This window comes from Streptomyces sp. NPDC001515, from assembly GCF_053597115.1.
This window is the reverse complement of sequence record NZ_JBSFHN010000033.1, coordinates 1-50717: the sequence shown is the minus strand read 5'-3', so window position 1 is coordinate 50717 and position 50717 is coordinate 1. Positions and strand designations below refer to the sequence as shown.

At 70.9% G+C, this 50717-nt stretch carries 41 protein-coding genes and 1 tRNA gene; 23 read left to right on the top strand and 19 right to left on the bottom strand.

Features of this window, described 5'->3' with window-relative positions; all coding sequences use genetic code 11:
• A partial coding sequence (locus tag ACWCXC_RS29170) for a peptidoglycan-binding domain-containing protein (RefSeq protein ID WP_450891004.1) occupies positions 1 to 646 on the top strand: 646 nt, incomplete at its 5' end.
• 308 nt (positions 647 to 954) lie between these two features.
• On the opposite strand, the gene ACWCXC_RS29165 is transcribed toward ACWCXC_RS29170, so the two are convergent.
• From ACWCXC_RS29165 to ACWCXC_RS29150, 4 genes are all read right to left on the bottom strand, one after another.
• Positions 955 to 1845 (bottom strand): enoyl-CoA hydratase-related protein, encoded by an 891-nt coding sequence (locus ACWCXC_RS29165; RefSeq protein ID WP_450891003.1) that lies wholly within the window; start codon positions 1843 to 1845, stop codon positions 955 to 957.
• Positions 1846 to 1871: 26 nt separating this feature from the next.
• Complete coding sequence (locus ACWCXC_RS29160; RefSeq protein WP_450891002.1) at positions 1872 to 3056, bottom strand: CaiB/BaiF CoA transferase family protein; 1185 nt, start codon at positions 3054 to 3056, stop codon at positions 1872 to 1874.
• Positions 3053 to 3220, bottom strand: coding sequence for a hypothetical protein (locus tag ACWCXC_RS29155; RefSeq protein WP_450891001.1), 168 nt, complete (start codon positions 3218 to 3220; stop codon positions 3053 to 3055). The genes ACWCXC_RS29160 and ACWCXC_RS29155 overlap by 4 nt, the downstream gene beginning before the upstream one ends.
• A gap of 336 nt (positions 3221 to 3556) precedes the next feature.
• Complete coding sequence (locus ACWCXC_RS29150) at positions 3557 to 3817, bottom strand: hypothetical protein (protein WP_450891000.1); 261 nt, start codon at positions 3815 to 3817, stop codon at positions 3557 to 3559.
• A gap of 79 nt (positions 3818 to 3896) precedes the next feature.
• Here ACWCXC_RS29150 and ACWCXC_RS29145 point away from each other — a divergent pair, with 79 nt between their 5' ends.
• Positions 3897 to 5204, top strand: a complete 1308-nt coding sequence (locus ACWCXC_RS29145) for a cellulase family glycosylhydrolase (protein ID WP_450890999.1) — start codon at positions 3897 to 3899, stop codon at positions 5202 to 5204.
• Between the two features lie 144 nt (positions 5205 to 5348).
• Here the strand turns inward: ACWCXC_RS29145 and ACWCXC_RS29140 are convergent, their stop codons facing one another.
• Complete coding sequence (locus ACWCXC_RS29140; protein ID WP_450890998.1) at positions 5349 to 6275, bottom strand: LLM class F420-dependent oxidoreductase; 927 nt, start codon at positions 6273 to 6275, stop codon at positions 5349 to 5351.
• Positions 6276 to 6423: 148 nt separating this feature from the next.
• Here ACWCXC_RS29140 and ACWCXC_RS29135 point away from each other — a divergent pair, with 148 nt between their 5' ends.
• On the top strand, positions 6424 to 7869 hold the full coding sequence (locus tag ACWCXC_RS29135; protein WP_450685082.1) for a glyceraldehyde-3-phosphate dehydrogenase: 1446 nt from the start codon (positions 6424 to 6426) through the stop codon (positions 7867 to 7869).
• Between the two features lie 119 nt (positions 7870 to 7988).
• Here the strand turns inward: ACWCXC_RS29135 and fusA are convergent, their stop codons facing one another.
• The 3 genes from fusA to ACWCXC_RS29120 all read right to left on the bottom strand — a co-directional run bounded on the left by fusA (position 7989) and on the right by ACWCXC_RS29120 (position 12082).
• Positions 7989 to 10085, bottom strand: coding sequence for an elongation factor G (gene fusA, locus ACWCXC_RS29130; RefSeq protein ID WP_450890997.1), 2097 nt, complete (start codon positions 10083 to 10085; stop codon positions 7989 to 7991).
• A gap of 670 nt (positions 10086 to 10755) precedes the next feature.
• Positions 10756 to 11061, bottom strand: a complete 306-nt coding sequence (locus ACWCXC_RS29125; protein ID WP_450890996.1) for a hypothetical protein — start codon at positions 11059 to 11061, stop codon at positions 10756 to 10758.
• A gap of 109 nt (positions 11062 to 11170) precedes the next feature.
• Positions 11171 to 12082: a DUF2510 domain-containing protein gene (locus ACWCXC_RS29120; protein ID WP_450890995.1), complete on the bottom strand. Its 912-nt coding sequence runs from the start codon at positions 12080 to 12082 to the stop codon at positions 11171 to 11173.
• A 272-nt stretch (positions 12083 to 12354) separates the two neighbouring features.
• On the opposite strand from ACWCXC_RS29120, the gene ACWCXC_RS29115 reads away from it, so the two are divergent.
• The 4 genes from ACWCXC_RS29115 (at position 12355) to ACWCXC_RS29100 (ending at position 15801) form a co-directional block, all read left to right on the top strand.
• Positions 12355 to 13596 carry a cytochrome P450 family protein gene (locus tag ACWCXC_RS29115; protein WP_450890994.1) on the top strand — a complete coding sequence of 414 codons (1242 nt, stop codon included), beginning with the start codon at positions 12355 to 12357 and terminating at the stop codon, positions 13594 to 13596.
• Between the two features lie 138 nt (positions 13597 to 13734).
• Positions 13735 to 14475, top strand: a complete 741-nt coding sequence (locus tag ACWCXC_RS29110) for a class I SAM-dependent methyltransferase (protein ID WP_450890993.1) — start codon at positions 13735 to 13737, stop codon at positions 14473 to 14475.
• Positions 14476 to 14537: 62 nt separating this feature from the next.
• Positions 14538 to 14939, top strand: a complete 402-nt coding sequence (locus ACWCXC_RS29105; RefSeq protein ID WP_450686252.1) for a nuclear transport factor 2 family protein — start codon at positions 14538 to 14540, stop codon at positions 14937 to 14939.
• 100 nt (positions 14940 to 15039) lie between these two features.
• Positions 15040 to 15801 (top strand): FadR/GntR family transcriptional regulator, encoded by a 762-nt coding sequence (locus ACWCXC_RS29100; RefSeq protein WP_450686251.1) that lies wholly within the window; start codon positions 15040 to 15042, stop codon positions 15799 to 15801.
• Positions 15802 to 15817: 16 nt separating this feature from the next.
• Here the strand turns inward: ACWCXC_RS29100 and ACWCXC_RS29095 are convergent, their stop codons facing one another.
• Complete coding sequence (locus ACWCXC_RS29095) at positions 15818 to 17494, bottom strand: L-lactate permease (protein ID WP_450890992.1); 1677 nt, start codon at positions 17492 to 17494, stop codon at positions 15818 to 15820.
• 354 nt (positions 17495 to 17848) lie between these two features.
• Between ACWCXC_RS29095 and ACWCXC_RS29090 the strand changes: the two genes are divergently transcribed.
• The 3 genes from ACWCXC_RS29090 to ACWCXC_RS29080 are packed head-to-tail and all read left to right on the top strand — an operon-like array spanning position 17849 to position 20789.
• On the top strand, positions 17849 to 18616 hold the full coding sequence (locus tag ACWCXC_RS29090) for a (Fe-S)-binding protein (RefSeq protein WP_450685992.1): 768 nt from the start codon (positions 17849 to 17851) through the stop codon (positions 18614 to 18616).
• Positions 18613 to 20160, top strand: coding sequence for a lactate utilization protein B (locus ACWCXC_RS29085; protein WP_450685993.1), 1548 nt, complete (start codon positions 18613 to 18615; stop codon positions 20158 to 20160). Before ACWCXC_RS29090 ends, ACWCXC_RS29085 begins: the two co-directional genes overlap by 4 nt.
• Entirely contained in the window at positions 20157 to 20789 is a 633-nt protein-coding gene (locus tag ACWCXC_RS29080) for a LutC/YkgG family protein (RefSeq protein ID WP_450685994.1), read from the top strand. Before ACWCXC_RS29085 ends, ACWCXC_RS29080 begins: the two co-directional genes overlap by 4 nt.
• A 44-nt stretch (positions 20790 to 20833) precedes the next feature.
• Here ACWCXC_RS29080 and ACWCXC_RS29075 read toward each other — a convergent pair whose 3' ends face one another.
• The 3 genes from ACWCXC_RS29075 to ACWCXC_RS29065 all read right to left on the bottom strand — a co-directional run bounded on the left by ACWCXC_RS29075 (position 20834) and on the right by ACWCXC_RS29065 (position 25013).
• The gene (locus tag ACWCXC_RS29075) at positions 20834 to 22735 is read right to left on the bottom strand and encodes a DUF2264 domain-containing protein (RefSeq protein ID WP_450890991.1); all 1902 of its coding nucleotides are present in this window, start codon (positions 22733 to 22735) and stop codon (positions 20834 to 20836) included.
• Positions 22732 to 23772, bottom strand: a complete 1041-nt coding sequence (locus tag ACWCXC_RS29070; protein WP_450890990.1) for a hydroxyacid dehydrogenase — start codon at positions 23770 to 23772, stop codon at positions 22732 to 22734. The genes ACWCXC_RS29075 and ACWCXC_RS29070 overlap by 4 nt, the downstream gene beginning before the upstream one ends.
• A 95-nt stretch (positions 23773 to 23867) precedes the next feature.
• Positions 23868 to 25013 (bottom strand): substrate-binding domain-containing protein, encoded by a 1146-nt coding sequence (locus ACWCXC_RS29065; protein ID WP_450890989.1) that lies wholly within the window; start codon positions 25011 to 25013, stop codon positions 23868 to 23870.
• Between the two features lie 140 nt (positions 25014 to 25153).
• Here ACWCXC_RS29065 and ACWCXC_RS29060 point away from each other — a divergent pair, with 140 nt between their 5' ends.
• On the top strand, positions 25154 to 25921 hold the full coding sequence (locus ACWCXC_RS29060; protein ID WP_450686446.1) for a sulfite exporter TauE/SafE family protein: 768 nt from the start codon (positions 25154 to 25156) through the stop codon (positions 25919 to 25921).
• Between the two features lie 55 nt (positions 25922 to 25976).
• On the opposite strand, the gene ACWCXC_RS29055 is transcribed toward ACWCXC_RS29060, so the two are convergent.
• Together ACWCXC_RS29055 and ACWCXC_RS29050 are read right to left on the bottom strand one after the other, a co-directional pair.
• A complete protein-coding gene (locus ACWCXC_RS29055) occupies positions 25977 to 27506 on the bottom strand; it encodes an amino acid permease (protein WP_450890988.1) in 1530 nt (509 codons plus the stop codon).
• A gap of 145 nt (positions 27507 to 27651) precedes the next feature.
• Positions 27652 to 28659, bottom strand: coding sequence for a hypothetical protein (locus ACWCXC_RS29050; protein WP_450686236.1), 1008 nt, complete (start codon positions 28657 to 28659; stop codon positions 27652 to 27654).
• A 319-nt stretch (positions 28660 to 28978) separates the two neighbouring features.
• Here ACWCXC_RS29050 and ACWCXC_RS29045 point away from each other — a divergent pair, with 319 nt between their 5' ends.
• The 3 genes from ACWCXC_RS29045 (at position 28979) to ACWCXC_RS29035 (ending at position 33312) form a co-directional block, all read left to right on the top strand.
• Positions 28979 to 30412: an FGGY family carbohydrate kinase gene (locus ACWCXC_RS29045; protein WP_450890987.1), complete on the top strand. Its 1434-nt coding sequence runs from the start codon at positions 28979 to 28981 to the stop codon at positions 30410 to 30412.
• 46 nt (positions 30413 to 30458) lie between these two features.
• On the top strand, positions 30459 to 31880 hold the full coding sequence (locus ACWCXC_RS29040; protein ID WP_450890986.1) for an FAD-dependent oxidoreductase: 1422 nt from the start codon (positions 30459 to 30461) through the stop codon (positions 31878 to 31880).
• Between the two features lie 163 nt (positions 31881 to 32043).
• The gene (locus ACWCXC_RS29035; RefSeq protein ID WP_450890985.1) at positions 32044 to 33312 is read left to right on the top strand and encodes an FAD-dependent oxidoreductase; all 1269 of its coding nucleotides are present in this window, start codon (positions 32044 to 32046) and stop codon (positions 33310 to 33312) included.
• Here ACWCXC_RS29035 and ACWCXC_RS29030 read toward each other — a convergent pair.
• Together ACWCXC_RS29030 and ACWCXC_RS29025 are read right to left on the bottom strand one after the other, a co-directional pair.
• Complete coding sequence (locus ACWCXC_RS29030) at positions 33302 to 33802, bottom strand: hypothetical protein (RefSeq protein ID WP_450686452.1); 501 nt, start codon at positions 33800 to 33802, stop codon at positions 33302 to 33304. The two genes, ACWCXC_RS29035 and ACWCXC_RS29030, sit on opposite strands and share 11 nt — an antisense overlap.
• An 82-nt stretch (positions 33803 to 33884) precedes the next feature.
• A complete protein-coding gene (locus ACWCXC_RS29025; protein ID WP_450890984.1) occupies positions 33885 to 34418 on the bottom strand; it encodes a DUF309 domain-containing protein in 534 nt (177 codons plus the stop codon).
• A 107-nt stretch (positions 34419 to 34525) separates the two neighbouring features.
• Between ACWCXC_RS29025 and ACWCXC_RS29020 the strand changes: the two genes are divergently transcribed.
• Positions 34526 to 37159: an ATP-binding protein gene (locus ACWCXC_RS29020; RefSeq protein WP_450890983.1), complete on the top strand. Its 2634-nt coding sequence runs from the start codon at positions 34526 to 34528 to the stop codon at positions 37157 to 37159.
• Between the two features lie 49 nt (positions 37160 to 37208).
• A tRNA-Pro gene (locus ACWCXC_RS29015) sits at positions 37209 to 37282 on the top strand.
• 110 nt (positions 37283 to 37392) lie between these two features.
• Here ACWCXC_RS29015 and ACWCXC_RS29010 read toward each other — a convergent pair.
• Together ACWCXC_RS29010 and ACWCXC_RS29005 are read right to left on the bottom strand one after the other, a co-directional pair.
• On the bottom strand, positions 37393 to 38610 hold the full coding sequence (locus tag ACWCXC_RS29010; protein ID WP_450890982.1) for a tyrosine-type recombinase/integrase: 1218 nt from the start codon (positions 38608 to 38610) through the stop codon (positions 37393 to 37395).
• Positions 38610 to 38909, bottom strand: a complete 300-nt coding sequence (locus ACWCXC_RS29005; RefSeq protein WP_450890981.1) for a helix-turn-helix domain-containing protein — start codon at positions 38907 to 38909, stop codon at positions 38610 to 38612. Before ACWCXC_RS29005 ends, ACWCXC_RS29010 begins: the two co-directional genes overlap by 1 nt.
• A 775-nt stretch (positions 38910 to 39684) precedes the next feature.
• Between ACWCXC_RS29005 and ACWCXC_RS29000 the strand changes: the two genes are divergently transcribed.
• From ACWCXC_RS29000 to ACWCXC_RS28970, 7 genes are all read left to right on the top strand, one after another.
• Entirely contained in the window at positions 39685 to 40275 is a 591-nt protein-coding gene (locus ACWCXC_RS29000; protein ID WP_450890980.1) for a hypothetical protein, read from the top strand.
• A 123-nt stretch (positions 40276 to 40398) separates the two neighbouring features.
• Complete coding sequence (locus tag ACWCXC_RS28995) at positions 40399 to 40686, top strand: hypothetical protein (RefSeq protein WP_450890979.1); 288 nt, start codon at positions 40399 to 40401, stop codon at positions 40684 to 40686.
• A 928-nt stretch (positions 40687 to 41614) separates the two neighbouring features.
• Positions 41615 to 42832 carry a hypothetical protein gene (locus ACWCXC_RS28990; RefSeq protein WP_450890978.1) on the top strand — a complete coding sequence of 406 codons (1218 nt, stop codon included), beginning with the start codon at positions 41615 to 41617 and terminating at the stop codon, positions 42830 to 42832.
• Positions 42829 to 44790, top strand: a complete 1962-nt coding sequence (locus ACWCXC_RS28985) for a VMAP-C domain-containing protein (RefSeq protein WP_450890977.1) — start codon at positions 42829 to 42831, stop codon at positions 44788 to 44790. The genes ACWCXC_RS28990 and ACWCXC_RS28985 overlap by 4 nt, the downstream gene beginning before the upstream one ends.
• Positions 44787 to 45821 carry an AAA family ATPase gene (locus ACWCXC_RS28980; RefSeq protein ID WP_450890976.1) on the top strand — a complete coding sequence of 345 codons (1035 nt, stop codon included), beginning with the start codon at positions 44787 to 44789 and terminating at the stop codon, positions 45819 to 45821. Before ACWCXC_RS28985 ends, ACWCXC_RS28980 begins: the two co-directional genes overlap by 4 nt.
• Before the next feature lie 10 nt (positions 45822 to 45831).
• Entirely contained in the window at positions 45832 to 48558 is a 2727-nt protein-coding gene (locus tag ACWCXC_RS28975) for an SAV_2336 N-terminal domain-related protein (protein ID WP_450890975.1), read from the top strand.
• Positions 48559 to 49069: 511 nt separating this feature from the next.
• Positions 49070 to 49963: a DUF5655 domain-containing protein gene (locus tag ACWCXC_RS28970; protein WP_450890974.1), complete on the top strand. Its 894-nt coding sequence runs from the start codon at positions 49070 to 49072 to the stop codon at positions 49961 to 49963.
• 144 nt (positions 49964 to 50107) lie between these two features.
• Here ACWCXC_RS28970 and ACWCXC_RS28965 read toward each other — a convergent pair.
• Positions 50108 to 50717, bottom strand: a 610-nt coding sequence (locus tag ACWCXC_RS28965; protein ID WP_450890973.1) for a hypothetical protein, incomplete at its 5' end; no start/stop codon positions are given.

The window sequence follows — 50717 nt, the reverse complement described above, 5'->3', positions numbered from 1 at the left end:
GCTGGATGTGGACGGTGAGTGGGGTCCGCTGACGGACGCGGGTGTGCGCTGGCTCCAGGGGCGCGTGGGGGTGGCGGCCGACGGGCTGTGGGGGCCCGCCACCGAGGCCGCGTACGCCTCGGGCTCCGGCGGCTTGGGCGGGGGAGGCATGACCTCGGTGCGGTCGATCGCCGCCCAGCAGTCGGCGGTGAACGGGATGGGGTACAGCCCGGCGCTGGATGTGGACGGTGAGTGGGGTCCGCTGACGGACGCGGGTGTGCGCTGGCTCCAGGGGCGCGTGGGGGTGGCGGCCGACGGGCTGTGGGGGCCGGCCACCGAGGCCGCGTACGACGGCGGTCTCGACAACGGCGCCGGGCTGGTCGTCGACGGGGACTTCGGCCCCGCGACGATCCGGGCCACCCAGCGCGTCATCGGGGTGACCGCCGACGGCGAATGGGGCCCGGACTCCGTCCGGGGTCTCCAGCGCCACCTCAACACCTGGAGCGGTGCCGGACTGGTGGTCGACGGCGACGCGGGGCCCGCGACGTACCAGGCCCTCCAGACGCACCTCAACCGGATGATCGGCGCCGGCCTCGCCGTGGACGGTCTCTGGGGCCCCGGAACCATCAGGGCGCTGCAGACCGCCCTCAACCGGGGCCAGTTCTAGGGCCTGTCCGACAGTCCCTGGCCCGGGAGGCCGTCGTCGTACGGTCCCCCTCCAGCACCCCGTCGGCCGGCGCGAACAGACGCGTCGGCCGACGGGGCCCACGTGCGTTCCGCCGGACCCGGCGGAGCCCCCGTCCGCCGCCCGGCCCGTGGTGTGGCCGTGGGGCACACCGCTCGTCGACACCTGCCCGGCCGACCGCGACTGAGCATGTGTCGAACGATCGTTCAGGGGGCGTGTGCCTCTTGCTCCGACCTGTCCCGGGCCACCGCCGGCGGGAGCCCGCCCCTGGTGCGGGCCGTTGGCCTTGCTCAGCGGTCCGTCCACGGCAGATAACCGGGAAGGTCCTGGGGCACCCGGCCGGGGAACCGCGGATCCCGCTTCTCGAAGAACGACAGCACTCCCTCCTCGGCGTCGGCGCCGCGCACGGTGTCGTACACCAGCCGGGAGTCGAGCCGGTGAACCTCCTCGGGCGAGTCCGCCCACGCCATGCGGTGGACGAGCTGCCGGATGACGGCCACGGAGACCGGCGCGGTGCGCGCCGCCAGCTCACGGGCCAGGGCGTACGCGGAGTCCAGCACCTCGTCGGCCGGGTGCAGGCTCGTCACGAGCCCCGCGCGCAGCGCCTCGTCGGCCGGGACGATCCGCCCCGACACCAGCCAGTCCATCGTCGCGGTCATGCCGACCAGGCGCGGCAGGAACCACGCGGACCCGCCCTCGGGCACGATGCCGCGCCGGCTGAACGGGAAGCCGAACCGCGCGTCGTCGGCCGCCAGCCGGAAGTCGGCCGGCAGCAGCATCGTCGAGCCGACGCCCACCGCCGCGCCGCGCACGGCCGCGATCACCGGTTTGTCGAGCGCGTACAGGACCCGGGTGACGACACCGGCCGGCTCCTGGTAGGTCCCGGCGGCGTACTGCTCGGCGGCCTCGGGGTCGCCGGCCGCCGAGAAGCCGCGGTTCCCGCCGTCGCCCCCGGCGAGATCGGCGCCGACGCAGAAGTCCCGGCCCGCGCCGGTGAGGACGACGACCCGCACCTCCGGATCGGCGTCGGCGCGGCGCAGCGCGTCGGCGATCTCCAGCGCCATCGGTTCGGTGAAGCCGTTGCGGGCCTCGGGTCGGTCGAGGGTGACGGTCGCGACGCGGTCCGCGACCCCATAGACGATCTGCTCGTACGCGGCGGTGTGCGGCGCGGTGTCGGTCATCGGCGTGCTCCCTGTGCGGTGGCGGATCAGACCGCGCCGTCGGCGCGAAGGACGGAGACCGCGGCCTCGTCGTAACCGAGGCCGCGCAGAACGGAGTCGGTGTGCTCACCCACGGCGGGCACGGGCCCCATGCGCGGGACGAGCCCGTGGGGCGTGGCCGGCGGCAGGAGCGCCTTCACCGGCCCGCCCGGCGTGTCGACGTCCCGCCAGCGTTCCCGGCCCGCGAGCACCGGATGGTCGAGGAACTCACCGACCGTGCGCAGGCGCGCGTTGGCCACCCTCGCCTCGTCCAGCAGTTCCACCGCCTCCTCGCCCCCGAGTTCGGCGAAGCGCGCGGCGACGATCGCGTTGAGCTCGGCGCGGTGGGCGACCCGGGCGGAGTTGCGGTGGAAGCGCCGGTCGCCGGCGAGCCCCGCCGCGTCCAGGAACACCGCGCAGAAAGAGGCCCATTCACGCTCGTTCTGGATGGCGAGCAGGACCGTGCGCCCGTCCGCCGTCTCGTACGGGCCGTAGGGGGCGATCGTCGCGTGCTGGGCGCCCACCCGCTCCGGCTGCGTGCCCGCGTACGCCGTGTAGTACATCGGTGAGCCCATCCACTCGGCCAGAGCCTCGAAGAGCGACACCTCCACGTGCCTGGCCTCACCCGTGGCTCGGCGCTCGTACAGGGCGGCGAGGATGCCCGAGTACGCGTACATGCCGGCGGCGATGTCGGCGACGGAGATGCCCACCTTGGCGGGCTCCCCGGGTGGGCCGGTGAGCGAGACGACCCCGGTCTTGCACTGGACCAACAGGTCGTACGCCTTGCGCCCGGCCCACGGGCCGTCGTTGCCGTAGCCGGAGATGTCGCAGACGACGAGGCCGGGATGACTGACCGCCAGGGTGTCGGCGCCGAGCCCCAGTCTGCGGGTAGCGCCGGGGGCGAGGTTCTGCACGAAGACGTCGGCACCGTCCAGCAGCCGGCCCAGCACCTCGCGCCCGCCCGGCGTCTTGATGTCCAGGGTGAGGGACTCCTTCGAGCGGTTCAGCCACACGAAGTAGCTCGACTGCCCGTGGACGGACTCGTCGTAGCCGCGGGCGAAGTCCCCGGCCCCCCGGCGTTCCACCTTGATGACGCGGGCGCCGAGGTCCGCGAGCTGTCGGGTGGCGAAGGGTGCGGCGACGGCCTGTTCGAGGCTGACGACGGTGATGCCGTGGAGCGGAAGCCTTGTCATGGCGGGTCGAGGGGCTGAGGGCGGGGAGCGCGGTGCCCGGCATGCCCGATGCGCGGCATGTCCGGTGCGCGTTCCCGGTCCGGGCGGGCGAGGACGGCGGGGACGTCGAGGGCCGGGGCCGACGCCCTGGCCCAGTGGGCCGGTGCGGCGGCGGAGTGCGGCATGCGGGCTCCTGGGGGAGGGGCCTTCGGGGTCTCGGGCGCGCGGTGCGGAATCGGCCCGGCCGGGACCCGGAGGCGGGCCGGGAGGTCGTACCGCACGGTACCTGACTGAACGATCGCTAAGCCAGCCTCGGGGCAACCCCGACTGCCCCCGCCCGCGACGCGGCGGGGGCGCCGGCGGTCGCGCGGACGTCGAACCCGAATTCTGCCTGTACCGGTTTATTGACGGGCAACGTAGGGCGGGGTAGCTCGGCTGTCAAACAATCGAGAACGGGATGCTACTGCTGGTAGAAACCATAAAGTGAACGACCTTCATGCCTGGCCAGCAGGTTTAGCGGTTTAGTTCTTGACGCCTTCCGTTGGCGCGCCAACGAATGGCGAACCGGCTATTGACACCGGCGTAACACCCGGTGCCTCATGGTGGGCGACGGGCTTGGAGCGGTTCACCGGGCCGAAGTCGCCGCCGTCCCACGACGGTTGTCCGGTGTTCACCCCCACACCCATGACGTCTGCGAAGCCTGCCCCCGGCGCCACCCCGCCGGTCCGGTCACGGTGCTCGTCCGGCATGCCCCACCCCTGCGCGGGGCGGTGCTTGGACATCGTTGTCATGGTGGCGTCCCCACCCCGTGGAGCCGTCCGGCCCGAGCCCGTCCCACCCCCTGCGCACCCGAGGAGAGAGATGCGAAAGCCGAGAAACTCCCTGATCACCACGGCCGGACTGGCCTGCGCCGCCGTCCTGGGTCTGCTGGCATCGGTCACCGGCCCCGCCGTCGGCGAGGCCGCGGCCGCCCCGACCGGAATCCGGGTCAGCGACGGTCGTGTGGTCGAGGCGAACGGCAACGACTTCGTCATGCGCGGCGTGAATCACGCCTACACCTGGTACCCGGAGCGCACGACCGCCCTCGCCGACATCGCGGCCAAGGGCGCCAACACCGTCCGAACCGTCCTGAGCAGCGGCGACCGGTGGACCCGTACGAGCGCCACCGAGGTCAGCGGCATCATCGGCCAGTGCAAGGCGAACAAGGTCATCTGCGTGCTGGAGGTCCACGACACCACCGGCTACGGCGAGGACGGCGCCGCCACCACCCTGGACAAGGCCGCCGACTACTGGATCGGCCTGAAGAGCGTCCTCCAGGGACAGGAGGACTACGTCGTCGTCAACATCGGCAACGAGCCCTTCGGCAACACGAACTACACGGCGTGGACGGACGCCACGAAGAGCGCCATCGGCAGACTCCGCGCCGCCGGCCTCACCCACGCCCTCATGGTGGACGCGCCCAACTGGGGCCAGGACTGGTCCGGCACCATGCGCTCCAACGCCGCCTCGGTCTTCGCCTCCGACCCCGACCGCAACACCATCTTCTCGATCCACATGTACGGGGTGTACGACACCGCGACGGAGGTCCAGGACTATCTGAACAGCTTCGTCGCGGCGAAACTCCCCCTCGTCATCGGTGAGTTCGGTGACATGCACAGTGACGGGAACCCGGACGAGGACGCCATCATGGCGACCGCCCGGTCCCTCGGCATCGGCTACCTCGGCTGGTCCTGGAGCGGCAACGGCAGCGGTGTCGAATACCTCGACATGGTCAACGGATTCGACGCGGACTCCCTGACCGGCTGGGGCCGGCGCTTCTTCGACGGCGCCGACGGCATCGCCGCCACGTCCGAGCGCGCGACCGTGTACGGCGACGGGGGCCAGAACCCCGGCGGTGGTGGCCAGGAGGGCGGCACGGCGCCCAACGGCTATCCGTACTGTGTGAACGGGAGCGCGTCGGATCCGGACGGTGACGGCTGGGGCTGGGAGCAGAGCCGCTCGTGCGTCGTCCGGGGCAGCGGCGCGGACGGCGGCGGATCGGGGAGCGGTACGGCGCCCAACGGCTATCCGTACTGTGTGAACGGCAGTGCGTCGGATCCGGACGGTGACGGCTGGGGCTGGGAGCAGAGCCGGTCCTGCGTCGTCCGGGGCAGCGGCGCCGACCACTGAGTCCCGCCCGCGGGCACGCACGGCCGGCCGGTCCGGGATTTCCCGGGCCGGCCGGCCCTCCCGTGGCAGGACGGAACGTCCGCGCGGAATCAGCCGGTCGTGGAACTCCGGGGCCGCGGCCCGTCCCCGGCCCGCCGCCCCGGCCTACCCCGCCGCCAGCTCCCCGAGCAGCCGCCAGGTCCGGCGGCGGTTCGCCTCCCCGGCCAGGTCCGTGCCGGAGAACACCACCTCCGTCGCCCCGGCGTCCCGGTAGCGCCGGACCTCCTCGGCCACCGCCTTCTCGTCGCCGATCACGGCCACCTCCCCGGCCCGGCGGGCGCCCGAGAGCTCGATGACCCGTGCGTACGAGGGGAACTGCTCGTAGAACGCGAGCTGTTCGGTCGCCAGGGCGCGGGCGCCCTCGGGATCGTCGGTGACCACGCCGTGGACCAGGGCCACGATGCGCGGCGCCGGCCGGCCGGCCGCCTCGGCGGCCGCGGTCACGGCCGGGACGATGTGCTCGGCCAGGGCCCGGGGCCCCGCCAGATAGGGCAGGATCCCGTCCGCCAGTTCGCCGCTCGCCCGCAGCGCCTGCGGGCCCATCGCGGCGACGAGCAGCGGAACCCCGCCCTCGGCGCCCGGCACGCGGGCGGGGAGCGGGGTGGAGGCGGTGATCAGCTCGCCGTGGAAGTCGACCGTGCCGTCCTCGGTGAGCGCGCGCAGCGCGGTGAGGAACTCCCGCAGCCGCGCGATCGGACGCTCGTACGGGATGCCGAACCCCGTCTCCGTCAGCGGCTTCGTGCCGAGCGCCAGCCCGAGGTGGTAGCGCCCGTGCGTGGCGGCCTGGGCCGTCTGCGCCTGGCTGGAGACGATCAGCGGATGGCGCCCGAAGACCGGGATCGCCGAGGTGCCCACCTGGAGGCCGGGCACCTCCCTGCCGACGATCGCCGCCAGCTGCGGGGAATCGGCGCCGAAGGTCTGCCCGAACCAGGCGGAGCGCAGCCCCGCTGCGGCGGCCTCCCGGGCGAGGTCCACGGTGGCGTCGATCTGGTTCTCGGATGCGGTCGCGCTGAGCGCTACTCCTAAGGTCATGCAGGGGGAACCGGGCGTCGCCGCCCCCGCATTCCGGATCGCGTATGACGGGTTCATGTCGGTCATATGAACCGTTCGAACACCCCCGGCAAGATCGAAAGACCGACGGGTTACCATATGAGCGCCGCCTAGCTCGAAAGATAAACCTGTGACTGTCAATGACGACTCGTTCACCAACTGGAAGAACCGCGAGGAGATCGCGGAGTCGATGATCCCGATCATCGGGAAGCTGCACCGGGAGAGGGACGTCACCGTCCTCCTCCACAGCCGCTCCCTGGTGAACAAGTCGGTGGTGAGCATCCTCAAGACCCACCGCTTCGCCCGGCAGATCGACGGCGAGGAGCTCTCGGTCACCGAGACGCTGCCCTTCCTCCAGGCCCTCACCACGCTCGACCTGGGCCCCTCGCAGATCGACATCGGCATGCTCGCCGCCCTGTACAAGGCGGACGACCGGGGTCTTTCCGAGGCCGAGTTCGCCGCCGACGCCGTCGCCGGCGCCACGGGCGAGAACAAGATCGAGCGCCGCGAGCCCCGCGACGTCGTGCTGTACGGCTTCGGCCGCATCGGCCGGCTCCTCGCCCGGCTCCTCATCGAGAAGGCCGGCTCCGGCAACGGACTGCGGCTGCGCGCCATCGTCGTCCGCAAGGGCAAGGGCCAGGACATCGTCAAGCGCGCCTCGCTGCTGCGCCGCGACTCGATCCACGGACAGTTCCAGGGCACCATCACCGTCGACGAGGCGAACAACCGGATCGTCGCCAACGGCAACGAGATCCAGGTCATCTACTCCGACGACCCCACGTCGGTGGACTACACGGCCTACGGCATCGACGACGCCATCCTGATCGACAACACCGGCAAGTGGCGCGACCGCGAGGGACTCTCCAACCACCTGCGCCCCGGTATCGCCAAGGTCGTCCTCACCGCCCCGGGCAAGGGCGACGTCCTCAACGTCGTGCACGGCGTCAACCACGACATGATCAAGCCGGACGAGCAGATCATCTCCTGTGCCTCCTGCACCACCAACGCGATCGTGCCGCCGCTGAAGGCCATGGCCGACGAGTACGGCGTGCTGCGCGGCCACGTCGAGACGATCCACTCGTTCACCAACGACCAGAACCTGCTGGACAACTACCACGGCTCCGACCGCCGCGGCCGCTCCGCGCCGCTCAACATGGTGATCACGGAGACGGGCGCCGCCTCGGCCGTCGCCAAGGCCCTCCCGGACCTGGAGGCGACCATCACGGGCAGCTCCATCCGGGTGCCCGTGCCGGACGTGTCGATCGCCATCCTCAGCCTGAAGCTCGGCCGCGAGGCCACCCGCGACGAGGTCCTGGAATACCTCCGCGACGTGTCGCTGACCTCGCCGCTCAAGCGGCAGATCGACTTCACGACCGCCCCCGACGCGGTCTCCAGCGACTTCATCGGCTCCCGGCACGCCTCCATCGTGGACGCGGGCCCCACCCAGGTCGACGGCGACAACGCCATCCTCTACCTCTGGTACGACAACGAGTTCGGCTACTCGTGCCAGGTCATCCGGGTCGTGCAGTACGTCTCCGGCGTGGAGTACCCGACCTTCCCCGTACCGGCGAACTGACCGCCGGACCCCAGGCCCCGGTGGCCCGCTCGCACGAACGGGCAGGCCACCGGTCTTACCTCGCAGGTCCCGCGGGGGCCGGACCCACCCGTCACGGGAGGTCCGGCCCCTGCCGGTGCTCAGCCGCCGGAGCGCGCGGCGGACACCGACGCCGGAGCCGGCGCGTACCCGGCCGCCCGGGTGGTGAACGTGCCCCGGCCCTGTGTGCGGCTGCGCAGCGCCGTCGCGTAACCGAACAGCTCGGCCAGCGGCACGGTCGCCGTGACGACCGCCGCACCGGCCCGCGCGGCGGAACCGGACACCCGGCCGCGCCGCGCGGCCAGATCGCCGAGCACCCCGCCCACCGACTCGTCGGGCACGGTCACGGTGACCTCGGCCACCGGTTCCAGCAGCACCATCGCACTGGCCCGCAGCGCCTCCCGCAGCGCCAACCGCCCCGCCGTGCGGAACGCCATCTCCGACGAGTCCTTCGCGTGCGTCGCACCGTCGGTCAGCGTCACCCGCAGCCCGGTCACCTGATGGCCGCCCAGCGGGCCCTCCGCCAGCGCGTCCCGGCAGCCGGCCTCGACCGCCCGCACGTACTCCTGCGGCACCCGGCCCCCGGTCACGGACGAGCGGAACGCGAACCTCGTCCCGTCCGCACCCCCGTCCTCCGGCGTCTCCCACGGTTCGACGTCGATGACGACATGGGCGAACTGCCCGGCCCCACCGTCCTGTTTGACGTGCCGGTACACCAGACCCGACACGCCCCGACCCACCGTCTCCCGGTAGGAGACCTGCGGCCGGCCGACCCGCAGCTCCAGCCCCTGGTCCCGGCGGATCTTCTCCGCAGCGACCTCCAGATGGAGTTCGCCCATGCCGGAGAGCACGGTCTGACCCGCCTCCGGATCCGTGCGCACGAGCAGCGAGGGGTCCTCCTCGGCCAGCCGGACCAGCGCGGCCATCAGCCGTTCCGTGTCCGTGCTCCGCCGGGCCTCGACCGCCACCGAGACCACCGGATCGGCCACCACGGGCGGTTCGAGGACCAGCGGGGCGTCCGGCGCGCACAGCGTGGCACCGGCCCGCGCGGCCTTCGGACCGATCACGGCGACGATGTCCCCCGCCACCGCCGTGTCCACATCGACGTGGCGGTCCGCCCGGACCCGCAGGATCCGGCCGACGCGCTCCGTACGCCGGGTGCCGGCGTCCAGCACCGATTCCCCCTTCCCGACCGTGCCCGAGTACACCCGCAGATACGTCAGCCGGCCCGTCGGGCCCGCGCTCACCTTGAACACCAGCGCCGCGAACGGCGCCGCCGGATCGGCCGCCCGCTCCTGCTCCTCGTCACCGGCCGTGCCCCGCACCGGCGGCACGTCCAGCGGCGAGGGGAGGTACGCGACGACGGCCTCCAGCAGCGGTTCGACCCCCCGGTTGCGGTACGCCGAACCGCACAGCACCACGACGCCCTCACCGGTCCGGGTCAGCTCCCGCAGGGCGGCGGCCAGCGTCGCGTCCGCGAGCGCCGAACGCGCGCAGAACTCCTCCAGCGCCCCCGGATGCAGTTCGGCGACCGTCTCCTCCAGCAGCCGCCTGCGCCGTCCGGCCTCCTCCCGCAGCTCCTCGGGAACCTCCCCCTCCTCGTACGTGTCCCCGCCGTCGGCCCAGACGAGCGCCCGCATGCGGACCAGGTCCACCACCCCGGTGAATCCGTCCTCCCGGCCGATCGGCAGCTGGACCACGAGCGGAACCGTCCGCAGCCGGTCCCGGATCGAGGCCACCGCCGCGTCGAGGTCGGCGCCCGCCCGGTCCAGTTTGTTGACGAACGCGATGCGCGGCACCCCGTACCGGTCGGCCTGGTGCCAGACGGACTCGCTCTGCGGCTCCACGCCCGCGACGGCGTCGAAGACGGCGACCGCCCCGTCGAGCACCCGCAGGGAACGCTCCACCTCGTCGGCGAAGTCGACGTGCCCCGGTGTGTCGATGAGGTTGATACGGTGCCCCGCCCAGGAACACGTCACGGCCGCCGCGAAGATGGTGATCCCGCGATCGCGCTCCTGGGAGTCGAAGTCCGTGATCGTGGTCCCGTCGTGGACCTCGCCGCGCTTGTGGGTCGTCCCGGTGGCGTAGAGGATCCGCTCGGTGACGGTGGTCTTGCCGGCGTCGACATGGGCGAGGATGCCCAGGTTGCGCACGCGGTCGAGCGGGCTGGCGGGCTTGCGGTGGGGTTCGGTACGCACGGTCCGTGCCTTTCGGGGTGATCCGGAGGAAGACGGCGCGAATGCCCGGACGAAACGACCCCGGCCGGGGCCCCGGAACCCCCGCGACCGCCGCGCGGCACGGCGAATCGGGCCGGTGCCGCAACGGACGGCACGTCAGAAAGGAAGCGGGGGTCAGGCGTTCGTCACGGGTGTCCGGGGCCGGCCGCGCAGCCGGCGCCGGGCGGACCTGGACACCAGGATCACCTCGTACCGCGACGGGGGCACGACGGCGGCGGTGCGGTAGCGCATGGCCGGTCTCCCCTCGATGGTCACGGTATGCACGGCGGCGACGGGCCGCGGTGCGGGTGCGCAGCGAGTCTAGGGAGCCGGGCGCGGCGGGGGGAACCGGTTTTCCGGCGCCGTGGCGGGCCCGTGGCCGAACAGGGACGACCCCGTTGCGCGGGGCGCGCAACCATCACACCGGCGTCCGGCCCACGGCGCACGCCGAACCGGTCCGCGTCCGCCGCCTCGCCTCCCGGGGCGGCTCGACGAGGCGCCGACCGTGCCGAGGCCCTGGGGGAACCGACCGGCGCGCCGAGGAGCCGGTCGCCCACGCCGTCCGCGTCGCCGCATTCGCCGAGGCCCGGGAGAACCGGGTCGTCACGCGGACCCGGCGCCGGGCACGGACGGGCCGTGGCCCGGCGTTCGACTAGCGGACGCGCCGACCCGGGCGGCGCCGCCCCGTTCCCGGGCGCCGCGACAGCCCGCGTGGCGCCGACGGCCGCCACCGGCGGGCGCTGCGCAGCGCGTTGCGCCCGCAGTCGCGCCATTCGGCCGGCGAGACACCCGTGCCCTGGGGGTTGCGGGTGATCAGCGCGTTGACCGGGGTGTGCGGGTCGAGCGTGAGGGTGCGGGCCATCAGGACGCCGATCACCAGCGGGGCGAGGCTGACGGCCAGTGCGGTGCCGGTGCCGGTGATCGTCCGGATGCGCGGGCGGGGTGCTTCGGGAGCCATGGCCCCATTCCAGCGCCGCCGGGACGCGGCGGGATGGGGCGGCGTACTCAGACCGGACGGCCCGGGTACTCACCCGGGCCGCTCCGCGTACCGTCGTGGCCGGTGTGCGCTACGCGTTGGTGCCGGGGCCCGAGCCCATGCCCGAGGCCGCCTTGATGCCCTTGGTGATCCTGTCCAGATCGGACAGGGCGGGCGCCTTCGGATTGATGTCGAAGCCGGAGCGGACGACGATCAGCATGTCGGGGGAGTGCGGCGAGGGGAACGCCAGGGACTCCACGTACCCGTCGTCGCCGGTCTTCGTCACCACCTGCCAGCGCACCCGGTAGCCCTGCTGCCCGGCCACGGTGACGGCCTCGGACTTCAACTGCCGGTGCGAGGTGATGCCGCCGTAGATCTTCTCGCCGTACGACTCCTCGGCGTTGGCCGCGATGTCCTTCTCGGCCGTCTCCTTGGCGGTCCTGGTGGTCAGCTTCAGTGCCGCCGCGGGAACGGAGAACACGCCGCCGCGCACACAGCTCTCGCCGCTGTCGCCGGGGCACTTGTACGTACCGGTGGTGACCCCGGCGCCCATGCCCGACTCGCCCTTCCAGCCGTCGAGGACCGGGATGCTGATGCCGCTCGCCATGTCCGTGGCGTAGCCGTCCTCGGTCTTCGGGCGCTGCTGGTCGGGGGCCTGGTTCCCGCCGCCGTTCCCTTTCTCCCCGTCCTCGCCGCCCCGGCCGTCCGGCCCGCCGGGCTGTCGGCCGGGGGCGGAGGTGGGGCCGTCGGACGGGGCCGAGGTCTTCGCGTCCGACGCCGTGGAATCGTCGTCGAGGAGGACGACTCCGCCACCGATGGCGGCGAGGACCACCACGGCCGCGGTGATGCCGACGCCGATGCGTATCCGGCGGCTTCGGACCGCGGCCGGCGGGACCCTGAGGTGATCGGTCCACTGCGTGCCGTCCCACCAGCGCTCCTGGAGGGGGCCATAACCTGTGTACCCGGGGTCTGGATGCCAGCCGGGCGGGCTCGTCTGCGTCACGACAGCCACCGTAACCGGGCTGCGTGAGAATCCTATGAATCGGGTCGGACGGGCGAAGCCCGGCACGCCGGGACCCGGCTCGGACCGTGCCGCAGGGGCGATTTCGGGCCACTCCGGTCCGATGTCGCGGTTGTCTGCTTTGGTGTCTTGTCGGCCCGTGGCGCCCCGCGCATGCTGGTGCCCAGTCACCCGGCGTCAGGCCCCCGTCGCCCCGTGCGGCACGGCGGCGGTCCCGCCGCCGAGGCCGAGGCCCGTCAGGGAGAGGGACCCGCATGGAATCCGGACGCTGCCCCGTGCTCGACTCGTCCGGCACCCGCCTCCACGCCGAGGCCGCCCGGCTCCGTGCCGAAGGTTCCGCGACCCGCGTCCGACTCCCCGGCGACGTCGTCGCCTGGTCGGTGACCCGGTACGACGTCGTACGGCGGCTCGCCGCCGACCGGCGGGTCTCCCGCGACGCCCGGCAGCACTGGCCCGCCCTCGCCTCGGTGCCCCAGGAGTGGTCCCTCAACGTCTGGGTGCGCGTCGTCAGCGCCTTCACCTCCTACGGCGACGAGCACCGCAGGCTCCGCGACCTCATCGCCACCGCCTTCACCCCCCGCCGCACCGAGGCGCTGCGCCCCCTCGTGCACGCCCTCGTCGAGCGGCTGATCACCGGCCTGCGGTCCACCGCCCCCGGCGAGAGCGTCGATCTGCGGGCCCGGTTCGCCTATGTCGTCCCCACCGAGGTCATCTGCGAGCTGTTCGGGGTCCCCGCCGTCATGCGGGCCCGGGTCCGGCGGGTCATCGACGCCGCGCTCGACACCGGCGCGCCGCCCGAAAGGGCCGCCGCCGACTACGGCGCACTGCTCGCCTGCATGGCCGATCTGATCGCCCTCAAACGCGCGGAGCCCGGCCCGGACATGACGAGCGATCTGATCGCCGCCCGTGACGGAGAGGCGCGACTCGACGAGGAGCAACTCGTCTCCACCCTCCTCCTGATGATCGGCGCCGGGTCCGAGACCGCCGTCAATCTCATCTCCAAGGCGGTCGTCGCCCTGGTCACCCACCCGGACCAGCTCGCCCTGGTACGGTCCGGCGCGATCGGCTGGGGCGCCGTGATCGAGGAGACCCTGCGCCTCGAAGGGCCCATCATGCACATGCCGTTGCGCTACGCGGTCGAGGACATCGACCTCGGAGACGTCGTGATCAGGAAGGGCGAGGCGATCCTCCTCGCCTTCGGCGCGGCGGGCCGCGACCCGGCCCTGCACGGCGGCACCGCCTGCGAGTTCGACGCCCGCCGCCCCTCCTCGGAGCATCTCGCGTTCGGCCACGGCGTCCACTTCTGCCTGGGCGCACCGCTGGGGCGCATGGAGGCGGACATCGCGCTGCGGGCGCTGTTCGACGCCTTCCCGGACCTGGCCCTGGCCGTACCGGAGGACCAACTCGTCCCGCAGGCCTCGTTCATCGCCAACGGCTACCGCGAACTGCCCGTGGTCCTGCGGCCGGTGACCGCCCCGGCGGGCGTGGACGGCTGACGCACGGACGCGCGGGGGAGGCGTACGGCCGCGCTTCCTCTGGTCTAGACAATTAATGCGGTCGCTCGCTAGCATCCGCCGCGAAGCGGCCCGCCGCCGACGACCGCGCCGGGCCGGGCGCGGCAGGAACGAGGACCCATGGAAACGACCGCTGCCGACCGCAGGTTCGCCGAGGACTACCGGCACGCGCGCGAGATCCCGCGCGACGGACTCACCGCCTGGCGCGCCGCCGTGGCCGCCGAGGTCGATCTGCGCCCCGGCAGCACCGTGGTGGACGTCGGCGCCGGCACCGGGGCCTTCGCCTCCGCGTTCGCCGACTGGTTCGGCGCCCGGGTGCTCGCCGTGGAGCCCTCCGACGCCATGCGCGCGCTGATCCCGCGCACCGACGACATCTCCGTGCACGACGGCCGCGCCGAGGCGCTGCCCCTGCCGGACGCCTGCGCGGACGCGGCCTGGCTCGGTTCCGTCGTCCACCACATCGGCGATCTGGAGACCGCCGCCGCGGAACTGCGCCGGGTGCTGCGGCCCGGCGCCCCCGTCCTCGTCCGCAACTCCTTCCCCGGCCGCTGCGCACGCGATCTGCGGGTGCGCTTCTTCCCCGGCGCCGAACGCATCGTCGACGGCTACCCGACCGTCGAGGAGACCTGCGCGGCCTTCGCCACCGCCGGCTTCTCCCGCGTCGCCCTGCACGCCGTACCGCAGGAGAGCGCGCCGAGCCTGGCCGACTTCGCGGACCGGATACGGCGCGACACCGACGCCAAGCTCCGCGGCCTCACCGACGCCGAGTTCGAACGCGGCATGCTGCGGCTGCGCAGCGCCGCGGCGGAGGAACCGGGACGGCCGGCGGTCAGCTGGATGGACCTGCTCGTGCTCTCCTGACCCGGCGCGACGCCCGGCGAAACCGCCGTGACGCGGTGCGGGGGACCGCCTAAGGTCACCGCATGGACCGGATGAACCGTATGACCGAGAACGACGAGGCGGCCGTGCGGGCGGCCGTCGCGGGCGAACTGCGTCTGCTCGACCCGCGTGTGCGGGCGTCCGACGAGGCGGTGACGGCGCTGCTCGACCCCGAGTTCCTGGAGTTCGGCGCCTCGGGGCGCCGCTACGACCGGGCCTCGGTCCTGGCCGTCACCTCCGCCCCCGACGACGACGCCGAACCGGTCGTGACGAGCGAGATGTCCGGCGTACGCCTGGCCCCGGACATCGTCCACCTGACGTACGTGTGGCGGCGCGGCGGGCGCCGGGTCCGGCGCAGCTCCCTGTGGCGCCGTTCGCCGGACGCCGGCTGGCGCATGTACTTCCACCAGGGCACCCCGGCCCACGGGGGAGAACCGCCCGCCTGAGGAGGGTGCTCGGTATGCCCTTACTCCGGTCCGACCACATGACGGGTGTGACATAGTCGGATCCATGGACTCAGGCCGGAGCGGGGAGCAGGAGCGGCGGATGCCTGTCGAATGGCAGCCCGTACGCCAGTCCCGCACCCATGAACTCGTACTGCAGAGCATCGAGGAGCAGGTCTTCGCCGGAAAGCTGCGGGCCGGCGACCGGCTGCCGCCCGAGCGCGAGCTGGCCCCCGTCTTCGGGGTCAGCCGCTCCGCCCTGCGCGAGGCCCTCCGGGTGCTGGAGACCATCGGCGTGCTGGTCGCCCAGCCCGGCCGGGGCCCGGACTCCGGAGCCCGGATCGTGCGCAACCCCGACGACGCCCTCGGCCGGCTGCTGCGCCTCCACTTCGCCCTCGGCAGCTACAGCCTGCACGACGTGATGGAGGCCCGGGTCGCCCTTGAGCGGGCCAGCTTCGCCGCCGCCGCGACGCACGCGGACGAGGAGGACCTGGCGGAGGCCGGTGCCGCGGTCGAGGGCATGGGGCGCGCGGACATCGGCCCCGAGGAGTTCAACGAACTCGACACCCAGTTCCACGTCAAGGTGGCCGGCAGCTCCGGCAACGCCCTGACCTCGACGCTGACGGCCGCGGTGCGCGAGTCCGTACGGCCGCTCATCCTGAAGGCCCTCGAAGAGGTCGACGACTGGCCGGCCACCCGGGCCGCGCTGAACGGCCAGCACGCCGAACTGCTGCGGCTGGTGCGCGCCGGTGACGGGGAGGCGGCGGCGGATCTGGCCGAGCGCCATATCCGCGGCTTCCACGGCACGCTGGTCGACGAGGACCGGACCGGTGCCGCCGGCGAAGAGGCCGACGGCACCGCGTAGTCCGGGGCCCGGCGCGTTACGGCAGCATCCAGGACAGGACCGGCGTGGACTGGAGGTAGACCAGCACGCAGAGGATGGCCAGCATCCCGATGCTGTAGCCGGCCACCTTGCGGAGCAGGACGCGCTCCGAGCCGGGCATGCCCACGGCCGTCGCCGCGATCGTGAGGTTCTGCGGGCTGACCAGCTTGGCGACCACACCGCCCGAGGTGTTGGCGGCGACCAGCAGGGTCGGGTCGATCCCGGCGGTCTGGCCGGCGGTCTGCTGGAGGTTGGCGAACAGGGCGTTGGCGGAGGTGTCGGAGCCGGTCACCGCGGTGCCCAGCCAGCCGAGCGTCGGCGAGAGCAGGGCGAACAGGCCGCCCGCCGTCGCCAGCCAGGTGCCGATGGCCACGGTCTGGCCGGACTGGTTCATCACATAGCTCAGCGCCAGGACCGTGGCGACGGTGGCGATGGCCACCCGCATGTTCGTCAGCGTGCGGCCCGCGGCGGAGAGCGCCATGCCCCCGGTCATCGGGTAGCTGTCCCGATCACGGGCGAACCGGTAGACCAGCGTGACCAGGATGCCCGAGAGGATCAGCAGGGTCCCGGGGTTGGCCAGCACCTCCAGCTTGTAGATCGCGCTGGAGGACGGCTCGCCGGCCGTCGTGAGCAGTTCGCCGTAGAGTCCGGGCCACTCGATCGTCAGATCGGCATGGGCGAGCAGCGCCGGCACGTCGATCCCGCCGACGTTCAGCTTGGCCAGCGCGAAGATGACGATGACCAGCAGGTACGGCAGCACGGCGTAGACGACGCGGTGCCGGGTGAGCGCCTGCGACTCGACCTGCGAGCGCTGGTCGTCGGGGGTGGCCGGCTTCCAGAAGCGCAGCATCAGCACGGCCGCGCCGAACCCGGCGAGCGAGGCGACGACATCGGTCAGCTCGTACGCGAAGTGGCCCGAGCACCAGAACTGGGCCAGCGCGAAGACGACACCGGTGACCAGGGCGATCGGCCAGAGCTGGCGGATGCCCCGGGCGCCGTCCACCACGAACAGCAGCAGCAGGGGAACGAACAGGGCGAGCAGCGGGGACTGGCGGCCGATGACCGCGGCGATGTCGTCGGCCGGGATGCCGGTCAGGTTGCCCGCCGTGGTGACGGGGATGGCCATCGCGCCGAAGGCCACCGGGGCGGTGTTGGCGAGCAGGACCGTCACCGCCGCCTTGACCGGCGGCAGGCCGAGCGCCATCAGCATGACGGCGGTGATGGCGACGGGCGCGCCGAAGCCGGCTAGCGCCTCCAGCAGCCCGCCGAAGCAGAACGCGATCAGCATGGCCTGGACGCGCAGATCGCCCCGGCCCACCGAGCTGAACGAGCGGCGCAGGTCCTCGAAGCGGCCACTGACGACCGTGAGCTCGTAGAACCAGATCGCCGCGACCACGATCAGCATCACCGGGAACAGACCGAAGACCAGGCCCTGGGAGGCCGAGAGCAGCCCGAGTCCGACCGGCATCCCGAAGCCGAGCACGGCCACCAGCAGGGCCGTGGCCACCGAACCCAGGGCCGACACCAGGGCCGAACGCTTCGCCACCATCAGGAGCACGAAGAACATGACGAGCGGGACGAGGCTCACCAGCGCGGTGGCCGGGAGGCTGCCCGCGACGGCGTGGACATCCGGTGTGTACGAAGCAAGCACGGTGGCGGGTGGTGCGGAGGCCACGGGATGACTCCTCGCTGAGTGGTACGGGGCAGGGCGGACCGAGCCGGGGGAGGAGCACCGGATCCCCGTCCCGGGGGCGCGGGCACATGCGTGCACCGGCGGCGCGAGGTGGGGGGCAGCAGCCGACGGCTGGTTCCGCGATCAGTAGGACACTGCATATGTCGTATGTCAATAAGGTCTGACCAATTGCCGAGTAGCTCACTTCGCGGTGGAGCGAAGGGGGTAAACGGGAGAAAGCGCTTGCTCTCCTGTGCTCGCCCGGAGTTGAGCGGGAGACCGGGCGCGCTTCGCTCTCAGAGAAACGGACGGAGGGTAGTATGGTCGGACCACAACTTGCGACCCGGGGAGACTCCTATGCGTATCGGACTCTTCGCCACCTGTCTGGGAGACACGCTCTTCCCCGAGGCGGTGAAATCCACCGCGGTGCTGCTCGCCCGCCTGGGCCACGACGTGGTGTTCCCGCCGGGGCAGACCTGCTGCGGCCAGATGCACGTCAACACCGGTTACCAGCGCGAGCCCGTCCCCCTGGTCCGCAACTTCGCGGAGCAGTTCGGCGACGCCTCGATCGACGCCGTCGTCATGCCGTCCGGCTCCTGCGCGGGCTCGGTCCGCCACCAGCACGAGATCGTCGCCGAACGCTACGGGGACGCGGCACTCCGCGCGGGCGTCGCCACCGTCAAGGCGAAGACGTACGAACTGTCCGAGTTCCTGGTCGACGTGCTCGACGTCACCGATGTCGGCGCGTACTTCCCGCACCGCGTCACGTACCACCCCACCTGCCACTCGCTGCGCATGCTGCGGGTCGGTGAGAAGCCCCTGCGGCTGCTGCGGGCCGTCGACGCGATCGACCTGGTCGAACTGCCCGAGGCCGACTCCTGCTGCGGGTTCGGCGGGACCTTCGCGGTCAAGAACGCCGACACCTCCACCGCGATGCTCCAGGACAAGATGCGCAACATCGCCACCACCGGCGCCGACGTGTGCACCGCCGGCGACTCCTCCTGCCTGATGCACATCGGCGGCGGACTCTCCCGCATCAGGTCCGGCACCCGCACCCTGCACCTCGCCCAGATCCTCTCCTCCACCCGCACCGCGCCGTACGCCCCGACGGAGGCCGCCCGATGAGCAGCAGCACCTTCCTCGGCATGCCCGCGACCCCGCCCCGCTCCCCGTACGGGACGGGCAACCTGCGCGGCGACCGGAAGTTCCCCAAGGCCGCCCACGACGAACTGGGCAACGAGCAGCTGCGCCGCAACCTCGGCCGCGCCACCCGCACCATCCGCGCCAAACGGCTGGCCGTCACCGCCGAACTGCCCGACTGGGAGCGGCTGCGCGACGCCGGTTCGGCCATCAAGACCGACACCATGAACCGCCTCCCCGACCTGCTGGAGGAGCTGGAGCGCAAGGTCACCGAGCACGGCGGCACTGTCCACTGGGCCCGCGACGGCGTCGAGGCCAACGAGATCGTCGCCCGGCTGGTCAAGGAGACCGGCAGCGACGAGGTCATCAAGGTCAAGTCGATGGCCACCCAGGAGATCGGCCTCAACGAACACCTGGAATCCGTCGGCATCACCGCCTACGAGACGGACCTCGCCGAGCTGATCGTGCAGCTCGCCCACGACAAGCCCTCGCACATCCTCGTCCCCGCGATCCACCGCAACCGGGACGAGATCCGGGAGATCTTCCTCAAGGAGATCCCCGGTGTCGACCCCTCCCTCGACAACGTCCCCGCCCACCTCGCCGCCGCGGCCCGCGCCTATCTGCGCGAGAAGTTCATGACGACGAAGGTCGCCGTCTCCGGGGCCAACTTCGGCATCGCGGAGACCGGCACCCTCTCCGTCGTCGAGTCCGAGGGCAACGGCCGCATGTGCCTGACCCTGCCCGACACCCTCATCACCGTGATGGGCATCGAGAAGGTCCTCCCGCGCTACCAGGACCTGGAGGTCTTCCTCCAGTTGCTGCCGCGCTCCTCCACCGGCGAGCGGATGAACCCGTACACCTCGATGTGGACCGGCGTCACCCCCGGCGACGGCCCCCAGACCTTCCATCTGGTGCTCCTCGACAACGGGCGCACGGCCGCGCTCGCCGACAAGGTCGGCCGGGAGGCGCTCAACTGCATCCGCTGCTCGGCCTGTCTCAATGTCTGCCCGGTGTACGAACGCGCCGGCGGCCACGCCTACGGGTCGACGTACCCGGGCCCCATCGGCGCCGTCCTCACCCCGCAGCTCGCCGGGATGCACGCCGCCAAGGACGACCCCAACAGCTCGTTGCCCTACGCCTCCAGCCTCTGCGGCGCCTGCTTCGACGCCTGCCCCGTCAAGATCGACATCCCCTCGCTCCTGGTCGAACTCCGCCACCAGCACACCGAACAGTCCGGAACCACCGCCGAGAAGCTCGCCATGAAGGCGGCGGCCGGGGTCATGGGCCGGCCGGCGCTCTTCACCGCCGCGCAGAAGGCGTCCGGGCTCGGCCGCGCCATCGCCGGACGCGACGGGAAGATCTCCCACCTGCCTCCGCCCTTCAACGGATGGAGCGACAGCCGCGACACCCCCGCCCCGCCCAAGGAGACCTTCCGCTCCTGGCTCGCCTCCGACGAGGGACGCGCCACGATGCGGGCCGCGGCGGCCGAGGCGCCCGAACCGAACCGGCAGCAGGAGGAAGAGAAGTGACGAACGCCCGCGCCACCGTACTGGGCCGCGTCCGGGACGCCCTGGCCCTCGCCCCCGCCACCGGCACCGAGGTGCCGCGCGCCTACCGCACGGGCCGCACCCTCCCCGACGACGCACGCCTGGCCCTCTTCACCGACCGGCTCGTCGACTACAAGGCCCAGGTCCGCACCACCACCGAGGCCCGCACGGCCGAGGCCGTCGCCGAGGTGCTCACCGCTCTCGAAGCCCGCCGCATCGGCGTTCCGCCTGGGCTCGATCCCCAGTGGCTGACCGCCTACGACGGCGAGGTCCAGCAGGACTCCGCCGACATCCCGGCTCCGAGTCTCGGGGCCCTCAACGGCGTCGTCACGGCCTCGGCCGTCAGCTGCGCCGAGACGGGCACGATCTTCCTCGACGGCTCGCCGGACCAGGGGCGCCGCGCCCTCTCGCTGGTGCCCGACCTGCACGTGTGCGTCGTCGATCTGTCGACCGTCACCGTCGGCGTGCCGGAGGCCGTGGCCCGGCTCGTACCGGAGCGGCCGACGACCCTGATCAGCGGCCCCTCGGCCACCTCCGACATCGAACTCGAACGCGTCGAGGGCGTGCACGGACCGCGCACCCTCGTTGTCGTCATCCGCACCGACGTGTGAACCGGCGGGTGCGCGGCGGTCGGGCCGCGCACCCCGCTCTCCCCTCAGCCGTGGGTGACGGTCACCGGGCCGAAGGCGATCCGGGTCCGCGCCCCGTCCCGGGCCCAGGTCACCTCGACGGTGTCCTCCTCGACGCGGGCCTCGCTCACCGCCGTGACGAGCCCGGCGGCCTCCGGTTCGGCGGTCAGCGAGGCGAGCGCCACGAGGATCCCCGTACCGTCGGCGTTCGCGCCCAGCCGGGGGAGCACCGCCCACGGCGTGTACGCCGTGCCCTGCGGGGCACGGACCTCGTCCCGCTCCGTCCAGCCGTGCAGACCGTGCAGCGCCGAGAGGAGCCCGGACTCCGGACCGGTCGCCCAGCCCGTCTCCTCGACCCGGGCCCCGGGCGGAGCGCAGCACACCCGGTGCACCCGCAGTTCGAAACGGCCGCGCACCACCGTCACGCTCTCCACGCGCAGCCCCGGCTCGGTCGCCGCCCCGTGCGGGAACACCGGCCGGTGCCAGGAGGCGGCCCAGGCCCAGCCCTCGCCGCCGCCCGCGCCCAGTGGACGGATCGCGCGGCGCCTGCTGCGCAGCCCGTCCACGACGACGGCCAGATGGTTGTCGGCGGCGTTGGCGCGGGCGGTGGGGCCGGTGACCGTCGAGTACGCCTGGCGGCTGTACAGCGGATCGTCCTGCGTCGCGTGTTCGCCCTCGTGCGGCCGGAGGTGGTCGCTGCCGTGGTTGTGCAGCCGGACGATGCCGTCCGCCCGGGTGGACTGGACGAGCAGTCCGGGGGCCGGCAGGGCGAGGACCCGGTCGGGGCCCTCGGCCGGGGCGGGCTCCTCGGTCGCCGTCCAGAGGGGGTGGTCCGCCGGCGCGAGCAGCGAGACGAAGGCCTTGGACGCCCAGTAGGGGGAGGACGGGCCGGAGTAGGGCTGGAGCGTGGCTTCGTGCGGGCCGTGCCAGCCGAGGCTCAGCAGCCCGTCGGTGCCGGCCGCGCCCCGGTCCAGGAAGTAGCGGAGCGCTCCGCTGATCACCCGTCGGGAGGCCCCCGGGGTCAGCGGGGTGTCCCCGGTCACCGCGCCGAGCCCGACCGCCGCACCGGCCGCGAACCGGTAGGTCAGGGACCGGCCGAAGTACACCGGCGCCCCGTCCCCGCCGAACAGCAGGCCGAAACCCTCCAGGTGCTCGCGCAGCCGCGCCCCGTAGAGCGCGGCGGGCTCCGCCTCACCCGACAGATGCGCGTCGAGCACCGGATAGAGGTGCAGTGCCCAGCCGTTGTAGTGGTCGAAGGCGCGGCCGTCGCCGTCGGCGTACCAGCCCTGTCCCCGGTACCAGACCTCCATCAGCGCGCGGCCCCGCTCCCGGGCCCGCGCGGTCTCGGCGTCCCCGCGCCCCACGGACTCCAGGAAACCGGCCACCGTGTAGGGGAACAGATACCAGTTGTTCGCCGCGGGCGTGTGCCGCAGCGCGCCGCGCAGCCACTCCTCGGCGCGGTCCCGCACCGCCGGGTCCAACCGGTCCCAGAGCCACGGGCGGGTCAGCCGCAGCCCGATGGCGACGGAAGCGGACTCGACCATGGGCTGGCCGAAGACCGTGTGGTCCCGGATCAGTGGCCAGGACTCGGCATCGTCGCGTCCCGGCGTACGGGTCCCGGCCGCGAGCCCGTCCGCGTACCGGCCGAGCCAGCCGTGCGGGTCCGCGCCGCCGGCACCGGCCACCCGGAACGCGGCGGCCAGGAAGGTCCGCGCATACCCTTCGAGGCCGTCGGACCGCACCCCGGAGGCGGACGGGCGGCCCGGCAGGTCAAGCAGCGCGCCTTCGGGAGTGGCCCACCGCCAGGCGGCCTTCAGCAGCCCGTCGGCGGCCGCCTCCCAGTGCGCCCGGGTGTAGCCGGTGCGCGGGCTGAGCACCCGGTCGTCGGCGGGGAGTTCCAGCGGGAGGTGCGGATGCGGAGCGGTCATGCGAGGAACGCCAGCCTTTCGCGTCGTACGGGATGGGCGAAACCGTCGCCCTCGGCCCAGCGCTCCGTCTCGGAGGTCGCCAGATCGACCAGGCGCTGCCACTCGTTGCCCTGAGAGCCCGCCAGATGAGGGGTGATCAGGGCGTTCTCACAGTCCCAGAGCGGGTGCCCGGCGGGCAGCGCGTCGGGGTCGGTGACGTCCAGGACCGCCCGGATCCGGTCCTGCCGCAGGACGTCGACGAGCGCGTCCTGATCGACGACGGCACCCCGAGCGGTGTTGACGAGCACGGCGTCCGGCCGCATGGACAGCAGCAGTTCACGGCTGACCAGCCCGCGCGTTGCCGGTAGCAGCGGGGTGTGCACGCTCACCAGGTCGCTCTGCGCGAAGAGTTCCGGCAGTGACACCGGGCGGACGCCCAGCGCTTTCGCTTCGCTTTCGGAGACGTACGGATCGTGCAGCAGGACCTGGAGGTCGTAGGGGCGCAGTAGCTCGACGACCCGGCGACCGATCAGCGAGGCGGACAGGATGCCCACCGTGCGGCGGTAGTTGCCGAGGGCGGGCGAGGTGGTGAGCGAGTCGTCACGACGGCGTTCGCTGCGGTAGGCGTGTGCGCGTTCCAGGGCGCGTTTGCCGGAGAGCAGGATCATCGCCACGGTGTACTCGGCGACCGGGAGGGCATTGGCCGCGGCGGCCGACGAGACCTCGATACCGCGCTCCCAGCAGGCGTCCGTGATGTGGCCGCGCACGCTTCCCGCCGTGTGGACCACGGCCCGCAGCCGGGGCGCGGCCGCCAGCACGGCGTCGTCCAGGGGCGGACAGCCCCAGCCCGTGACCAGCAGTTCGGTGTCCGCCAGCACGGCCCGCGCCCGCTCGGTGCTGAAGTCGTCCAGTACGGGCAGCGGCGCGAGTTCGCACACCCGGGACAGGGCTGCCAGCGCGTCGGGGCCGAGCAGCGCGGCCGCGGTGTCCGCCCGCATGGCGAGCGCGGCGCGCGGCCGGCGGCCCGTGTCGGACGGGACGGGAAGGGTGCCGGTCATCGTTCTCCTCCGCGGCTTCCGATGTGAAGTCACGAGGAATCCTGATCGTTTGATCGATCGTGGTCAAGCAATCGATCAAACGAAAGTCGAATCGATCAAACGATCATTTCGAAAGGCGTGGGCCTCTCGCACACCGATCCGCGCACCTTCAGCGTCGGCAGCAACTCCGTACGGCAGACCGGCCCCGTGGTGCCCGGAGGGCCCGACAGCCGGCGCAGCAGCAGTTCGGCGGCGGCCCTGCCGATCTCCACCTTCGGCGGCGAGACCGCCGTCAACGGGGTGCTGCCCAGCGCTGCCACCACGTCGTCGTACGCCACCACCGAGCAGTCCCGGGGCACCTCCAGTCCGTTCTCCACGAGCCGCTGCACCAGCATCAGCGCGTCGATGTCACCGTGCAGCACCGCGGCCGTGGCCCTGCGGTTGCGCAGCGCCGCGCCCAGTTCCACCGGTGTGCCGACCGGGGCGAGCGGGGGCCCGGAGGGGCCGTGCTCGGCGGCGTCCGGCGAGCTGAGCACCACCGACCAGTCCGTCACCTCCGGCCGTCCCGCCGCGATCTCGGCGAACGCCGCCCGTACCGCACGCGCCGTCGGGCTGTCGTCGCGGGCGGCCAGCACGATGCGCCGATGACCCGCCGCCACCAGGTGGTCCACGGCGAGATGGACGCCGTACCAGTGGTCCGAGCAGACCGAGTCCAGCGCGTGCAGGGCGCTGCCCGGACGGGGGCGCCGCTCCATCAGCACCGTCGGCACACCGACCCGCGCCAGCCAGGCGTAGTCCTGCTCCTCGGCGTGCGCGCTCGGCCACCTCGGAGCGATCAGCAGCCCCCGCGCCCCGTCGGCCAGCGCCCGTTCCACCAGGCGCCGTTCCGCGCCCGGCCCCCGGGGTGCGATGTGCAGGGCGATCCGAATCCCGGCCTCCTCCAGCACGCTCCGCGCCCCGTGCAGTGTCTCCTGCAGGTACGAGTGGCGCTCGGGAACGACCAGGGCGACCGCCCCGCCGCCCCCGGCCGCACCGCTCGTGCGCGGGGCGGGCACCGCGACCTGAGCGGTCCGGTCGTCGAGGGACCGGACGACCCCGCGCCCGCGCCGCAGCAGCCCTTCGCGGTCCATCTCGTCCACGTCCCGCCGCGCCGTGACGGTCGAGACGCCCAGTTCGTCCGCGAGCGCGGTCACTTGGACGGCGCCGCGTGACTCGACGATCGCCAGAATGCGCCGACGCCTCAGTTCCATCTGCTCCTGCATGGTGCAGGCCCCCTCACCGTGCGCTACGCGGCTTTCGTTTGACCGCTTTCGTTTGAGCGTTTGGGCGCAGCATATCGATCAAACGAAAGAACCCGGCCCGAACCAACCCCTGCACATACGTACTACGCTCTCCCTTCGGCATGGACACGCTCACCCTCTGGCAACTGGCGGCACTGGCCGCGGCATCCGCACTCGTCGGCTTCTCCAAGACGGCCGTCAGCGGTGCCAACACGATCAGCCTCGCGGTCTTCGCGGCGGTACTGCCCGCCCGCGAGTCCACCGGAGTGCTGCTCCCGATCCTGATCGCGGGCGATGTGCTCGCGGTGCTCAGCTACCGGCGTCACGCGCACTGGCCGACGCTGCTGCGGGTCCTTCCCGCCGTCGCCGCTGGTGTGGTGGCGGGGACCGTGTTCATGCTCTGGGCCGACGACGCCGCCGTCCGCACCTCGATCGGCGCGATCCTGCTCTTCATGGCCGGCGTCTCGATGTGGCGGCGACGCACCAGGACGGCGACCGAGGGACCCGAGACCACCGGACCGCCGACGGCCGCCGAGCGGCTCAAGGCTCGCGGCTACGGGGTCCTCGGCGGCTTCACCACGATGGTCGCCAACGCGGGCGGTCCCGTGATGTCGCTCTATCTGCTCTCGGCGGGCTTCCGGAAGCTCGGATTCCTCGGCACGTCCGCGTGGTTCTTCCTCATCGTGAACACCTCGAAGGTGCCGTTCAGCGTGGGGCTCGGCCTGATCGACGGGCAGTCGCTGCTGATCGACGCCTGCATGCTGCTGTTCGTTCTGCCGGGCGCGTGGATCGGCCGGCGCTGTGTGGACCGCATCAACCAGCGGCTCTTCGAACGTCTCGTCCTGGGCGCCACCGTCCTCGGCGGCCTCCAGCTCCTGCTGAACCCGTGACGGGGCCCCGCCCGGGCGGTACCGGAGGGGGCCCCGTCACGGGGAGAGCGAGCGGTCAGACGATGTCCTCCTCGATCTCCGCCTGCTCACGGGCGTTGCCGTACGCCTGCGGGGTGCCGTACGAGCGCCGGGCCACGAACCACCAGACGGTGGCCAGGACCAGCACGGCGACCAGCGCGATCGACGCGTAGTTCATCGAATCGATCGTCACCGGCGAGGACTGCGGCAGCAGGAACAGCACGGTGACGATGGCGACCCAGACCACAGCGATCCACCCGATCGGCTTCGACCACCGGCCCAGGTGCCACGGCCCCCGCTCGAAACGGCCCCCGGCACGGAGCTTGAGGAAGATCGGGATGGCGTACGCGGGCGTGATCCCGATGACGTTGATCGCGGTCACCGCGCCGTACGCGGTCGCCGAGTACAGCGACGGCAGGGCAAGCACCCCGGCGACGATCACCGACAGCCAGACGGCCGGCACCGGGGTCTGCGTCCGGGCGCTCACCTTGCGCCACAGCTGCGAGCCGGGCAGCGCGTTGTCGCGACTGAAGGCGAACACCATGCGGCTGGCGGCGGCCACCTCGGCGTTGCCGCAGAAGAGCTGCGCGGCGATCACGATGAGCAGCATCGCCGTGGCCCCCGAGGTGCCCAGCGCGTCGATCAGGATCTGGGCGGGCGGCACGTTCGTCGACGTGCTCTGCGTACCCGCGTAGTCCTGGATCGCGAAGGTCAGCCCCGCGAGCAGAACGAAGCCGGCGACCCAGGACACCCAGATCGCCCGCACGATGCCCCGGGCGGCGGAGACCGAGGCGTTCGACGTCTCCTCGGACAGGTGGGCGGAGGCGTCGTAGCCGCAGAAGGTGTATTGCGCCAGCAGCAGACCGATCGCCGCCACGTACAGCGGATTGTGCCAGCCGGTGTCATTGACGAACTCGGTGAAGACGAACGACGGCGACTGGTGGTGCGAAGGAACGATCGCGAGCACCGAAACGATCACCGCGACACCCGCCAGGTGCCACCAGACGCTGATCGAGTTGAGCACGCTCACCAGACGGACACCGAAAAGGTTCAGAACGGCGTGCAGCAGCAGAATGCAGACAAAAATGATCATCGTCTTGCCGGGGGTGGGGGTGAAACCCCACTGCAGGTTCATCAGGGCGCCGGTGAATAACGCGGCCCCGTAGTCGATTCCGGCTATCGCACCCAGAAGACCGAGCAGATTCAGCCAACCCGTGTACCAGCCCCATTTGCGCCCGCCGAGCCGGTCGGCCATGTAGTAGAGCGCCCCGGACGTCGGGTACGCGCTGGTGACCTCCGCCAGGGCCATGCCCACGCAGAGCACGAAGAGGCCGACACCCGCCCAGCCCCACATCATCACGGCGGGTCCGCCGGTGGACATGCCGAAGCCGTACAGCGTCATGCAACCCGACAGGATCGAGATGACGGAGAAGCTGATCGCGAAGTTGCCGAAGCCGCCCATGCGGCGAGCAAGCACCGGCTGATAGCCGAGCTCGCGCAGGCGCTGCTCCTCGTCCTGGGGCGGTGCGGCCTCGGAGCCCTTCTGGGCCGAGGTGGTGACGGACATGGGGACCTCCGTGAGCGGTGAACGAAAGGGAGATGCATACGGAAACGAAAACGAAAACAAAGGCAAATCGGTCAAGCGAAAGGAAAGTAGTCAAACGAAAGAAACGGGGTGCGGGCCCGGTGCGTCCGTTCACCTCTCCGCCGGCTCAGCCGTGCGGCCCCCGCCCCGGGTCGCGCGCCGCGGTCAGCGCCCGGCTGCGGGCCCGCACGAAGACCTCCTCGGCGCCGCCCGGGTCCTTCGGCGAGCGGGTGCGGTACGCCCACGGCAGCGACGTGAAGTACGGCCCCAGCTCGCGGAAGACGGGAGCGGCGTCGGCGAAGCGGAGCGCCCCCCACAGGGCGTGCGCCAGGTGGTTGAGGTCGAGCAGGGTGTGTGTGGCCGGGGGAGTGAGGCGGAACCACCGCTCAAGGGCGCGTTGCGCCTCGCGTTCGGCGTCCTCGGTGACCCAGTGCAGATCGAGCGCCTTCTCGTGTCCGTTCTCCCGCCGGTAGCGCTCGACCCGCACATACAGCGGCAGGACGTGAAGCGCCGATCCGTCGGGGGCCGACGAGGACGCCCACTGCACGAAGTTGACGGCTTCGGAGAGCGAGCCGCCGGCCTTGCGGGCGTAAACGAACTGGAGCATCCGGTGGTAGGCCTCGCGGTTGTACGGGTCGCGTTTGTCGGCCTCCGCGAGGAGTCCCCAGGGCCCGGGGAAAAGCATCGGGCCGGGCGGGTGGAGCCGGTGCTCCTCCAGCCGCTGGCGTTCGTCCAGTTGGGAGAGGGCCAGCAGGCACACCCACGGGACGGGGTCCGCTGGCGAGGCGTGCGCGGCCGAGCGGCAGGCCTCCCATGCCTCCTGCCACAACTGCTGGCCGCTGGGATGGCCGGAGCGGCGGGCCCGGACCGCGCGCTCCACGCAGACCCGTGCCCGCATCACGGTCCCCGCGACGCTGCGCGGTTCCTCGGTCAGCCAGGCATGGACCGCGTCCGAGCCCGCGGCGACGGCCCCGAGCACCTGGGTGCGCTGGGTCCAGAGAGTCCAGTCGGGCGTGCTCTCCAGCAGGTCCCGCATGGAGATCCAGCGCCCTGTGCGTAAGTCCTGTAACGCCGAGCGGAGCGGACTGTCGTGGCCGGCCGGGTGGTACACCGGCCGGAATTCACTGTTGCCCATTCAGGTACTCGGTGCGTGGTGTCGGTGTCATCGATCCTCGGGGACGTGGGGGGTCAAGCAGCAGTTGAAATATGAACTGCTGTAAAGCGTCCGGTTGTTGCTCGGCGGTGAGTGTAGAGCCCTTCGTGCCGAACTCCCGAACGAATCCTGGAACTGCCTCAAATCCGGTGTGCGGAAAGGCGATCGGGATTCGAAGTCGGCTCCGGGCGCATCGTCCGGCGCCGCTTGACGTAGCTGCCGGGCTGCACCACTCTGGGTTCCCGCGACCGAAGATCACGATTCCGTTCAGGCCCCGTGCTTGCGTACCGCAGGAGATCCGATGTCAGGCCCGGTACTCGCCGTGGACCAGGGAACCTCCGGGACGAAGGCGCTGGTGATCTGCCCCGAGCGCGGCGTGATCGGTTCCGGTTCCGCCCCGGTGCGGCCGAGGTACGGCCCCGGCGGCGCCGTCGAGGCGGACCCCGCCGAACTGCTCGGCTCCGTCCTGGACGCCGGGGCCCGCGCCCTGGCCGAGGCGGGCGAACCGGTCGTCGCGGTCGGCCTCGCCAACCAGGGCGAGACCGTGCTCGCCTGGGATCCGGTCACCGGCAGACCCCTCACCGACGCGATCGTCTGGCAGGACCGCCGCTCCGAGGACCTGTGCCGGGAGCTCGCCGTGCACGAGGACGAGCTGAGACAGCTCACCGGCCTCCCCCTGGACCCGTATTTCGCCGCCCCGAAGATGGCCTGGATCCGCCGCGAACTGACCCGCGAGGGGGTCGTCACCACCAGCGACTCCTGGCTTGTCCACCGGCTGACCGGCGCCTTCGTGACCGACGCCGCCACCGCCGGACGCACCCAGCTCCTCGATCTGGACGCGGCCGGCTGGTCTCCCACCGCCCTGGACCGCTTCGGACTGACCGGCGAACGCCTGCCCACCGTCGTGGACGCCGCCGGAACCTTCGGCACCACCACCGCCTTCGGCGAGGAGATCCCGCTCACCGGCCTCCTCGTCGACCAGCAGGCCGCCCTGCTGGCCCAGGGCGCGCTGGAGCCCGGCACCGCGAAATGCACCTACGGCACCGGCGCCTTCCTGCTCGCCCAGACCGGCACCGTCCCGCGCCGAGGCACCTCCGGCCTGGTCAGCTGCGTCGCCTGGCGGCTCGGCGGGCGTACCGACTACTGCCTGGACGGCCAGGTCCTCACCGCCGCCTCCGCCGTCCGCTGGCTCACCGACCTCAAGGTCATCTCCGGGGCCGCCGACCTCGACCCGGTCGGCGGAGGCGTCCCCGACACCGGGGGCGTCACGTTCGTCCCGGCCCTCGCCGGACTCGCCGCCCCCTGGTGGCGCGGAGATCTGCGCGGATCGCTCACCGGACTCGGCCTGGACACCACCGCTGGCCATCTCGTGCGCGCCCTGTGCGAGGGGATCGCCGCCCAGGTCGTGGCCCTGGCCGACGCGGTCGCCGACGACCTCGGCGCCCCGCTGTCCGCTCTCCGCGTCGACGGCGGTCTGACCCGCTCGGCCCTCCTCATGCAGACCCAGGCCGACCTGCTGCAACGCCCCGTCGAGGTCTCCGCGCTGCCCGATGTCACCGCGCTCGGGGCGGGCGCCGTGGCCCGGCTCGGAATCGATCCGGCGCTCACCCTCGCCGAAGCCGTACCCGACTGGCACCCGGCCGCCGTGTACGAACCGCGCATCGGCCCCGACGAGGCCGCCGAGCGCCGCGCCGCCTTCCGCGCGGCCGTCGACACCCTCCTGGAACGGTCATGAACCCGATCCCGCGCGCACAGAGCCCCCTCCCGGCGGGACCCGCACGGTGACCCCCGCCGTCACCACCGCCGGCGACCCCCTGCCGGAGCCGCCCGGCGGCGCCCCGTACGACGTCACCGTCATCGGCGCCGGCGTCGTCGGCACCGCCCTCGCCCGCGCGCTCGCCCACCACCCGCTGCGCATCGCGCTCGTCGAGGCATCGGACGACATCGGCACCGGCACCTCCAAGGCCAACACTGCGATCCTGCACACCGGTTTCGACGCCGTCCCCGGCTCCCTGGAGGCCCGTCTCGTACGCGAGGGGCAGCGGAAGCTCGCCGCGTACGCCGACGACACCGGCATCCCCGTCGAACGGGTCGGCGCCCTCCTGGTCGCCTGGGACGACGAACAGCACGCCGCGCTGCCCGCCCTGCTCGCCAAGGCCGAGGCCAACGACTACCACGCGGCACGGATCCTGGACGCCGAGCAGGTCGCCGCCCGCGAACCCGCTCTCGGCCCGGGAGCGCTCGGCGCCCTGGAGATCCCCGACGAATCCGTCATCTGCCCCTGGACCACCCCGCTCGCCTTCGCCACCCAGGCCGTGCGCGCCGGTGTCCATCTGCATCTGGACTGCCCGGTCACGGCGATCGAGACCGGGAAGGACGTCCATGTCCTGACGACCGCACGGGGACCGCTGCGCACCCGGTTCCTCGTCAACGCCGCGGGACTGCACGCCGACACCGTCGACCACATGCTCGGATACGACGACTTCACGGTCACCCCGCGCCGGGGCCAGCTCCTCGTGTTCGACAAACTCGCCCGCGACCTCGTCCGCCACATCCTTCTTCCCGTGCCCACCGTCGCCGGAAAGGGCGTGCTCGTCGCGCCCACCGTCTTCGGTAACGTGCTGCTGGGCCCGACCGCCGAGGACCTGGACGACAAGACCGCCACCGAGTCGACCGGGGAAGGCATCGCGCTGCTGCGCGAGAAGGGCCGCCGCATCCTGCCCCGCCTCCTCGACGAGGAGGTCACCGCCGTCTACGCGGGCCTGCGCGCCGCGACCGGCCGGGAGGACTACCGCATCCAGGACCACCCGGACCGGCGCGCCGTCACCGTCGGCGGCATCCGCTCCACCGGTCTCACCGCCTCCATGGCCATCGCCGACCACGTCACCGGCTTGCTGGCCGGCATCGGCCTCGACCTCGGCGAACCGTCCGCCCTTGCCCCGCTCACCATGCCCTACCTCGGCGCCCACGACCGCCGCCCGTACCTGAACGCCGCGCTCGTCGCGCGGGACCCGGCGTACGGAACGATCGTCTGCCACTGCGAACGGGTCACCGAGGGCGAGATCCGCGACGCGTTCGCCGCCACCCTGCCGCCCCGCACCCTCGCGGGCCTGGCCCGCCGGACCAGGGCCGGCAACGGCCGCTGCCAGGGCTTCGCCTGCCGGGCCGGACTCCGCGCCCGCCTCAAAGGGACCACCACATGACCCACCCCCACAGCCCTGGGGACGGGGACATGGCCCGCGCCCACAGCCCGGGGGACCGGGACGCGCCCCGCCCCCACAGCCCGGGGGACCGGGACGCGCCCCGCTCCCACAGCCCGGGGGACCGGGACGCGGTTCGCCCCCACCGTCCGAAGGAGACCGCGCCATGACGCGCCGCGAACGGACCGTCGACGTCCTTGTCGTCGGAGCGGGACCGGCCGGGCTCGGCGCCGCTGCCGCGCTCGCCGCGGCCGGGGTACGCGGGGTCGAGGTCCTGGAACGCGAACAGACGGCGGGCGGCGTCCCGCGCCACTGCCACCACCCCGGGTTCGGCTCCACCCGGGCGGGCGGCGGCAGCAACGGTCCCGTGTACGCCGAGCGGTGCGCCACGGCCGCCGTACGCGCCGGGGCCACCCTGCGCACCGGCGTCACCGCCACCGGCTGGGCCGGACCCCGCACCCTCGACATCACGGGACCGGGCGGACTCGAACGGATCACCGCCGGTGCCGTCGTCCTCGCCACCGGGGCCCGCGAACGCCCCCGCAGCGCCCGGCTCGTCCCGGGCACCCGCCCCGACGGCGTCTACACCACGGGCGAACTCCAGCAGGCCGTCCACCTCCACCACCAGCCCATCGGGCGCCGCGCCGTCATCATCGGCGACGAGGCGATCAGCGTCGCCGCGGCCGGCACCCTGCGCGCCGCCGGGGTCCGCCTCGTCGCCCGCGTCACCGAGCGACCGCCGGCCCTGCCCGCCGCCCTCGGCCCGAGGCTCGGCGCCCCGCTCCTCACCCGCACCACGGTCACCGCGCTGACCGGCCGCACCCGGCTCACCGGAGTCGCGCTGCGCCACGCCGACGGCCGTACGACCACCCTGGTCTGCGACACCGTCGTCTTCACCGGCGACTGGATCCCCGACCACGAACTGGCCCGGAGCGGGGGCGTTCCGCTCGACCCCGGTACCCGGGGCCCCGCCCACGACTCCGCCCTCCGCACCGCCCGGCCGGGCGTCTTCGCCGTCGGCAATCTGCTCCACGCGGTCGAACGGGCCGGTGTCGCCGCCGCCGAGGGCCGGGCGGTCGCCGCCCCCGTCCTGCGTCATCTCACCACCGGGGACTGGCCGGAAACCCGGCCCGCGCTCACCGTCGACGCTCCGCTGGAATGGATCGCACCCAATCTGATCGCCCCGGAAGCGGCCCGTCCGCTCGGCGGCCGCTTCCTCCTGCGCACCTCCCGGCGGCTGACGGCCCCGGTGCTCACCGTCCACCAGGACGGACGGGAGCTGTACCGGGGGAGGACCCCGCGCGTCGCGCTGCCGGGCCGCTCCCTCCCCCTGCCCGCGCACTGGCTGGACCGTGCCGATCCGCGCGGCGGCCCGGTCCGGGTCACCGCCGGACCACCCGCCCGGGGGCGGACCACCGGAACCCTCAGGGAATGAGCAGCCAGTCCGAGCCGACCGCCGCGACCAGGCCCAGTCCGAGCAGCCAGCTGCCCAGCCGCGTCCGGCCGTTGCGGCTGAGTTCGATGACGATCCCGCACAGGATCAGCGCCAGCCCGTACACCCCGACCACCAGGACCGAGGACCGGCTGGCGATCCGCAGCGCGAGCACGACCGCCATCGCCGCCATGCCCACCGACGACAGGACGATACGCAGCCGTCTCGCCTGCCGGGGCGTCAGTCTGCGCTCCCCGGCGGCTCCGCCCGGCTGCACGGCCGCGACCTCCGCGTCCGCGTCGCCTCCGTTCTCGTCCCTCCCCGCGAGCTCTCCGTCCTCCGACTCCGCGACGGAGCCTGCGCGCCCGGTGGCCTTCGTCCCCTCCGCCGCGTCGGCCGCGCCGGTCTCCTCGGCCTTGGCCTCGTTCTCCGCGGCTTCCTCGGGGACGGATATCGGGGCGTCCACGGACTGGTCCTGGTCAGAAGTGCTCATGACGCCGGATGGTAATGGCTCCGCCGGGCCGAGTTCACCGCTCTCGGTCAAGGGGAGGGAAAGGAAGGCGAGTTGGCCGCCGCTACGGTTCCGCCGGGTCCGTGCCCGCGCGCAGGCGCGGAGCCGCGCCGGCCGGGTCGACCGGCCGCGACGGGTCTCCCTCGACCCGCGCGGCCAAGTCCCTCGCCCAGCGCGCCAGCCGGCCGGGATCCATCCCGTGAACGGCCGGCGCCGCGCCCTCCGGCACGCCACCGGCCCCCGCGTACGCCTCCAGCGCCCCCGCGCCGCGCCGCAGCAGCCGAGCCCCGCCCGTCGCGTTGCCCCGGGCGGAATGCGTCAGCCCCACCGCCATCTGGGCCAGCCCGCGCCACAACTCCCGCTCAGCGGGCGGCCCCGACTTCCAGGCGTCCTCGAAGACCTCGTGCGCGTGGAACGGCATCCCGGCGTCCAGCAGCCGCTGCGCCTCCCGGACGGTTTCGGCCGGAATACGGAGGACGCCCTCGGGCTGCCGCGCCACGCCGGGCGCACCGTACGGCAGGGGCCGCCCCAGCCCGTCCCGGGGGCGCGCGTTGTGCGCCCTGCCTTCGGCGTCCCGGTCCCTGCGCGATGCGTCCATCCGTCGATTGTGCCCCGTACCAGCGGCGAACTGGCCGAACTACTGTCGGTGGGCCCCCGCGCACGATTAGGCTCGACCGACAGTGAACCGACGTTGGGGGAGTAGGCATGCAGCCGTCCCGGCCGCTGTACGAGCGCGAACCGGAACTCGCCGCCGCCGCACAAGCCGTCGACGCGCTCTGCGGCGCGCAGGCGGCCGGAGGGCTGCTGGTGTTCAGCGGCGAGGCGGGCATCGGCAAGACCGCCCTGCTGAGCGAGATCCGGGCGATGGCCGCCGACCGGTGCACCATCTGGTCCGCACGCGGAGGCGAGACGGTCACCTCGGTGCCGTTCCACGTGGTGCGGCAGCTGCTCCAGCCCGCGCTGGACCAGTTGCCGGCCGACGATGTGAGAGCGCTGTTCGGCGCCTGGTTCGACATCGCGGCTCCCGCCCTCGGACTGGCCGAACCCTCCGACCTCCAGCCCGACCCCCAGGGTGTGCGCGACGGACTCGACCACGTCGTCTCCCGGCTCGCCTCGCGGATGAGCCACCGGCCGCTGCTCCTCGTCATCGACGACGCGCACTGGGCGGACGGCGAATCCCTCGCCTGGCTCGCCTCGTTCACGGCCCGTCTCGGCGAACTGCGCGTCCTGGTGGTCCAGGCGCACCGCCCCGAGGAGCTCTCGGCGCGCGAGGACGCGGGCGCCGTCGCGAGCGGACACCCGGCCCAGGTCCGCGTCGCGCTGCGCGCGCTCACCCCGGACGCCACCGCCGAACTGGTACGGGCCGCGCTCGGCGAGCACGCCGACGACCCGTTCTGCCGCGAGGTCTGGGCCGTGACCGGCGGCAACCCGTACGAGGCCGTCGAACTCGTCGCCAAGGTCCAGGACAGCGAGATCGTGCCCCTGGAGGAGTCCGCGGGGCTGCTGCGCGAACTCGGTGCCTCGGCCCGGGGCAGCGGCCTGGTCGCCCGCCTCGAACGGCTCGGGACCAACGCCAACCGCTTCGCCTGGGCCGCCGCCGTTCTCGGCACCGACATCTCCCAGGACCTGGCCGCGAGCCTGGCCGGCATGACTCCGGCCGAGGCGGCGGACTGCACCGCCCGGCTGCGCGAGGCCCGGATCGTCAGTGGCTTCGACCCGATGGAGTTCGTCCACCCGCTGATCGCCTCGGCCGTGTACCGCTCCATCCCTCCGGCCACCCGGACCGCCATGCACGGCCGGGCCGCCTGGGCGATCACCCGTGCCGGACTCGGCCCGGCCGCCGCGTCCCGCCACCTGCTGGAGGTCCACCCGGACGACGACCAGGAACTGGTCGCCCAGCTCAGGGCCGCCGCCACCCAGCACCTGGCGGTCGGCGCCCCGGAGGCCGCCCGCCGCTGCCTGGAACGGGCCCTCCAGGAACCGCCGCGCCAGGACGTTCGCGCCACGCTCCTGTACGAGCTGGGCTGCGCCACCCTGCTCAGCTCCCCGGCCACCACCGTGCAGCACCTCAGGGCGGCCCTCGACATGCCGGGCCTCACCGACGAGTTGCGGGTCGACGCCACCTTCCGGCTCGCGGCGGCGCTCTCCCACAACAACCAGCTCAAGGAGGCCGCGCTGGCACTGGCCGCCGAGGCCGAGCGCACCCCGCCCGGCCCGGGGCTCATGCGGCTCCAGGCCGCCCACTTCCTCTGGGAGGGCATGCAGGCGAGCGAGGAGGACGGCCCCGGCCGCTCCCGCCGGCTGGCCGCCAACGCCGACCACCTCAAGGGCCGGAACAACGCCGAACGGGCGCTGCTGACGCTCCGCGCGTTCGACGCGATGCTGCGCGGTGAGAACTCCGAGCTGATCGTCGACCTCTGCGAACGGGCCCTGGTCAACGGCCACCCCGCCCGGGGCCTCGGCTGGACCGACACCGAGTGGGGCTTCGAACTCCCCACCCTGCTCGGCATCACCTACGCCTTCACCGACCGGCTGGACCGCGCCGAGGAACTCTTCGGCGAGGCCGTCCGCGCCTTCGAGATCTCCGGCTGGAGCGGCGCCCACCTGGCGTTCGCCCACACACTGCTCGGTCTGGTCCACCGCCGCCGGGGCCGTCTGGCCGAGGCGGAGGGCTTCCTGCGCGAGGGACTGCGCCTCGCCGACCGCGTGGGCAGCGGTCTGCCCGTCCACTGGGACGCCGCCTGCCTCCTCATCGACACGCTGCTGGCCCGCGGCAAGACCGCCGAGGCCCGTAAGGTCGCCGACCTGTACTCCTTCGGCCTGCCCTACCCCAGCGCCATGGTCCTGCCCGACGCCCCGTGTGTCCGGGGCCGGCTGCTCCTCGCCGAAGGCCGTACGAAGGAAGCCGTCACCGAACTGGAGGCGGCGGGCCAGTCCCTCGAACCGCGCGGCCGCTTCAACGGCATCTGGGGCCCCTGGGCCGGCGACCTGGCCCGCGCCCTCGCGGAGGACGACCCCGGCCGCGCCGCCCAGCTCGCCAACTCCGCCCGCGTCCACGCCGAACGTTTCGGCACGGACACCGCCATCGGCGAGGCCCTGCGCTGCGTCGCCCTCTTCGCCCGCCCGGAGGAGGCCGCCCACCTCCTCGGTGAGGCGGTCCGCCATCTGGAAGCCTCGCCCTCCGGCTACGAGCTGGCCCTCGCCCTCTACGACCACGGCGTGGCGACCCGCTCCCCGCGCCAGCTCGCCCGCGCCCAGAAACTGGCCACCACCTGCGGCGCCGAGACCCTGGCGACCCGCGCCCAGCAGGCACGGGCGTCGATCCGGTCCTCGGAGTGAGGTAATGTTTGTCCTGCGCAGCCGCCCAGCAGAGCCGGGTGACTGACAGCGGGACGTGGCGCAGCTTGGTAGCGCACTTGACTGGGGGTCAAGGGGTCGCAGGTTCAAATCCTGTCGTCCCGACTGGAGACAGTCGCAGGTCAGGGCCGGTTTCGGAGACATCCGAAACCGGCCCTTGATCATTTTTGGGGACCAGTTGGGGACCAACTGGAGGTCCGGCGCCCTTGACCGGGTCAGCGGGTCATGACGATGGGGCTCGGGAGTGAGCGTGGTGCGCGCAGCGCGCTGAAGTGGGCGGAGAGCGCCGCCCCGGCTGCCGTGATTTTGTGGACATCCGGGTGAAGGTAGCGCTGGGTGGTAGTAAGTGAACCGTGGCCGGCGATTCTGCGGAGGACGTGTACTTGGACCCCGGCGTCGGCGAACCAGGTCAGGCCGGTGTGTCGGAGGTCGTGGCGGCGCAGGTGCTCGTAGCCGAGCTTGGTGACGACATCGTCCCAGTGGGTGGCGTCGCGCAGGACGGCGGTGGAGATGCGTCCGCCGCGCGGGCCGGTGAACAGGCGGGTGTCCGGGTTGGGGCCGGCGGACAGGATGCGCTGGGCGACGAGGGGGCGGATCTCCTCGATGATGGGAACCTTGCGGGCCCGCTTGCCCTTGGTCCCCTTGTCGGTCAGCCCACCGGGTGCGGGTGTGGTCTGACGCCGCACGGTCCAGATCCACTGGGTGGTGTCGATGTCCCCGACGCGGCAGCCTGAGACCTCGCCGATCCGTGCGGCGGTACACGCGGCGAAAACGACCACGTCTCCCCAGCCGCGGTACTCGTCGTAGGAGGCGGCCACGAGTGCGTCGGCCAGTGCGAGGAGTGTTTCCCAGTCTGGCAGGGCGAGCGCGCGTGGGTCGAGGAGTTCGTCCTCGGCCTGCTTGTAGAGCTTCTGCCAGCCTGTGACCCGGGCGGGGTTCACCTTGATGAGGCCATCGCGCACTGCCTGCTCCATGACACGGACCAGGACGGCGATGGTGTTCTTCACCGTGGAGCGGCTCAGCTCGTCGGCGATCCAGTTCTGCACGGTGCGGTCGACGACGCCGTTGGTGATCATCCGGACCGCGACGTGGCCCAAGGCGGGCACGACACGCATCCGCCAGCCTGACAGGTAGGGGTCGAGTGTTTTCAACTCCAATCCACGCAGGGCAAGTTCCATGTTCGCGTTGCCGTACTCGGCGAGCTTCATGGTGGCGAGCGACGGGGACAGCCCTGCCTCAGCCGCCTCGATGATGGACTGGAGCCACTCCTTCGCTTCGTCCTCGTCCGCCTTCCCCTCCGACAGGGACAGACGCCGCTTCGTAGCCGGATCGAACCAGCGGACTCGGGCGCGGTACGGGTTGGGGCGATCAGGCCGGTACTCGATGTCGGTGGTGAGTCGGACACCGACCGGCACAATGGCCTTGTCGGCCATCATGCGACTCTTCCCGGGACGGTCCGGTGGCGACGCAGCCATTCCTCAACGTCGACCGCGCTGTACATGATGACGCGTTCCGAAACGGATACGAACGGCGGGCCCTGGGGTGGCCGGGCGGTGCGCCAACGGCGCAGAGTCGAGGCGTTTACACGCAGGCAGGCGGCCAGGTCGCGCGTCGAGTACCAGGCATTCGCCAGGAGAGACGACTGGCTGTCGTCTCGGACGAGAGGGGCACCGCCTTCATTCTTCGTGTGCGTCTGACGGTCTGTGTAGTGCGCTATCGGTTCGGTGGGCAAGTGCGGTGGATCTCCGGGGGCGTATGGAGCCCCAAAGGGATACAGAAGGCGGTCGGCGACAAGCGGCGCGGCCCGCAGGAACTGATCCGCAGTGGTGCTCTGGGCAAACGGCGGACAATAATCATCTGCAGAAGCGCCGGTTTGGCTAACCGGTGATGTTCGGCTATGTTGCCCTCATTTACGACGTGGTGAGCATCACGTGATCCGCCGATCATCGTTGTTCGATGACGCATCATGTGGAGTGCGTCGCCATCCTCGAACCGGCCGCGAAGGGCTCCTGAACTGGGGTTTTGTGAGTGCGTATTATGTGCGGTGTGGGCGTTACTGGCGATATCTTGACGCTGAAATGACGCTCGTGACGCTCATTTGACGCTCGTTCTGATGGGGCGTCAGGCGCCTTTTCGGGCAGGTCAGACCCTGTCAAGGTGGCGAGCGTCGATGGGGTGCCGAGGACAGGCGACGCTGAGCGTGGACCTACTGAGTCGTGCTGATCAGATGTCCCGGAAGAGACCAGCGAGTGCGGTGACCTGCCACGATGAGCGGTTGGCGGTCGCTGACCTGCGCGAATGACCTTTCGGCTATTTCACGTTCGTGCCGCTTGATGGGGTCGGAAGTCCCAGAAAAGTCCCAGGGGACTCCCACAGCTGACGGGTGTCTTTTGGCTCTGTACGGCAGGCCGGATTCGTCGAACCGCCTAGTTTCCAGCCAGGGTGGTGGAGTCTGGACGTCGAGTAGCTGGCGCTCGGCCGATGACTTGCGGGATGGTGGGGTCCTGATGAGCGACGACGACTCTGAGGTCTCTGGTGACAGTGAGCCGGCAGCGCCCGCCAGCTCTCGGACGCCCTACAGCGAGAGGCCCGTCGCGCGGGCCCGGCGGGCGAAGGCTCAAGAGCTGATCGAGCGGCTCGTCGCCGAGGGCCGCTTTCGGATCACCGACCCTGATGACGACGAGGTCGCGGAGTGGCGGCGCGTCGTCAACTATGCGAAACGGCACGGCCTGGAACCAGCGGGCAAGCGCATTGAGAAGGTTCCGTACAGTGGGCCGGGGCTGGAGCTGTTCCTTGCGGATGGCCCGCATCCCAATGCGCGGAGTCAACGGGCGAAGGCGGGCGGGGATCCGGTTCCCGTTCCCTCACGGCTGGGGAACCTCCATCCGATCGTGACCGCGCTCAAAGACGATGAGAGTCGGCTGGTGATGCCCTCGGCATTGCGCCGAAGGGCGCTCCTGCTGTTGCAGGGACTGGCGGCTGAGGCAGTCCGGCGAGGCCACGAGGTGCGGAAGTCCCGGTCATCCTTCTACCCGCGCGAGGGCGGAGTTGATGTCGCTGTCGACGGCTTCGCGTATACCGTCACCGTCAGGCGGTAGTTCCCGGAGTCCACAGATGCGGAGCGCTCCGCTCGGCTCGTCGTAGAGCTCGCTCATGGTTTGACCGATCGGCCTGGTCGCTGGCGGGATCGGAAGACCCGGACGCTTGAAGAAGCCCTGGGTGTGATCCTTGGAGAGATTGAGGCGCGAGCGGCAGAGGATGCTCGGCACAGGCAGGATGAAGAGCAGGCCAGGGCGGAACGTGAAGTCCGCTGGCAGGCGGCCATGGACGTGGCAAGGGAACAGGCTGTTCGCGAACAACTTGCCCAGGTGCTTCGTGAACAGGCGGGCTGCTGGCAAGAGGCCGCGGTGCTCAGCGCGTACTGCACGGCGTTGGAACGCCGCATCGGCGAGTCGGACGGTGCTGCGGACGAGCAGGCTCTGGACTCGGCCCGTCGACCGACCCCTTGAGTAGGCTCCCAGAGATGCCGCAGACAAGCGAACCCACGCTGGAGGAAATCGAGCCGTACCTAAGGGGATGGAGCCCCCACGGACCAGAACGGCAAGGCTGACTACAGGACCGCACATGTTGCCGATGACGATCCCACTCAGCCACCTGCGCAGAGTGCCAGTAGGTTCTTCGTCTGCTGGCAGTACGGAGATTATGCTGCGCTGACCAGCAGAAACGTTGTCTGCGCCTCTTGGTTTCCTGAGCCCGGCCCGCGTATGGCCCTGATCTTGGTCGCGGTCGTCGGTTCTGCACGAGAAGGGTTCAGGTGGGCCGTGCTGGACCCAGTGGACTACGTCATGAAATTGTCTAGGTGGTGGCGCTGACCTGCATCGATGCGGCTGCACGCGTCCCTGACTTGCATGAATGAGTCTTTCAGCGTCTTTCAGAATCTTGCTGCGTTACGCGGTCGATTCTCCCCACGCGCTCCCCAGCGTCTTCGATACTCCCCAGGTTCTCCCCAGGAAGCGGCGTTGCGGCGGGCCGTGGTGGGATCGGAGGTCAGCCCAGAGAAGACACTGCCAACGGCACGCTGAGTGACGGCCAGGTGCGGGTAGGGCAGAACCTGGCGCCGCGGATGAGCACAAGGTGCGGATCTGATGCTGCCTGGGCAATGTGCCAGGTACCGGGGACTACCGCCGCACGGCGCGGTCGATGCAGCATCCTCCCGAGAATCGGGTGCTTGGGTGCTTCGCTTTCGGACATCCTTCTGATGGCAGAGCTTGGCGGCAAGGTCCGCGCTGGGGCGGCGACTCAGCCAGCCCCCTGCGTCGCTGCGCATCCACCGAGGCGCCCCGCAGCACGTGCAGCAGCACTGATTTCCACTTGCTCATGCGGTGCAGCAGATATTCTCCTGTCTGCAAACTGCACGATGGGGGAGGGCTGGTCCGCATGCGGTTCATCTTCGTTCACGGGACTGGCGTGCGCCGTAGGCGTTACGACCAGTGGGCCAGCCTTGTCATTTCAGGGATAACCGCGCGCTTCCCCGATGCAGAACTGGTGCCCTGTTACTGGGGCGACGCCTATGGTGCGAAGCTCAGTGCGGGTGGCGCCTCGATCCCGGGGGTCGACGGTACTCGTGGCACGTCGGCTGCGAGCCCGCTCGACCAGGAGACCGCAGAGTGGCTGTTGCTGCTAATGGACCCACTCTGTGAGTTGCGGGTTCTGGCTGAGTCCGCTGTTGAGGACGACGGATTGGGGATGCCGGGAGTCCGTGCCGCAGGCGAAGAGATCGCCGATCGGCTCGCCATGCTGCAAGGCGACACGGCGCCCAGTGAACTGACGCCGTTGCTCGGGTCCATGGGCATCGAGGCCGGTTACCGAGAAGCCCTGACCACTGTTGCCGGTTCCGCAGAATTCGCTGGCGCGTGCGAAACGGTGCACGAGGCCCCGGCCGTCCGGGAGCTGGCAGCGACCGTGGCCCGCTCGGTTGTCGCCCAGGCTCTGAACGCAGCCGGGGACGAGGCTCTGTGTACCGGTGACGAGCGCGACCGGCTAGTGGACCTCGTCGGCGCGAGGCTGGGCGGCACTGGGCGTTTCCCGGGCGGCCGGGCTGCCGCCGTACTCGGCACGCTCGCCCTGCGGTTGACTACCCAGCCTGCACTCGATCACTGGAGGGCGCCGCTGACTACAGGATCCGTGCCAGCGCTCGGCGACATTCTGCGGTACCAGGCCCGTGGCCGGCCTCTCCGCGACCACCTAGAGAGCCTAATCACAGCGAGCCCCAAACCGACTGTCGTGATCGGTCACAGCCTGGGTGGCATCGCACTCGTGGATCTCTTTGCCCTCGCAGCCGTCGACCAGAGACCGCTGCCCGGGGCGCGACTGCTGGTGACTGTCGGCTCGCAGGCGCCACTTCTGCACGAACTGGGTGCCCTCTCCGGACTCCCGCCGACCGCCGGGCTGCCGCCCGGCTTCCCGCGCTGGCTCAATGTCTTCGACCGTAAGGACCTCCTCGCATACCGGGCGGAACCAGTTTTCCCCGGCGACTCCCGCGTCATCGACCACGAGGTGAGCAGCAGGCAGCCATTTCCGCTTAGTCACAGCGCGTACTGGAAGCTCGATGCGGTGTACGACCGGATCGCAGAGGAGATCGAGGCGCCACGGTGACAGTCGACGGGCATGAACATATCGACCCACATCGTGTCTTCGCGCTCGTCGTAGGCATCGAGTCGTACGGCATTAGCCACCGGTGGGACCTGCCCGGCGCGGCCCGCGACGCCGTACGGTTCGCCGACTGGCTTACCGGCCCCGCCGGCGTCCCGGACCACCAGGTGAACCTACTGCTCTCGCCTCTTGATCGGACCCGGCATGAGCTATCGCGGCACAGCTACCTCTCGCCGACCCGGGACAACGTAGAGCGGATCCTCTTCAAGGAACTTCCTACGTGTGACGGCGATCTGCTGTGGATCTACTGGGCCGGACACGGCTATCTCGACCAAGCCCACCAGATGCTCCTCCCTTACGCGGATGCTACCCGTGACTGGACTACGCATCTCAACCTGGAGGCAGCGCTGCGGTGGTGGAAGGGAGCTGGACCGGCTGACGGTCGCTTTCGCCGACAGATAGCCATCGGTGACGCCTGCCGGGTCGATGCCCGCGCGGCAAGCAAGCTCTCCTTCGGCGAGACGGACTACGGAGCACGTCCGCCAGACCCAGGGCGCCGCCAATTCACGCTTTACGCCTCACACGCTGGCGAGGTCGCGCAAAACCTCGCTGACCGGGGCGCTGGCCAGTTCACCGACACTCTGATGCGCCGGCTACACGAGAGCACCCTGGACCAGAGTGTGCACGGACTCGTCGGCATCGCCCGCTCCTTGCAGGCTGACTTTCAGCTACTGCGGACCAAGGGGCTTGCCTGGCAGTACCCGCAGTTCGTCATTGACCGCGATTGGAGCGGCTCTACCATCTTCGGCGATCGCTGGACCGATCCCGACTTCGCAGGACCTGGAGCTCCGCGTCTAGACCAGATTGGCTGGAAGGAACTCGGCGCGCTATTGCACGGACGAGGGGCCCCTGCCCATACTCACGATGCTTATCGCTGGGCCTTCGACATCACCGGCTGCGCGCTTCCCGCTCACCGCGGCCTGCCGCCCGGCGGGCTGATGGCTATCGCTTACGACCTCGACGCTCGACAGGGCAGGCAGCGCGACATGCCGCTCACGCTGCCCTTTATTCGCTATCTCGCTGCATGCTCTCCCGAGCTGCCATGGGCCGAAGCGGCTGACGCCTGGGTCGACGAAACCCGGGAACGCCTGGGTGCGGCTCCCGTCCCTGCCCCACCCCAGCCAGATCCCGAACCCGCGGGTCTACATGCACGGCTCGCGGAAGACACTGAAACCGACGGCGTCTACTGGTTAAGGATGTGGCTCTACCGAGAAGGCGCCTTCGAAGCGACTTTTGAGTCGAACCGCCCCCTAGCCATGTCGGAGGTGCAAGATCGGTTGGCCAGGCAGTTGCTCGCAGATCAGGAGGGCGGGCTGACGCGCATCGAGTTCCATGTGCCCTACGGTCTGTTAGAAGAGGAGTTCGAGTGCTGGCGGCTGTCAATCGGAAGGCGGGGAAAGGAGATCGAACTCGGCTGCCACTACGAGGTCCTCGTGCGCTGTCCCGGCGAACGCGATGGCGTGGCAGGGGAGCACTGGCGGCGCAAGTGGCAGTGGTTCAAGGCCCATGGTGGAACTGACCCGAAGGCCGTGCACGAGCTGGGCGACGGCGACGTCAGTGACACCCTCGGCGTCTTTCTACAGGCCACTGAACCGCCCGTGTGCGTGCTGGCCGACGTGTCCCAGCAACGCCTGACGGACACGCTCGACGCCGTGCTGGACGCCGGCGTACCAATTGCCGTCTGGCCACGCCGCGGCCATGCGCCACCGGCCGTAGGCGGGCTGGTGGCCGCGCTTGCGGGAGCAGACGGAATGGATGTCCGTCGGCTTCCTGCGTTGCTGAGAACACTACGGATTCCCCCGCCCGGAGCCCCCACCGACGGGGTGCGACGGTCTTCGTTCCCCTTGGCACTGATGTGGGACGACCCCGAACGCGTACCTGAAAGGCGGCCGCTGTCATGACGGCAAAGGAATGGTGGATCTACCAGGGCCCCGGGACCATCCAGCAGAGGCACATGCGGCTGGCTGAACAGCGGCCGCCCTGGCGTGACTTCTCGGGCGTGCAAGATCCGGAGTACGCGCCACCGGGGACCGGTGGCTCAGCCTGGCGGGAGACGCACCGCAGGGGCACCGGATACGTGCCGGACATGGCCGAGAAGGACGCGGTCAACACAGCCCTGTACTTGCGCCGACCGCTGCTGGTCACGGGAAAGCCCGGCCTCGGCAAGTCCACGCTCGCGTACAGCATCGCAACCGACCTGGAACTCGGTCCCGTACTGCACTGGCCGATCACCAGTCGCACCACCTTGCGTGATGGCCTGTACCAGTACGACGCAATCGGCAGGCTTCACGATGCCAATCTGCGCAACCTCCAACAGGCACCCGCCACCCCCTTGGACCCGTCCATCGCACCGTATCTACGCCTCGGGCCGCTGGGTACTGCACTGCTGGCGCAAGACCGGCCCCGTGTGCTGCTCGTTGACGAGATCGACAAGAGCGATATCGATCTGCCCGGGGATCTGCTCACAGTCTTCGAGGAAGGGGCTTTCGAGATCCCTGAGCTGGTTCGGGTGGCGGCGCAGCAGCATGAGGTGAGGATCGGTACGCAGGACGATCCACAGGCGCGGGTACGGGTGGAACGCGGGCGGGTGCAGTGCCGGTCCTTCCCCATCGTTGTCCTCACCAGCAACGGAGAACGCGACTTCCCTCCCCCCTTTCTACGACGCTGCATCAGACTGCACATGGAGCCGCCAGGAAAGGAGAAGTTGACGCAGATCGTTCGGCAGCGGCTGGGACTGGACTGCACGTCGGACGAGCACTACAGGGAACTCGTCGAAGCGTTCATCCACCGACGCATGGACGGCGACCTCGCGACCGACCAACTACTAAATGCCGTTCAACTGCGCTTGAAGGGGGCATGGGCCGACCCGGACGAGCGCACACAGTTCCTGGAGACGGTGCTGCACCGGCTCAGCGGCCCCTCGTCCGTGTGAGGACCCTTCGGTGATCGAGGAATTGCTCGCAGCCCTGCTCGAATCGGGTGCCGACGCCGGACACGAGGAACTGGCTGACATCCTATGGCTAGCCGCGCGCATCAGCGCCGAGGGGCATCTGGCCCGCACGGGCGACGGAGGAGAGCCGGACGTCGAACACGGGGCCGTGCCACCGAGCAAGCCAGACCGAGACGACGGTGGGCCTCAGGCCAGCGAACGGTACTACAGCGCCACGCCCGCAGAGGACACGAGTGGTGTCAGTTCGGACGCTCGGCGAGGCGAAGCCGTCCTAGTGCGGCGCGCTCTGGCCCTCGAGAACCCCCTCGGCATTATGAGGGCGCTGCGTCCACTCGGCCGCCGGACGGCACCAGGCGTCACCACGACTGAGTTGGACGAGGAACTCAGCGCCAACAGCAGCGCCGAGCAGGGCATGGTAGTGCCGATACTGAAGCCACAGCGCGGCCGTTGGCTCGACCTAGCTCTGGTCATCGACACACATCACTCGATGCTTCTCTGGCACGACCTGGTCAGCGAGCTGACACGCACCATCGAACAGACTGGCATCTTCCGCGACGTACGAGTGTGGTTCCTAAGCGGTACTGAGGCAGGAGGCACACCGACTGTCGCACGGGCGAACGGCGGCGACTCTCGCCGCCCTCAAGAAGTTGCCGATCCGTCCGGACACCGGCTGGTACTGGTAGTCACGGACACGGTAGCGGAAGGCTGGAGCGCTACCAGCCTCGAGGCCGTCTTGGCCCAGTGGGCGACACACAGCCCACTGGCACTCCTGAACGTGCTTCCGCGCCGTCTGTGGACCCGGGGCGCGGTGGCCCCAGCGGGTGTCGTTGTACGGGCCGCGCGGCCGGCGGCCCCCAACGCATCGTGGCGCCTGGCCGAGGCAGCTCCACTTGGTGGTCGTTCCAGGCCGAGCTCTAGGAGCCGAGGCCGGCAGGGGCTCGCAGGCAGCATTGCGATTCCCATAGTTGAGGCGTCGCCCCCGGGTCTGGCTGTGCTGGCCTCGCTGGTAGCGGGCGAGGGCCGGTGGAACAGGCTTTCGTGCCTGACAATCGGCCGGACGGGTACGGACAGTGGGCCAGCCCCGGCTCCGGCGTTTGTTGCCGCCCCGGAGCTCGATGGGACCCAGGCCCTGCGCCGTTTCCAGGAGGCCGCGTCACCTGTTGCCCAGGAGTTGGCGGGCTATCTGTCCGCAGTACCGCTGACCCTTCCCGTGATGACACTCGTACGCCGGGCCATGCTGCCGCACTCGGACCACGGCCATATTGCGGAGGTCGCGCTGGGCGGACTCTTGGAAGGGTGGCAAGACGGTCACGGCATGCGTGACATGGCGCGCTTCGAGTTCCACTTCCTGCCCGGTGTGCGCGAGGCGCTGTTGGGTGCCCAACTGCGCCATGACATCACTGCGGTACAGGAACTGGTCCGGCGGGAGGTAGCAGGCTACGTCGAACGGCTCGCAGGAGGAGTGGGCGGTGATTTCCCAGCGATGCGTACGACAGCCGGGGGAACGGGAGAGCGAAGCATCGGCCCACGGGCGATGCCCTTCGCAGAGTCCGCCCTGCCACGGGCGGCGTGGCAGCAGGAACGGGAACGCTTCTCATTTCCGGTCCCCGGTGGTGTCGTGGCAATGGCTTCGGTTCCTGCCATCAATGGCCGGACGTACCTAGCCACCTACAGCCGACCGGATGGAAAGGTACGAACGTGGGACCCAGAGACGGGCTCCATGGTCAGTGAGCCATTTACGGTGCAGGCGCCTGGAGTCGTGGCAATCGCCGCAGTCCCAAGGCGTGCGAGATCTCCACTGCTCGCGACGGTCGACTATGGCGGGGAAGTGCGCCTTTGGGAATCAACCGACGGAAGATATGTCGGAATTCGATATGCTATTCGCTCAAAAGAAGTTCTGTCTATGGCGGAATTTTTAGAGGCGAACGAGCCCCCGCGTCTTGTTGTTGCGGAGTATGGCGGAGGCTTCCAAACCCGGGACGCTATGAATGGGGCTCCAGTCGGTAAGACCCTGCGGACCGGCGCGTTCCCCGGACGGGCCGTGACTGCACTCGTCGATCCCGCCGGGCGGCGCTGCCTAGCAACGGCCGACTACAGCGGCATTGTGCGGCTGTGGAATCTTCGAGTAGAACCTGCCGCTCGCCATGAACTAATCACCATTCGTCCGCAAAAGGTGCTGGCCATGGCTGCCATCGATAGAAGTTGGAGTCACAGCCTCCTGGCCACCATCGGGTACGACAGCATTGTTCGCGTGTGGGATCCCTTTGTGGGGTCGAAAGTTCCCGACCCCGACTCAGTTCTTGATCTTGATGCGATGGACCCAATCCGATTCGAGAGATTGGTCTTCCGCCTTCTCGAGGAGATGGGTGAGGGGTCAGTGGCTATTGATGAGAGAAGGGATACAGGAATCGATGCGATGCTTACTCGTCCAGGCGCCCGGGAAACCATTATCGTTCAGGTCAAGCACGTCCGGAGGGCCGTTGCTGGCGAGGTTATCCGTAGCTTTGCCCAGTCCATACACGACAGTGAGGCCCGCAAAGGGATGGTCATCACGAACGGAACATTTTCAAAATCCAGCATCGAATTTGCCCAAGGGGTCGGGCGTATTCAGCTAATCGATGGCCGTGCGCTGCGAGGACTGATGCGGGAGCATCTTGGAATCGACTTCTTCCTCGAATCGCCGCCGAATGTGCCGCCAGCGACCCGTGACAGCCGCTGACGCGGTCCGTTCGCCCGAGTTTGGCTTCTTCCTGCACGCAGCGGCGCAGCGCCGGGGCGCGCAGGTGGGGATGCCGACCAAATGGATCGGCGCCTCAGCGCCTGTATCGCGAGATCGCCGGTGGCGTTCCGGGTTAGGGAGTGACTTGCGGAGAACGAGCTTGGTGGAGCGGGGGTAGCAGGCCACGCGGTCGAGGGTGGTGTGCCTCCAGCCCTCGACGAGCTGTGGTCCATGTGAGGAGCAGGAGTGGGAGGGGCCCAGCGCTTAGAAGGCGCCTGCTCTATCCACTGAGCTACGGGGGCTGACCTGCGCAAATGCAGCTTTCGAGAGCTGTCCCTCAGCGCCTGGGGGACGGATGGGGGAATCGCGGATTCCCGGCGATCGGGGGACGCGAGCGCTCCTCGATCAGGCCGTACGTAGGGTCTCACAGCATCTTCACGTTCTCGAAGCCTCCCTCGGAAACAATTTCGCATCTCATCGGCGTTGGTGTTCTCCGAGCCGGGGGAGGCGGGTGGCGGACTTGAAGTTGTTTCGCATGGACATGATCAACCTTGGTATGGCTGAGGTCGTGCCGCGTCTTGCTGAGATCGAGGCGGACGTTCAGCGACTTGTTGAGGACTGCATGGAGACGCTGCTGGGCGTTCGGTTCTTGGCGAGCGAGTACAGCACCGGACCGGTGCTCGGGGGGCGAATCGACTCGCTGGGACTGGACGAGAACGGTTCGCCCGTAATCGTCGAGTACAAGCGCGGCACAGACGCCGGCGTGATCAACCAGGGCCTGTTCTACCTGGCGTGGCTGATGGACCACCGGGCCGAGTTCGAAGACCTGGTTCGTGACCGGCTCGGGGTGACGGCCGCGTCCAGAGTCCTGTGGAGCAGTCCGCGCCTGATCTGCATTGCCGGCGACTTCACCCGGTACGACGTGCACGCCGTGGGTGAACACCGGCGCTCGATCGACCTGGTCCGCTACCGACTCTTCGGCACCGACCTGTTCGGCTTGGAGACCGTGGCCTCCACGAGCGGTGGCACGCAGGTCCGCCCGGCGCGGCCTCGCCCGCGTACCCCGACAGCGGGTGGCGGCCGGGATGCGGTCATGGCGGACCTGGCCGGCGCGGTCGACGAGGCCCTGCTCGGGCTCGGGGACGGTGTGTCCCGCGTCGAGCGCAAGCAGTACCGGGCGTACCAGCGGCTGCGGAACTTCGCCTGTGTGTGTCCGCCGCAGCGGACCAAGCTGGTGGTCTACCTGAAGGTCAGCCCGAAGAACGTCGATCTCGTTCCGGGTTTCACCCGCGACGTGTCGGGCCTCGGGCACCACGGGACCGGTGATCTGGAGGTGCAGCTCCGCACGCCGATGGATGTGGAGAAGGCGCAGGATCTTTTCCGGGCGAGCTACGCCGCGGCTTGACGGCGGGCTCTTGGCCTCGTGCTTCAGGGTCAGGCTGCGGTTGCTGGTGGGTGCCTTTCGACGGACGGGCAGGGCGTGGCGGTGGACTACCAATGATGCGGGGGATCGCCGGTTTGGCCAACCGGCGATCCTGGGCTATGTTCCTCAGCCCTGATCCGGGGGTGCCGATGAGGGTTCGAGGTGCGGGTTCGCGTCTTCTTGCCGGTTCGGTTGGCCGAGGTCAGTGAGAGGCGTTGTGTGGGTGATGACGTCGACGCGGTGTGATCGGGCGTAGGCGGCGATGGCCAGGGAGAGCTTGGGTTCACCCTCGGTCCGGCGGGCGGTGGCGGCAACGTGGGCCGATAGCTGCGGGGTTACTCGCATGCGTCCTTGGAGCAGGCGCAGATTGCCGGTGCCGTGCTTGGCCGCCAACTGGGCCGCCTGTTCATGGCCGGGCTTCTCCACCAAGGCCACCATCGGCTGCACCGGCCCGTCGCCGGAGCAGACGATCACTCCGTGGGTGTGTGCCGCAGTCATGTCGAACGGTGCGGCGAGCACCGCTGGTGTGTCCGGCGAGCCGAGAGCCGCCAGGGAACGGAGTGCGAGGTGGGTGGGATCGACGTTGTCGGCGAAGGCCACGTAGTAGTCGCCGTTCTTTGTGCGCAGATGTTCGGCACCGTTTAGACGTCGTCTTGATTGGCTGAGACGAGACGAGAGTGCGGAGGATGAACCCGTGTGCTTCCTTACTTCTCGGCCGGATTGTGTCGGCAGCACC

Coding starts and splice junctions, on each gene's coding strand:
- ACWCXC_RS29165 (WP_450891003.1), bottom strand. CDS start 1,845: ATGACCGACACCGCGCCGCACACCGCCGCGTACGAGCAGATCGTCTAT.
- ACWCXC_RS29160 (WP_450891002.1), bottom strand. CDS start 3,056: ATGACAAGGCTTCCGCTCCACGGCATCACCGTCGTCAGCCTCGAACAG.
- ACWCXC_RS29155 (WP_450891001.1), bottom strand. CDS start 3,220: ATGCCGCACTCCGCCGCCGCACCGGCCCACTGGGCCAGGGCGTCGGCC.
- ACWCXC_RS29150 (WP_450891000.1), bottom strand. CDS start 3,817: ATGTCCAAGCACCGCCCCGCGCAGGGGTGGGGCATGCCGGACGAGCAC.
- ACWCXC_RS29145 (WP_450890999.1), top strand. CDS start 3,897: ATGCGAAAGCCGAGAAACTCCCTGATCACCACGGCCGGACTGGCCTGC.
- ACWCXC_RS29140 (WP_450890998.1), bottom strand. CDS start 6,275: ATGACCTTAGGAGTAGCGCTCAGCGCGACCGCATCCGAGAACCAGATC.
- ACWCXC_RS29125 (WP_450890996.1), bottom strand. CDS start 11,061: ATGGCTCCCGAAGCACCCCGCCCGCGCATCCGGACGATCACCGGCACC.
- ACWCXC_RS29115 (WP_450890994.1), top strand. CDS start 12,355: ATGGAATCCGGACGCTGCCCCGTGCTCGACTCGTCCGGCACCCGCCTC.
- ACWCXC_RS29110 (WP_450890993.1), top strand. CDS start 13,735: ATGGAAACGACCGCTGCCGACCGCAGGTTCGCCGAGGACTACCGGCAC.
- ACWCXC_RS29105 (WP_450686252.1), top strand. CDS start 14,538: ATGGACCGGATGAACCGTATGACCGAGAACGACGAGGCGGCCGTGCGG.
- ACWCXC_RS29100 (WP_450686251.1), top strand. CDS start 15,040: ATGCCTGTCGAATGGCAGCCCGTACGCCAGTCCCGCACCCATGAACTC.
- ACWCXC_RS29090 (WP_450685992.1), top strand. CDS start 17,849: ATGCGTATCGGACTCTTCGCCACCTGTCTGGGAGACACGCTCTTCCCC.
- ACWCXC_RS29085 (WP_450685993.1), top strand. CDS start 18,613: ATGAGCAGCAGCACCTTCCTCGGCATGCCCGCGACCCCGCCCCGCTCC.
- ACWCXC_RS29075 (WP_450890991.1), bottom strand. CDS start 22,735: ATGACCGCTCCGCATCCGCACCTCCCGCTGGAACTCCCCGCCGACGAC.
- ACWCXC_RS29070 (WP_450890990.1), bottom strand. CDS start 23,772: ATGACCGGCACCCTTCCCGTCCCGTCCGACACGGGCCGCCGGCCGCGC.
- ACWCXC_RS29065 (WP_450890989.1), bottom strand. CDS start 25,013: ATGCAGGAGCAGATGGAACTGAGGCGTCGGCGCATTCTGGCGATCGTC.
- ACWCXC_RS29060 (WP_450686446.1), top strand. CDS start 25,154: ATGGACACGCTCACCCTCTGGCAACTGGCGGCACTGGCCGCGGCATCC.
- ACWCXC_RS29055 (WP_450890988.1), bottom strand. CDS start 27,506: ATGTCCGTCACCACCTCGGCCCAGAAGGGCTCCGAGGCCGCACCGCCC.
- ACWCXC_RS29050 (WP_450686236.1), bottom strand. CDS start 28,659: ATGGGCAACAGTGAATTCCGGCCGGTGTACCACCCGGCCGGCCACGAC.
- ACWCXC_RS29045 (WP_450890987.1), top strand. CDS start 28,979: ATGTCAGGCCCGGTACTCGCCGTGGACCAGGGAACCTCCGGGACGAAG.
- ACWCXC_RS29035 (WP_450890985.1), top strand. CDS start 32,044: ATGACGCGCCGCGAACGGACCGTCGACGTCCTTGTCGTCGGAGCGGGA.
- ACWCXC_RS29030 (WP_450686452.1), bottom strand. CDS start 33,802: ATGAGCACTTCTGACCAGGACCAGTCCGTGGACGCCCCGATATCCGTC.
- ACWCXC_RS29025 (WP_450890984.1), bottom strand. CDS start 34,418: ATGGACGCATCGCGCAGGGACCGGGACGCCGAAGGCAGGGCGCACAAC.
- ACWCXC_RS29020 (WP_450890983.1), top strand. CDS start 34,526: ATGCAGCCGTCCCGGCCGCTGTACGAGCGCGAACCGGAACTCGCCGCC.
- ACWCXC_RS29010 (WP_450890982.1), bottom strand. CDS start 38,610: ATGGCCGACAAGGCCATTGTGCCGGTCGGTGTCCGACTCACCACCGAC.
- ACWCXC_RS29000 (WP_450890980.1), top strand. CDS start 39,685: ATGAGCGACGACGACTCTGAGGTCTCTGGTGACAGTGAGCCGGCAGCG.
- ACWCXC_RS28990 (WP_450890978.1), top strand. CDS start 41,615: ATGCGGTTCATCTTCGTTCACGGGACTGGCGTGCGCCGTAGGCGTTAC.
- ACWCXC_RS28980 (WP_450890976.1), top strand. CDS start 44,787: ATGACGGCAAAGGAATGGTGGATCTACCAGGGCCCCGGGACCATCCAG.